Source organism: Corallococcus sp. EGB (assembly GCF_019968905.1).
Classification (GTDB): Bacteria; Myxococcota; Myxococcia; order Myxococcales; family Myxococcaceae; genus Corallococcus.
Genome location: NZ_CP079946.1, coordinates 2503677 through 2557795, shown reverse-complemented (window position 1 = coordinate 2557795; position 54119 = coordinate 2503677). Strand labels below are relative to the sequence as shown.

The window sequence follows — 54119 nt, the reverse complement described above, 5'->3', positions numbered from 1 at the left end:
CCGCCTGCCTGCCCTGGCGCAGCCCGACTTGACGCGGTATTTCTATTTTTCTCAATTTACAGTCATTCCAGCATCCCCACCCGGAGGAATCACACCATGAGCACCCCGAGCGCAGGCCCCTCGCCCATGGAGGCGCGGCTGGCCGGGTACTGGCAGGAGCTTCTGGGCGTGGACGCCGTGCGGCCGGAGGACCACTTCCTGGAGGTGGGGGGCAACTCGCTGCTGGCCACCCTGCTGGCCAACCGCATCGAGGACGACCTGGGCCTCCAGGTGGGCATGGTGGACCTGTTCAACACGCTGAGCGCGGTGGCGGCCGTCTGCGAGCGCCTCCAGTTGGAGACCCAGTCCACCGGGTGACGGTCGCTCAGGCGTGGTCGCAAGACGACGGGCCGGGCGGGTGCATGGGGCTTGCCTCTTTTCCCCCTCCCCCCGGTTGGGCTAGCAGGAGGGCCATGCCCATCCTCGCTCTCGTCCGTCATGGTCAGTCCCTGTGGAACCACGAGAACCGCTTCACCGGCTTCGTGGACGTGCCCCTCACCGAGCAGGGCCGCGGCGAAGCCCGCAAGGCCGCCGAGGCCCTCCAGGGCCTGAAGTTCGACGTCGCCTACACCTCCGCCCTCAGCCGCGCGCAGGAGACGCTCGCCATCCTGTTGGACACGCTGGGCCAGCGCCCGCCCGTCATCCGCGACGCGGCCCTCAATGAGCGCCACTACGGCGACCTGCAGGGCCTCAACAAGGCGGACGCCGCCAAGGAGTTCGGCGAGAAGCAGGTCCACATCTGGCGCCGCTCCTATGACGTGCCGCCCCCCAACGGCGAGTCCCTGGAGATGACCGCGAAGCGCGTGCTGCCCTTCTTCGACCGCGCCATCGCGGGCGACCTGCGCCAGGGCAAGAACGTGCTCGTCGTGGCGCACGGCAACTCCAACCGCTCGCTGGTGATGCGCCTGGACAAGCTGTCCGGTGAGACGGTGGTGGGGCTGGAGCTGGCCACGGGCGTGCCGCTCGTCTACGAGATTGGCGCCGACGGCCAGGTCATCTCCAAGCGCGGCTGAAGACGCCCTGATGCCTCGCGGTGAGGGCCGCCCGGGGCCTTCTTGGAGCAAGCAGCGCGGGGGGCTTGAATGCGCGGCCCTTCGTCCCGTCAGATGGGACGAAGCACGAACACCCCCAAGGATGCACACCATGAAGGCCCTGACCCTCGCCGTCGTCCTGCTCACCTCCGCCGCCTCACTGGCCCAGACGGCACCGCGCGCCGAGGACTCCGTCAACTCCGCGGCCGCCGCGGACTTCCGCCGCCCCCCGCCCCCGGGTCACTCCACGCCGCGCCCGCCGCAGCCGATGCCGCCCCCGCCGCCCGCGCGCAACCAGGCCGTCGTCGACCGCGACCAGGTGGCGCGCCGCATCGACCGGTTGGAGAACGCGCTGCGCGACGCGATGTCCCGCACCAAGGACGCCAAGGGCCGCGAGAGCATCCGCGCCGCCATGGAGGAGCTGGACAAGCTGAGCGAGTACGTGGCCGACGCCCCGCCGTACGTCGTGAACATCCCGGCCCCGCCGCAGCCGATGCCGCCTCCGCCGCCGGTGGTGCGTCCCATCTCCGACGCGCAGTTCCGCAGCATCACCCAGGCGATGGTCCGCGAGTCCTTCCCGCGCGAGAAGCTGCGCATCCTGTCGCAGGTGGCGCCCAACGAGAACTTCCTCGTGTCGCACATCCTGTCGGTGCTCGGGCAGTTCTCCTTCTCCGGCGACAAGCTGGAGGTGGTGCGCCTGATGCGGCCCACCCTGCTGGATCCGCAGAACAGCTACCAGCTGTACCAGGCCTTCCCCTTCTCCAACGACAAGGAGAAGCTCCAGGCCATCCTCGAGAGCGGCGGGCGCTACTAGCCCTCCGGCCTCACCTGCGGAGCGCGGACCAGATGGTCCGCGCCTGCGGCGAGTCCACGGTGGCGTGGACGCCGGCCACCACCCGCCCTTGCGCATCCAGCGCCAGGACGTAGGGGGTGTCGCTGGGAGCAAGGCCCAGCGCCCTGGCCATGCCGCCGTTCTTGTCCAGCCAGGTGTCCTTCCAGTAGTCCCTGGGCACCTGGTTCTTCGCCTTGCCTCGCGCGGTCCCCTCGCTGACGAAGAACGGCAGCTTGAGGGAGATGAGCGACTGGCGGTGCACCGAGTCCGGCATGTGCTCGTCCGCCGCGTTGAACCAGTCGCGCATGCGGTCGCCCGCGTCCTTGTCGGTGATGACGACCACCAACGTGGGATGCCCCTTGAGCTCGTCGCTCTCATGAGGACCGGACGTCAGGTCGCGCGCCGCGAACTCCGGCAGCGGCTGTCCTCGCGAAGGCAGCGCGAACACGCCCGGGGCCGTGAGCAGCACCCCGGCCAGCGCTGAGACCCGGAGCATGGACCATCCCCACCGGGAGTCCTGATTCTGGAAAGCCATGCGAGGACAGGTGCTCACGGGAGCGTCCATCCCCTAGCGCCCGGAATCCCTGCGCACGCAAGGCCGCCTGCCCTGCCGGAGGATCCGCTAGCGTTGGGGCCTCCCAACCTCCTTTTCATGGATTCCCATTGAAAACCGTTTCCTTCGCCCTGCTGCTCCTGCCCCTGACGGGCGGCGCGGCCGTGAAGAGCGTCACCACCGTGACCGAGCTCCAGGCCGCGCTTTCGTCCGCGAAGGCCGGAGATGAGATCGTCCTGGAGGACGGCACGTACACCGTGAACGCGAACCTGAGCTGCTCGGCGGAGGGCACCCAGGCGGCCCCCATCACGGTGCGCGCGAAGAACCGCTACGCGGCCATCGTGCGCTTCAACGCGCAGGAGGGCTTCAAGGTCTCCGGCCGCTCCTGGACCTTCGACGGGCTCACGGTGGAGGGCATCTGCGCGAATGACGAGACCTGCGAGCACGCCTTCCACGTCACCGGCCACGCGGAGAACTTCGTCCTGCGCAACAGCCGCGTGCGCGACTTCAACTCGCAGCTCAAGGTGAACGCGTCGCAGAACGGCAGCGGCGTGTGGGAGATGCCGCACAAAGGCCTCATCGAGAACAACGAAATCTACGACACGCATCCGCGCGTGACGTCCACGCCCGTCAACAAGGTGAACATCGACACCGGCGATGACTGGGTGGTCCGCGACAACGAGCTGCACGACTTCTCCCGGCAGGGCGGCATCTCCTACGGCGCCTTCATGAAGAGCGGCGGCAAGCGGGGACTCTTCGAGCGCAACCGCGTCCTGTGCGTGAAGGACCGGCCCGAGGGCGACACGCGCATCGGCCTGTCGTTTGGCGGTGGCGGCACCGGCAACCAGTACTGCGCGCCGGCCTTCGACCCCAACGTGCCGTGCTCGCCGGAGCACACGGACGGCATCATCCGCAACAACATCGTGGCCAACTGCTCGGACGTCGCGGTGTACCTGAACAAGGCCGCGAACACGCGCGTGCTGTTCAACACGTTCGTCGGAACGCTGGGCGTGGACTACCGCTTCGCGGCCTCCACCGGCGAGGCCGTGGGCAACGTGCTGACGGGCGTCATCCGCAACCGCGACAGCGCCACCGGCACCCAGAGCTCGAACCGCTCGAACGTGGACACCAACACCTTCGCCACCTGGTACGTGGCGCCGCTCAAGGGCGACCTGACGCGCAAGGGTGATGTGTCGTCGCTCATCGGCGCGGCCCCGCGCAACAGCCTGGCGCCGGAGGACTTCTGCGCGCGCGCCCGGCCGGCCTCGGCCACGCTGGGCGCCGTGGAGCACTCGCTGGGTGACTGCTCCGCGAACCCGGGCGGCGGCACGGACGCGGGCACCGGTGGAAACACGGACGCGGGGACGGGCGCCGACGCGGGCACCGGTGGAAACACGGACGCGGGGACGGGCGCCGACGCGGGCACCGGCGGAAACACGGACGCGGGCTCGGGTCCGGTGAAGGAAGCACCGAACGGCGAGGTTGAGGGTGGATGCAACGCGAGCCCGGGTCTGCTGCCCGTCCTCCTCACGCTGCTCGCGCCCCTGGCCCTGCGCCGCCGCAGCCGCCGCTAGCGGAAGGGCCCCACGCGAGGCGGCTGGAGGTCCCAGCCGCTTCGCCTCACGCGCGCCTGCTTAGAACGCGGTGGAGACGAACAGGCCCGGGCGGATGGCCAGGATGCCGCCCGCCACGAGCGCCAGCGACACCAGCGTGCCCACCAGCGGCAGCACGTAGCCGGGCGGCGTGCGCCGGCGGTTCGCGGACAGGGGGCCCTGGATGGCGCCCACCGCGAGGATCATCATCACGATGTGCCCGATGAGCGCCGGGTAGTACCCGCGCGTCACCAGCACGCCGATGCCCACCAGCACCTGCAGCTGCAGGAAGCCGGAGTAGGACGCGCCGATGATGCGCCCCACCTTGTCGAACGGGCGCTTCGTGGCGACCGCGAACGCGAAGAACGCGAGCGCGATGACACCGGACAACAGCACCAGGTAGCGAAGACCCGAGTGGAGATGGAAGAAGAAGGTCATGGACGCGAGGGTTTAGCACCCGCCGGGCGGGGTGCGACGTTTCCGGCAGCTATGACGGGTCCGGCTTGGGGGTACGCTTCGTGCTGGGAGGCAGCGGCGGCGCGGAGATGCGCTCGGAGGCGGGCAGTTCGCCGGTGAGGCTCTTGAGGAAGGCCACCAGGTCCTCCACCTCGCCGTCCTTCAGCGTGCGGCCCAGCTGGTAGCGGCCCATCAGGCGCACCATGGTGGGCAGGTCCTTCACGCTGCCGTCGTGCAGGTAGGGCCCGGTCTTCTCCACGTTGCGCAGGGTGGGCACGCGGAAGTAGCCCCGGTCCTCCTCGTTCTTCGTCGCGTCGAAGCGGCCCGCGTCGGTGAGGGCGGGGTACGCCTCCACCAGCCCCAGCTTCTGGAACGACGCGCCGCCCACCGCCGGGCCGTTGTGGCACGTGGTGCAGCCCGTGGTGACGAAGGCCTCCAGGCCGCGCTGCTCCTGCGCGCTCAGGGCGGCGTGCTCCCCGGCGAGGAAGCGGTCGAAGCGCGACGGCGTGGTGAGCGTGCGCTCGAAGGCGGCCAGCGCCCGGGCGGTGTTCGTCAGCGTGACGGGCTTGCTCTGCTGGGGGAAGGCGGCGCGGAAGCGCGCGGTGTACTCGGGCATGGACGACAGCGTGGCCTCGACGCGCTTCGCGTCCGGCATGGCCATCTCCACCGGGTTCATCATGGGCCCTTCCGCCTGGGCCTCCAGCGTGGCCGCGCGGCCGTCCCAGAACTGCGCGATGTGGTGTGCCGCGTTGTAGACGGTGGGCGAGTTGCGGCTGCCCTTCTGCTTCTTGTGCCCCTCCGACAGCGCCTTGTTGTCCACGCCGAAGGTGTCGAGGCCGTGGCAGCTGTTGCAGGACACGTCGTGGTTCTTCGACAGCCGGGGCTCGTGGAAGAGCATGCGCCCCAGGGCCACCTGCTCCGCGGTGTCCTCGGGCAAGGGCGCCTGGTTGCGAGGGGCCTGGAAGAAGTGCGACGCCAGCCGGGCCACCGCCTCGGCATCCGGCGCGGTGGGCTTCGGGGCCTGCTCCGCCACCGGAGCGGGCGCGGGCGGCTTCGCCTCCGCGGGCGTGCTGGATGAGCGCTCACAACCGGAGAGCGCGCCCACGCCCAGCAGCGACAGGGTGAACCCGAGCAGCAGTCGATTTCGCGGCATGTGCGGAGCCTCCCGTGAGCAGCGCGGGCGCACCGTATCAGCGCCCCGCCGTCTGGGCCCGCGACGGAACGCCGCACCCCTCCCCCAGGCTTTCCCCTCCCATCAGTCCCGCACCGCCCGCCCGGACAGCGGCCCGGCGGACGCGATGGCGCGCCGCTGCGGAACAAAGCCCACACAGCTACCTCTTTTTCATCAAGGCCCCGGCGGTGTGCCGGGCCCACGCAATGGCGCATCCGCCTGGAAGCGGGGCGCCCCGGAGGACGGCGGATGCAGGACGACGACACGGGCGGCAAGGGGCGGGAGGTGGACGTGCTCGTCTGCCGCAAGTGCCTGGCGAAGAGCGCCCGGAGCGGAGGACAGGACCTGCCGCGCTGGCTCCAGGGTGAGCTGGCCGAGCGGGGCCTCGCCGGACAGGTGCGCGTCACGCCCACCGGCTGCATGAACCAGTGCCCGCGCCGGCAGGTCACCGTGCTCGTCTCCGACACCGAGGACCCCGAAGGCCGCATGCTGCTGGTGGAGCCCCGGCTCCAGCGCGACCTGCTGCTGAAGTTCGTGGAGCGCCGTGCCCGTCCGGACGCGCCCGACGCCTCGCCCGGCGGCGACGGTGGGGGGCGGGGGCAGGAGCACCTCGGTGATGAACCGGTCCACGAGGAACGAAGCCAGTAGCCCCGTGGCGGTGCCCGCGGTGTCCCACGCCAGGTCCTTCATGGAGAAGACGCCGCCGCGGGCCCGGTCATACACCTCCTTGCCCGCGCCCACGCCCAATCCGAGTCCCACGCCGGTGAGCGCCCGCGCGACAGGCGACTCGAAGAGGAGCGCGCCCGCGCCGTAGCCCACGCCCGTCACGGCCACACACGCGGCGAAGTGCCTGGGCTTGTCGCGGCCAAACCAGTCATCGCCAGACTCCGCGAGAGCGGAGGTCGGGACGGAGAGGAGCACGAGGGTGGCGAGCGCGGAGCGGGCGGACATGCATCCACCCTGTAGCATCCCGTGCATGGGAGGGGACCTGGGCTGGGAGTGAAAATCCAGGTCGTTTCCGCGCCTGCCGACCCCCACGGTTGGTGCGTTTTGGAGACGAGGCCCGAAGGTGGGCTTATGCTCGGTGCGTTTTGAAAGGATTCGCTCCCTCTCTCAACTTCCGGCAGACCCGGCACCCCGCGCTGGATGGCGCGCGCGGACTGGCCGTGCTCGCCATGGTGATGGGCCACACGCTGGACGCACTGCTGGCGCCCGCGTTCCGGGACCATCCGTGGGTCCAGGAGTACTGGAAGCTGCGGGGCATCACCGCGCCGCTGTTCCTGCTGGTGAGCGGCTGGGCGGTGGTGATGGCGCTGGGCACGAAGCCCGGCGCCGCGAAGGACTCCTTCGGCCGCCGGTTCCGCCGGGCGCTGTTGCTGCTCTTCCTGGGGTACCTCCTGCACTGGCCCGGCTGGGGCGCGGTGCGTGAGCTGGGCTTCACCGACGCCATGCTGCGCAAGGTGTTCCAGTTCGACGCGCTCCAGTGCATCGGCTCGGCGCTGCTGCTGGGCGCCATGGCGCTGGTGGTGACACCGCACCGGGGCGCGCGGGCGCTGCTGTTGGGCGCGCTGGCGGTGGGCATCCCCCTGGCGAGCGCCGGGATGTGGCAGGCGGGCGAGCACCTGCCGGTGCCGCTGCAGCAGTTCATCGGCAACGGGGAGGGCAGCCGCTTCCCGTTCTTCCCCTGGGCGGGCTACTTCTTCGCGGGCGCTTTCGCCGCGCACGGGCTGCACCTCTTGAAGCCGGGCCTGCCGCAGGGCTTCTCGCTGCTCGTGCTGGGCGGAGCGCTGCTGGCGCTCACCCGCTGGGTGCCCGTCGACTGGACGCCCACCAGCCCCACGGTGGTGACGTACCGCGTGGCGCAGGGCCTGCTGGTGCTGGGCGTGGTGAACCTGCTGCCGCGGCGGTTGAGCGGCCTGCTGGCGCCCATGGGGCGGATGTCGCTGTGGATCTACGTGCTGCACCTGCCGGTGGTGTACGGCTGGGCGGACATCGCGGGCCTCGCGCAGCGCATCGGTCCGCGGCTGGGCATGGCGGCGGCGCTGGGCGTCTCCGTGGTGCTGCTGGTGGCCTGCTACATCATCGCCCGGGTGGGACGCTGGGCGCGCGAGCAGGCCCGTCCGTGGCGCGCGGGCTCCACGACGCTGGAGGCCAGCATCGGCACGGCCCGCCTGGGCCAGTAGCGGGCCTCAGCCCTCGGAGCCGGTGCGAGGCAGCTTCGCGGGCGGCTCCGTCGCGTTTCCACGGCGCACCAGCTCGCGCGTCACGGACTCCAGCGCGCTGATGCGGCGGCCCGCGCGGCCCCGGGCCCACGTGGCCACCTCCGTCGCCTTGAGCAGCTCCACCGCCTGCTCCACGCCGCCCGCCTTGCCCTTGAGCGCCCGCGCCGTGGCCAGCCGCACGTTGCGCGCGGCCCTGCGCGCCAGGCCCCCGTTCCAGAGCAGGTCCAGGGCGAACGTGGTCCACACCGTCAGCTCGTCGTCCGGCCGCAGGAAGGCCTCGAAGCGGGCCAGCGCCTGCGCGCGCGGCTCACCGGCGCGCAGCTCCTCCTCTGACAGCTCCACGTGCAGCGGCGTGCTGTGCGCGAGCGGCTGCTCCGGCGAAATCACGGCCTCGAAGCGCTCGCCCGTGGCGAAGCGGACCGCCACCAGGTGCACCAGCTCCGGCGGGATGCCCGACTCCAGCGGGTGCGCGTTCGCCTCCGCGTAGAAGAGGACCAGCCGGTCCGAGGCCTCCGCCAGCGAGCGCAGCTCCAGCGGCGGGCGCCACTCCCCCTTGTAGATGCGGCGGCGGTTGGGCGTCGTGCGCGTCTCCTGCCGCTCCAGCTGCGTGTCCACCATGAACTCGAACGCGCCCAGCATGCGGTCGAAGTAGTCCGGCTTGCCCTCCAGCTGGCCCAAAATCTCCGCCACCGCCTCGATGGTGGAGACGCAGTGGTCCGCGGGCTCCGCGCGGATGCGGTAGTTGCTCGGGCGGCGCGGCACGAAGCCGATGCGCGGCAGCGCCGCGAGCACCGGGTTGCGCATCACCACCTTCTTCGCCTGCGGCCAGGTGCCGTCCACGACGATGAGCGTCTCCGGCGGGTTCGCCTGGGCCTCTTCCACCGTGATGGCATCCTCGCCCGGGAAGAGCACCGCGACGCGCTCGGGGTTCTTCGCCAGCTCCTCCAGCCGGGCGTGTCCGGTGAAGTCCACGCCCCGGTGCAGCTCCGAGTTCGGCAGCGACAGGTGCGCCATGCGCGCCGTGCCGATGGCCACGCGCCGCTCCCGTGGATGCTGGAGGAACACCACGCGCGTGCGCGTCTGGAGCTGGGGGACATGCGCGCAGTAGCACGCGCTTTCAGGACGCAGACACTTGATGCAGAAGGTACGCACGCTGTGGCCCTTTATCACGGCCCCGGGCGCGAGCGTCCGGAGCGGCCCGTCCTGGAGGCTCGCCCCCTCCCCTGCCCGGCCGGGAACGGCTACATGGGGGACCGTGAACCTGCTCCTGCTCTTCGACGAGGACTTCCAGCCGGACGGCTCCGCCCGGCTCACCGGCCGCCGCGCCCAGCACGCCCGGGAGGTCCTCAAGGCCGAACCCGGCGAATCCCTGCGCGTGGGCCGCCTGAACGGCCTCACCGGCACGGGCGAGGTGCTGGAGAACACCCCCGGCGTGCTCCACCTGCGCGTGGACCTCACGGAAGCGCCCCCGCCCCGGGCGGGCGTGGACCTGCTCCTGGCCATCCCCCGCCCCAAGGCGCTCAAGAAGGTCCTGCCCGCCGTGGCCTCCCTGGGCGTGGACCGCATCGTGCTGGTGAACGCGGCGCGCGTGGAGAAGAGCTACTTCGACTCCAAGGTGCTGAACGAGGCCTTCGTCCGCGAGTTGCTCCTCCAGGGCCTGGAGCAGGCCCGCGACACGCGCCTGCCGGAGGTGCTGATCCGCGAGCGCTTCCGCCCCTTCGTCGAGGACGAGCTGAACACCGTCTTCGGCCCGGAGCCCCTGCGCCTGCTCCCCCACCCGCCCGCCACCCACTCGCTCCAGGCCCGGGACATCGCGCACGCCACGCGGGTGGTGCTCGCCATCGGCCCGGACGGAGGCTGGGTGCCCTTCGAGGCCCAGCTGCTGGAGACGCACGCCTTCCAGCCCTTCTCGCTGGGCCCCCGCATCCTGCGCGTGGAGACGGCGGTGCCGGTGCTGCTGGGTCAGGTGACGCTGCTCAAGGCGCCGGCGCCGGGGCCGCTTCCACCGGCGCGGTCGCCGCCGCGGGCATGACGGCGGGCTGGAGCTTCTGCCAGTCCTCCAGCGAGATGGGCTTGATGACCTTGAGCACGGACACGTCCACCTTCTCCGGGCGCGGCTCGGTGCGCGTGTCCTCGGTGACGGTGAAGTTCAGGCGGTTGATCTCATGCCCGTCCTCCGTCTCCAGCACCACGCGCCAGTCGCCGGGCTTGGGCGTGGTGCCCGGCTGCGCGTAGTAGCGGTAGCCGCCCTCCGTGCCGTTGCTGCTCACCGTGGCGAGGAAGCCCTTGCCCAGCGCCGTCCAGCCCTTCTCCGGGTGGTCGAAGTACCAGCGCACGCGCACGCGGTACTGCTCGAAGCCCTTGGGGGCGAAGATGCGGAAGAAGTACACGGGCTGCTCACCGGCGCGCACCATGAAGTCCTGGTCCCCGTGGTGGAACGCCGTCCACACCTTCCACCAGGGCTGCGACTCCGACGTCAGGTGATACACGCCCGGGGAGACGCGCTTCACCGAGTGGTAGATGCCGCTGTACTGCACCGCCAGGGGCACCGGCGGGATGATGCCCAGCAGGTAGCACCCGAGCAGCAGCGCCTGCGCGGCGAAGCCGGGCACCGCCACCGAGCGCAGCAGCGCCTTCGCGTCCGGGCGCCACCGCTGGACCACGCGGAACAGCCCGTACACGCTCCCGCAGCCCAGCGCGACGGACAGCGCGAAGATCCACCACCCCAACCGCCCCAGCAGCACCGGCAGCAGCGACGCGAAGTACAGCGTCACGCACAGGCTGAAGACGGCCACGCGGATGACGGGGCCCAGCTGCCGGAAGCGCGGCAGCTCGTTCGCCACCAGCAAGCCGAACATGCCCGCCATGAACAAGAGCGGCGTGATGCCCGACGAGCTCTTGAAGAGGAACAGCGTGAAGGCGCTCAGCAGGCTGCCCAGGAAGAAGTGCAGCGCGTCCTCGCGAAAGCGCCACACCTTGGACAGGAGCTTCGGCGGCTCGACGCCTTCGGGGTAGCGCTGCTCCAGCACCAGCAGGACCGCGAGGATGGCCAGGTACGCGAAGTTCTGGACCTCCGTGAGCACATCGTCGACGGGGCTCAGCGTGAGGACGTCGTAGAGGAAGCCCGCGAAGAAGAAGAGGGCCATCTCCTGCTTCTCGTACTTCGCGCGGAAGGCCTGCACGCGGTCCACCAGCGTGGGCGTCTTCTCCGTGCTCACGAGGTCATCCGGATCCGCGACCGCGGCGCCGGGCGTGGCGGCCACGACGTTCGCGCCGGGAGGCAGCGGACCGCCCTCCACCGGGCTTCCGGGCACTTCGGTGGATGCGTCCTGCGGCTTCGACTCAGGCGGTGTGACGGTGAGCACGGCGGCGTTCAACCCCTCTTGGCGACCGCCGCCCAGTCTACGCGGGGGACGGGGCCCGGGTCTTCCCCCCGGGCCTCCCTGCCCCCCGAGCGGGAAGCCCGACTACTTCGCGGGGCCTGCGGAGACCAGGTCCTGCAGCTCGCCGCGCTCGGCCAGCTCCATCAGGATGTCCGAGCCACCCACGAACTTCCCGTGGATGTAGACCTGCGGAATCGTGGGCCAGTTGGAGTAGTCCTTGATGCCCTGGCGCACGGCGGGGTCCGCCAGCACGTCCACCGTGTGCACCGGGCCCAGCGGCTGGAGCAGCTGGAGCGCGCGCGCGGAGAAGCCGCACTGGGGGAACAGGGCGTTGCCCTTCATGAAGAGGACGATGGGGTGCGACTTCACCGTCTCGTCGAACTGGGCCTTGAGGGTCGGATCCATGAAACGTTGCTCCTTCTTCAGCGGGGCCCGAGCTTCTTCCACTGCTCGGGCGAATAGGTCTTGAGCGCCAGCGCGTGCAGCTCGCCGGACTTCAGCCACGGCTGCAAGGGCGCGTACACCAGCTGGTGCTGCTCCACCATCGTCTTGCCGGTGAAGGCGGGGGAGATGACGCGCGCCTCGAAGTGGTCTCCCGTCCCCGTGGTGTCGTTCAACTCCACCTCCGAGCCCGGCAGGGCCTCCAGGAGGTAACGGCGCAGCGTCTCGGCGTCGAGCATCAGTTCATCCCCTTTCCCATCACCAGCATGGCCGGGTCCACGCCCAGGCCGCGCAAGGTGGCATCCCACAATTTCGCCGGGTCCTGGCCCAGCACCGCGTCCGCGGTGGCGTCCGCGAACAGCCACGAGCCGGCCGCGATCTCCGTCTCCAACTGCTTGGGGCCCCAGCCCGCGTAGCCCAGGCAGAAGCGCACGCGAGGGTTCGTCCGCTGCAGCAGCGGCCCCAGCGCGTCCAGGGTGACGCTCAGGTAGAGGCCGGGCAGGACGGGGTGCTTCTCCGCGACGGTGTCGTCGTCGTGCAGCACGAAGCCGCGCTGGGGCTCCACCGGGCCGCCCACGAACACCGGCTGCGACACGCGGTCCGTCGCGATCTCCATCGACTGACCGCGCGCCAGCTCACCGAGCGTCAGGGGCGCTCCCCGGTTCACGACGAGCCCCATGGAGCCCGTCTCCCCGTGCTCGAGCATCAGGATGACCGAGCGGTAGAAGTTCGGGTCTCCAAGCTGGGGCATGGCCAGCAGGAAGCCGGAGGCAAGGTTCTTCACGCCAGGGAGCATCGGCCGTCCGGCGGGGGTGTGCAACCGGAACCCGCTCCCCTGCCGTGCTCAGTGCCAGCTCTGGTGCTTGGACTGCAGCGCCTTGGCCAGCTTCTCCGGATCCAACGGCTTGCCGATGAAGCCATCCGCGCCCAGGCCCTTGCACTTGCGCGCGGTGGCCGCGTCGCTCATGGCGCTCACGCCGATGAGCACGGCCTGAGGGAAGCGCTCACGCAGCCGGGACATGAGGGTGGTGCCGCTGCGGCCGGGCAGGAACACGTCCACGATGGCGGCGTCCATGCGCTTGTTGCGCACGGCGAACTCGGCTTCCTCCGCGCTGCCCACCTGGATGGCGTCGTAGCCCCAGCCACTCACCAGCTCCACCAGGAGCTCGCGGTGGGTGGGATCATCCTCCACCACCAGCACCGAACCCCGGACCGTCTCCTTGCGCAGGCCATCGTCACGCGGACGCTCATCACGGGCAGGCGAGAGGGGGATTTCTTCCGTAGGGAGCGACATGGTGTCCACCTGAGGGCAAAGGGTTTCCGTCCGAGTGAAACCTCCGCCCCAATGTGGGGCATTCCTCACACTTCGCGACGGGTACCTCCCCCCAGCGCCTGTGAAGCGAGCGAGGCGCCAAGCACCAGCAGGACGAGCAGTCCCCAGGCAGGCACCACCACGCGTCCGCCGCCCTCGTAGATGAGCGCGGCGTAGGACGTGCCCAGGTAGCGGCCCAGGGACATGGGCTCCATGCGGGCGATGCCGAAGAAGCTCACCGTGGACTCGGTGAGGATGGCGCTCGGCAGGCGGCTCAGGAACACGGCCAGCACGAAGGGGCGCAGCAGCGGCCACAGGTGCACGCGGAGGATGTGCGGGCCTCCGCCGCCCAGGGCGCGCGCCGCGGCGACGTACTCCTGGCCCTCCAGCGTGGCCAGGCGGTCGCGGAACATGCGCGCGGGGCCGGCCCAGCCCACCAGGGCCAGTGACGTCACCATCAAGCCGAAGGGGCCCAGGCCGCGGGTCATGCCCGCGTCCAGGAGGGACTGGCCCGCGAGCTGGAGCACCATCACCACGAGCACGTCCGGCAGCGCGAACACGGCATCGACGGCCCGCAGGAGCACCTGCTCCGTCACGCCACCGGACAGCCGCGCGAGCGCCGCGACAGCCAGCCCCAGCACGGTGGACAGCGCACCGGACGCGAGCCCCACGGCCAGGGACACCCACAGGCCACCGAAGGCCAGCTCGCACACGCTGCGGTCAGGGCGGTTCAAGTCCCAGCCGAGCGGGCAGGTCTGCGCGAGCGCCTCCGGGAACAGGCGGCCGGCGACGAGGCTCAACGCGCCCAGGCCCACGAGGAGCACCAGTCCCACCCAGGCGCGCACGGGAACGCGGCTCAAGCGCGGGCCTCCCGGGCGCGCGGATCCACGAGCATGCGCAAGAGCTCCACGGTGAGGCTCACGACGACGAGCACGGTGGCGAACGTGGTGGTGGACACGACGACGACGGCGACCTGCTTGTTGAGGACCGCGAGCACGTAGAGCTGGCCGAAGTACGGCAGGCCGAAGACGCGCTCCGCGGCGAACGAGCCCGCGAGCAACGCCGTGGCGACGGGAGTCACCGCGTCCAGGAGCGCGGGCCACACGTTGGGGAGGACATGGCGGCGCAGCACGGTGCCGGAGTCCAGGCCCTTGCTGAGCGCGGTGCGCGCGTAGTCGCGGGACAGCTCGGTCTCCAGGGCATCGCCCACGAGCGTGCCCAGGAACGTCCCGGGCCAGATGGCGATGACGACCGCCGCGCACAGCTCCGGCAACAGGTGTCCGCGCTCCACCACGGCGGGGGCCAGGAGCAGCGCGGGGATGAACACAGGTGTCCCGAACGCGAGGGCAGGGAGCACGTCGCCCATCACGGCGAAGCGCCCGCGCCGCCAACGGGTACGAAGAAGCGCGAAGCCCACCGCCCAGGCAAGGGCCAGGGGCAGCGCGACGAGGCCCACGCCCACGCTGCCAGAGAGCTTCTGCAACAGCTCATCGCCGGTGATGCCCTGAGCGCTGGTGCCCAGGCGTTCCCCCGCGAAGAGCTTCTCCCACGGCCGCAGGAACCCGAGCGGTTCACCAATGCCCAGGTCTCGCTGATACGAGGCCGCCAGCTCCGGGGACACCTGCCGCTTGTTGTCGTTCTCCGTGGTGAGCGGCAACGCGGCCATGAGGAAGTACGAGGCCACCGCCACGACAGGGACGAGCACAAGCTGGCGCACGAGGCGTGCCGCGATGAGGCGCATGCGCTAGGGCCCCTGCCCTTCCGCGCGGGCGGCGGGGTTCTCATCCGGCCCCAGCCGCAGTGCACGCAACGCGAGGAAGTTGAACGGATCCACGTCCAGGCCATGCAGCCGGGCCCGAGCCCGGAAGTAGCGGTCCGGGTGGTACAGCGGCGCGATGACGGCCTCCTCCCCCACCAACAGCTCCTGCGCCTTCACGTACAGCTCCCGCGCGTGCACGGGGTCGGGGTCGCCGTCCGCCTCCTCCAGCAACTGCTCGAAGCGGCGCATCGGCTCGCCGCCGCCCTGCGTCTCCCATCCCGTCTGGTGATTGCCCTGCCGCTCGAACAGCGTGAAGAACGTGTTCGGGTGCGCGTAGTCCGCGCCCAGCCGCCGCAGGTACAGGTCATACGCACGAGGCCCCTGCGGCGTCCTCCGCGCCACCTCCGCGGAGAAGTCCGACCGCGCGTCCACCACCACCTGCACGCCCACCCGAGCAAGCTGCGCCGCGATGCGCTCCGCCAGCGCCTCCTCCGGCACGAACGAATCCCCCGCCTTCACCACCAGCCGCAGCGGCCGGTCCAATCCCACCGCGCCCGCCAGCTCCGCCTTCGCCCGCTCCGGCTCATAGCGAGGCAGTCGAGCCGCCTGCTCCGGCGTCGCCGCATCCGGCAGCTCCGGAGGCAGCAGCACGTTCGTTGCCCGAGCAGCCGGCAACAGCCCCGCGAGCAGCGCCTCCCGGTCCAGCGCCCGAGCCACCGCCCGGCGCACCTCCGGCCGGTCCAACGGTGGGCGCTCCGTGTTGAAGCCCAGGAAGTACGTGGACAACAGCGGCTCACGCTTCAGGTCCGCGGCCTTCATCCCGCGCAACGCCGCCGCGCTGTCCACGAAGACGAAGTCCACCCGGCCCCGCTCATACAGCGCGGGGCCGATCTCCGACTTCATCAGCGTCAACACCGGCGCCGGTGTCTCTCCGGGCTCCAGCGGAGGCGGAAACGCGCTGCGAGGGTTGTAGACCAGCCGCACGCGCTCCCCCGCCCGATCCCACCGCTCCACGCGGTAGGGCCCCACCGCCAACGGACGCCCATCGCGAGGCCGGTCGAAGTAGTCGCGCACCGCCTCCTCGGACTTCGCCTCCAGGTCCGCGGAAGGAGCGGGAAAGAACAGGTACACGTTCGCGAGCCGCGCCAGGAAGTAGCTCCGAGGCCGCGCCAGCGTCACCCGCAGCGTCCGGGCATCCACCGCCTCCACGCCCACGCGAGCCAGCGCCGCCTGCACCTCCGCCTCCGGCGCCCCACGCTCCAGCAGCGCGAGCACCCCTTCCGCCCCCTCCAGGTCCGCCATCTCGCCGCGCTCGCGGCCCAGGAGGGCGCGGTGCCACCCGAAGACGAAGTCGCGCGCCGTGACGGGAGAACCGTCCGACCACGTCACGTCCGGGCGAAGGTGGAACGTGTAGACCTCATGCCCGGCCGCGTCCGTCTCACGCTCCCACCGCTCCGCCAGGCCCGGCTGGACCGAGTGGTCCGCCCCCAACGTGGTGAGCCCCTTCTGCGTGGCCAGCATCACCGGGTAGTTCACCCAGCTCTGAGGATCCGAATGGCTCCAGTCGAGCGTGGTGGGCATCGCCGGCACCACCACCTTCACGCCCGGCTCGGGCTGGAAGCCGCACGGCCCGCAGGCCGCGGCCATCACCAGCACCAGGGAGTAGGACAGGATTCGCGCGCGGGGAGCCACCGCCCACGTTGTACCCCGACACGCTCCGGAAAAGAGAGAAGCCAGGAGACCGGCGACTCCTGGTCGGCCGGCATCCTGGCTTCGTCACCCCGCCCGGGCCCACCAAGGGGCCCGGAACTCAACCGAACATCAGGCCTGCGACGGCGTGGACACGGCCTCCGCCACGGTCAGCCCCGTCTTCAGGTTGTCCCCGGCGCCCTTGCGGCCGAACTCCTCCGGCTTCTCCAGGAGCAGGGCCTCGCGCAGCACGTCGTCCACGAACTCCACCGGGACGATGCGCAGCGCCTTGCGGATCTTCAGCGGGATGTCCTTCAGGTCCTTCTTGTTCGCCTTCGGAATCAGGACCGTCTTGATGCCCGCGCGGTGCGCCGCCAGCGTCTTCTCCTTCAGACCGCCGATGGGGAGCACGCGGCCGCGCAGCGTGATTTCACCCGTCATCGCCACGTCCTTGCGGACCGGCACGCGCGTCAGCGCGCTCACCAGCGCCGTGGCCATGGTGACGCCCGCGGACGGACCGTCCTTGGGAATCGCGCCCTCCGGCAGGTGGACGTGGATGTCGTAGTTCTCGAACACCTTGCGGTCGATGCCGAAGCGCTCCGCACGGCTGCGCACGTAGGACATGGCCGCCTGGGCGGACTCCTGCATCACCTCGCCCAGCTTGCCGGTGATGATGAGCTTGCCCTTGCCCGGCATGGACGTGGCTTCCGTGGTGAGGATCTCACCGCCCAGCTCCGTCCACGCGAGGCCCGTGACGATGCCCACCTGGTCCTCGCGCTCCGCCACGCCGTAGCGGAAGCGGGGCGTGCCCAGGAACTTCATCGCCTGCTTGCGGTCCACCTCGATGAGGTCCCGCTTGCCGTTCTTCAGCACGTCGCGGGCGATCTTGCGGAACACGCCACCAATCTCACGCTCCAGCGAGCGCACGCCCGACTCGCGCGTGTACCGGTGCACGATGGTCTTCAGCGCGTCGTTGGTGATCTCGATCTTGAGGTCCGAGAGCCCGTTGGCCTCCTGCTCCTTCGGGATCAGGTAGCGCCGGGCGATGGAGAGCTTCTCCGGCTCCGTGTAGCCCGCGATGCGGATGACCTCCATGCGGTCCTGCAGCGGACCGGGGATGTTGTGCATCGTGTTCGCGGTGCAGATGAACATCACCTTGGACAGGTCGTAGTCGAGGTCCAGGTAGTGATCATTGAAGTTGTGGTTCTGCTCCGGGTCCAGCACCTCCAGCAGCGCCGCGCTCGGGTCGCCACGGAAGTCCGTGGACATCTTGTCGATCTCGTCCAGGAGGAACACGGGGTTGTTGCTGCCCGCCTTCTTCAGGGACTGGATGAGCTTGCCCGGCATCGCGCCGATGTACGTGCGGCGGTGGCCGCGGATCTCCGCCTCGTCACGCACGCCGCCCAGGGACAGGCGCACGAACTTGCGGCCCGTCGCCCGCGCGATGCTGCGCGCCAGCGACGTCTTGCCCACGCCCGGAGGCCCCACGAAGCACAGCACGGGGCCCTTCAGCTTCTTCACCAGCTGCTGCACGGCGAGGTACTCGAGGATGCGCTCCTTCGGCTTCTTCAGGCCGTAGTGGTCCTCGTTGAGCACCCGCTCCGCTTCGGTGACGTCCAGCCGGTCCTGCGTCTCGTCGTACCAGGGCAGGCTGATGATCCAGTCGATGTAGTTGCGGACGACCGTGGCCTCGGCGCTCATCGGGCTCATCATCCGGAGCTTCTTCAGCTCCTTCTTGACCTTGAGCGTGGCCTCCTTGCTCATCCGCTTGTTCTTCAGCTTCTCTTCAATCTCCTGGATCTCGTTCTTGAACTCGTCGCGCTCACCCAGCTCCTTCTGAATGGCCTGCATCTGCTCATTCAGGTAGTACTCCTTCTGGGTCTTCTCCATCTGCTTCTTGACGCGCGTGCGGATCTTCTTCTCCACCTGGAGGATTTCGATCTCGCCCTGCATCAGCTCGTAGAGCTTCTCCAGCCGCTTGGCCGGGGACTCCGTCTCGAGCAGCGCCTGCTTGTCGTTCAGCTTCAGCGACAGGTGCGCGACGATGGTGTCCGCCAGGCGCGCCGGGTCGTCGATGCTGGCGACCTGCATCAGCATCTCCGGCGGGATGCGCTTGTTGAGCTTCACGAAGGCTTCGAAGACGGAGTGGACGGAGCGCACCAGCGCCTCCAGCTCCACGCTCTTCTCCAGCTGCTCTTCGACCTCGTCCACCTCGACCATGAAGAAGGCGTCGTTCGGGTGGAACTTCTTCACCTTGGCGCGGCGCACGCCCTCCACCAGCACCTTCATGGTGCCGTCCGGCAGCGGGAGCAGCTGGATGAGGTGGCCGATGGTGCCAAAGTGGAAGATGTCGTCGGGCGAGGGGTCGTTCGTCTTGGCCTTCTTCTGGGCGGCCAGCAGGATGACAGCCTTGTCATCCGGACCCTTGTGGGCCATCGCGTCCTTCAGCGCCGCGATGGACTTCTCCCGGCCGACGAACAGCGGAACCACCATGTGCGGGAACACGATGATGTCCCGAAGGGGCAAGAGCGGGATGGTCAGTCCCCGCTTCTGGGCTTCCTTCTTGTCGTCACGTCCGAAGAACATGTATCCGCCACCCGCTGGCCTGCCGTACAGGCAGGCCCTTCAAGAGTTGCCCACATGGCGCCCAAGCGCGCATGCAGGGTGAAACACCGCTCTATAACACGCCGGTCGCAGGACCCGTTCCCCGCACAGATTGGGGGTTCCGCACCCTGCCTTCAAGGGAACACCCGAAGGCAGAACGGTGTCCCGGCCCGATTCTAGCGGCTCTCGGCCGCCACCCCGGCATCCGGCCGGGCCACGTCCAGGGCCTGGAAGAGGAAGGCATACATGTCCACGCTGGACTCGATGGCCTTGGCCACCTGGTCCGCCCCGCCGTGGCCGGCGTTCGCCTCGATGCGTAGCAGCGTGGGCGCGGAATTGCCCTTCGCGTTCTGCACCGCCGCCACGAACTTGCGCGCATGCATGGGGTCCACGCGGTCGTCGTGGTCCGAGCTCATCATCAGGAGGGCCGGGTACCGCACGTCCTGCCGCACGTGGTGGTAGGGCGAGTAGGCGTACAGCGTCTTGAACTGCGCCGCGTCCTCCGCCGACCCGTACTCCGGCACCCAGGTCCGCCCGCTGCCGAAGAGGTGGAAGCGCACCATGTCCAGAAGCGGCACGCCGCACACCACCGCGCCGTACAGCTCCGGGTGCTGCGTCATCGCCGCGCCCACCAGCAGGCCGCCGTTGCTGCCGCCGTAGATGGCCAGCTTCTTCGCTTGCGTGTACTGCTCCTTCGCCAGGTACTCGGCCGCGCCCGCGAAGTCGTCGAACACGTTCTGCTTGTTCGCGCCCCGGCCCGCCTCGTGCCACGCGGTGCCGTACTCACCACCGCCGCGCAGGTTGGCCACCGCGTAGATGCCGCCCGCGTCCAGCCACGGGAGGATGCTCGCGCGGAAGGTGGGCTGCATGCTGACGAAGAAGCCGCCGTAGCCGTACAGCAGCGTGGGCGCGGTGCCGTCCTTCTTCAGGCCCTTCTTGTAGACGAGGAACATGGGCACGCGCGTGCCGTCCTTCGACGTGTAGAAGACCTGCTCCGTCGTGTACGCGTCCGGGTCCATGGGCACTTCCACCTTCGCCCACAGGTCCACCTTCCCGCTCTTCACGGACGTCCGGTACACCTGCCGCGGCGTGGTGAAGGAGCTGTAGGAGAAGTAGGCGTCGTCCTGGTCCTCCAGGCCCATGAGGTTGCTGGCGGCGCCCACGCCCGGCAGCTGCACGGTGCGCACCGGCTTGCCCTCCAGCGTGGCGATGCGCAGCTCCGTGGTCGCGTCCTTGAGGTACTCCAGCGCCAGGTGGCCGCCCACCAGCGACACGCTCTCCAGCGCCGCCTTCGGGTCCTCCGCCACGATTTCCTTCCAGTTCGCGCGCTCGGACTTCTTCGGGTCCACGGCGAAGACGCGCTGGCGCGGGGCGCCCTCGTCGGTGACGACGTAGAAGCGGTCCTTCCACGGGATGACGCTGTACTTGGCGCCCTTGCCCTTCACGAGCAGCCGCCAGTCCTTCTCTCCCGGGTGCTTCCAGTAGACGTCGTTCTCGCTCCAGCCGCGCAGGATGGACGCGAAGAGGTACTTGCCGTCGCGCGACAGGTCGCCCTGGAGGAAGGTGGTCGGGTCGCCGGTGCGCTCGTGCACCACCGCGTCCTTCTTCGGGTCCTCGCCCAGCTTGTGGAAGCGGAGCTCGGTGTAGCCGGGGCGCGCGTCCACGGGGATGGAGGGGTCCGTGGGCAGCCACTCGTAGTAGAAGCCCTTGCCGTCCGGGGTCCAGTGCGTGTCGGCGTACTTCGCGCCCTCAATCACATCCACCTTGGACCACTCGCCGGTGTCCACGTCGATGACGTGCAGGGTGGCCTCGTCCGCGGCGTTGGGGCGCACCGGGAAGGCCACGCGCTTGCCGTCCCACGACGGCACCCAGCGGCCCAGGGACACCGGGCCGTCCTTGCTCATGACGTTCGGGTCCAGCAGCACCTTCTCCTGTCCGGACTCGCCGTCCTTCCAGTAGACGATGGCCTTCTCCTTGTCCTTGTGGGTGCGCATGTAGAAGTAGCGCTGCCCGCGGCGGAAGGGCGCCGTCACCGAGTCCACGTAGAAGAGCTCCGTGAAGCGCTTCGCCAGCGCGTCACGGCCCGGCAGCTTCGCCAGCGCATCGCGAGCGAAGCCGTCCTGCGCCTTCATCCACGCCTGCACCTCCGGAGCCTTCTCGTCCTCCAGCCAGCGGTACGGGTCCGCCACCTGCTGGCCGTGCAGCGTGTCCATCACCGCTTCGGAACGGGTCGCCGGGTAGGCCATGCGAGAGGGGCCCTCCTGGGCCGGAGCGCTCGACGTCGGCTGGGACGCGGCGGGGGCTTCTTCGCGCGTGGCTTCCTTCGCGGAGGTGCAGGCTGCGAGCGACAGCAGGGCAGGCATGAGGAGCTTTCTCATGGGGGACAGCAGATACAAGAAGCCCCCGCCCCCGGCCCGGAAAAAAGCGCGCCCCGCCCCCACGCCCGGATGCCCCCCTGGAAAGGACGAAGGGCGCGCCCCGGTCCGTGACCGTGACGCGCCCCGCCATCTCCTTCAGGCCCTCACGGGCGCCGAGGGATGTGCCGCCTCAACTCAGGCGGATTCCTTCTTCGGCTCCGGCGTCTCCTTGTTGTCCTGCGAGTGCAGGACGACGGGCTCGCTCTTCTTGAGGATGACCTCCTCGGAGATGAGCACCTCGCGGGCCGTCTTGCGGGACGGGATTTCGTACATCACGTCCAGCATGGCCGTCTCCAGGATGGAGCGCAGGCCGCGAGCCCCCGCCTTGCGGCGGATGGCCTCCGACGCGATGGCCTTGAGCGCGCCGTCGGTGAACTTCAGCGACACGCCGTCCAGCTCGAAGAGCTTGCGATACTGCTTGGTGAGCGCGTTCTTCGGCTCCGCCAGGATGTTCACGAGCGCCGTCTCGTCCAGCTCCTCCAGCGCGGTGATGATGGGCAGACGGCCGATGAACTCCGGAATCATGCCGAACTTGAGCAGGTCCTCCGGCTCCACGTGCTTGAGCAACTCGCTGAGGTTGCGCTGCTTGCGGGACTGGATCTCCGCGCCGAAGCCCAGGCTGCGCCCGCCGAGGCGCCGCTCAATCACCTGCTCCAGGCCGCCGAACGCGCCGCCGCAGATGAAGAGGATGTTGGTGGTGTCCACCTGCAGGAACTCCTGCTGCGGGTGCTTGCGGCCCCCCTTGGGCGGGACATTGGCCACCGTGCCTTCAATGATCTTCAGGAGCGCCTGCTGCACGCCCTCGCCGCTCACGTCGCGGGTGATGGAGGGGTTCTCCGACTTGCGGGCGATCTTGTCGATTTCGTCGATGTAGACGATGCCCCGCTGCGCACGCTCGATGTCGTGGTCCGCGGCCTGGAGCAGGTTGACGATGATGTTCTCCACGTCCTCACCGACGTAGCCGGCCTCCGTGAGGCACGTGGCGTCCGCGATGGTGAAGGGGACGTTGAGGATGCGCGCCAGGGTCTGCGCGAGCAGCGTCTTGCCGGAGCCCGTGGGGCCGAGCAGCAGGATGTTGCTCTTCTGCAGCTCCACGTCGTCCATGGCGACCTTGGACTCGATGCGCTTGTAGTGGTTGTGCACCGCCACGGAGAGCGTCTTCTTCGCGCGCTCCTGGCCCACCACGTACTCATCCAGCACGGCCTTGATTTCAGAGGGCCGGGGGATGCGCAGCTTGGTGTCCTTGGTCTCCTCGCGGTCGATCTCCTCCGCGATGATGTCGTTGCACAGCCCGATGCACTCGTCGCAGATGTAGACCGTCGGTCCCGCGATGAGCTTCTTCACCTCCTTCTGCGACTTGCCGCAGAAGGAGCAGCAGAGGGTCTGGTTGTCTCGCTTCTCCACGTTCTTACCCGCCATGAAATCCCTCGCTGCGCCTGAAAGGCCCCAACCCGCTTCGCGTCCGGTCCCCTGCCCCTTCCCAATCTAGTCAGCCCCCATCCGGGACGTCCACGCACCTTCCGGGTACTTAACAAGGGGAAAATGCCGGCGATGGGAGAAACGCGAAGGCCGGAGGCGCGGGAGAAGATTCCCAGCACCCCCGGCCGCCGACCGGGTGCTTGACGCCCCGGCCCGCCACGCATGTCGGTGTGTCTACTTCTTCTCTTCCTGCTTCACGCCGCCCGGCACCTTCCGGGGGTCCTGGATGGCGTCGATGATGCCGTACGCCTTCGCCTCCGTGGCGCCCATGAAGTAGTCGCGGTCCGTGTCCTTCTCCACGCGCTCGATTGACTGGCCGGTGTGCTTGACGATGAGCTCGTTGAGCTTGGCCTTCATGCGAAGGATTTCACGGGCCTGGATTTCGATGTCCGTCGCCTGCCCGCGTGCGCCACCCAGCGGCTGGTGGATCATGATGCGGCTGGAGGGCAGCGAGTAGCGCTTGCCCTTCGCGCCGGCGAGCAGCAGCACGGCGCCCATGGAGGCCGCCTGCCCCACGCAGATGGTGGAGACGGGCGCCTTGACGTACTGCATCGTGTCGTAGATGGCCAAACCGGCCGTCACCGAGCCACCGGGCGAGTTGATGTAGAGGTTGATGTCCTTGTCCGGGTCCTCGGACTCCAGGAACAGGAGCTGGGCGACGATGGCGTTGGCCACGTCATCGTCGATCTCCGTTCCCAGCATGACGATGCGGTCCTTCAGGAGCCGGCTGTAGATGTCGTACGAGCGCTCACCCCGGTGGGTCTGCTCGATGACGTAGGGGACGGGCATGAAGGGCATGTCGGATGAACCTCTAGAAGGGTCTCAGGTGCCTTGAAGAAAAAGCCTCAAGAATACTTCGCCCGGCCCTTGAGGAATTCAATCGTCTTTTCCTCGCGAAGTCGCAGAGACAACCCAAGGCGCTCGTCCGGGCCCTTGAAGTACTTCTTCACCTGGGCGACCGGCTGGTTGGCTTCAATGGCCAGGTCCTCGATGCGCTTCTCCACGTCCTCGTCGGACGCCTGGATGTTCTGCTGCTGGGCGATGGCCTCGAACAGGAGCGTGCCCTTCACCTCCAGGGTGGCCTTCTCCCGCATCTCGTCGCGCAGGCGGTTGAAGTCCAGGCCCAGCTGGCGCGGGTCGATGCCCTGGCGCTGCATCTGGCGGAAGGCGCCCTCCATCATGGAGTCGATGGCGCGCTCCACCATGGCGCGGGGCACGTCGAACGGGTTCTTCTCCAGGAGCGCCTTGATGAGCGCGTCGCGCTCGTCCACGGTGGCCTGGTTCTTCCGGGCCTTCTCCATGTCCGAGCGGACCTTGGCGCGCAGCTCGTCCACCGTCTGCGCGATGCCCGTCTGCTTGGCGAAGTCGTCGTTGAGCTCCGGCACCACCGGCTTCTTCAGCTCCTTGACGGTGATGTGGAAGACGGCCGTCTTCCCGCGGACCTCTTCGGCCTGGTAGTCCTGGGCGAAGGTGTACTCGACGTCCTTGGACTCGCCGACCTTCACGCCCGCCAGCTGCGGGATGTTGCCCTGGATGAGGTCGCCGTCCTGCACGCGCACGCCAATGCCGTCCGCCTTGCTGCCCGGGAAGGCGTTGCCGTCCACCTTCGCCTCGAAGTCGATGGTGACCTGATCACCCTGGGCCGCGGTGTCGCGGTCGGTGACGGGCTCGATGCGGCCCAGGTTCTGGCGCATCTGCTCGATCTGCTGGTTCACCGCGTCGTCGGTGACGGCGGTGTCCACCTTGGTGAGGGACAGGCCCTCGAAGTCCTTGGCCTCCACGCGCGGCTTCACCTCCACGCGCGCCTCGAAGTTGAACGGGGCGCCGGGCTTGAGGCCGGAGTTGGTGACCTGCGGGGAGGAGACCGCCTCCACCTTGTGCTCGCGCACGGCGTCCAGGTAGGCGCGCTGCACGACGCGCTGGATGACGTCGTCCTCCACCTGCTCGCGGTACTTCTGCTCGAGGATGCGGCGGGGAACCTTGCCCTGGCGGAAGCCGGGCAGCCGCACCTGGCCGCTGAGCGCGGCGTAGGCGCGGTTGAGCTCCTCAGCAACGCGGGCGTTGTCGACCTCGATGGAGAGCTTCTTCTCGATGGGAGAGAGCTCTTCGACCTGGACCTTCATGCGGGCCTCGCTCGCCGCCTCCACGGGCCTTCGCGTCCCGGGGCGGCAACCGGAAAGTGGGACGTGCGGCTTTAGGGGATAGGCACGAACGGGTCAACGCGAAATGGGCGAGGAGGGACTCGAACCCTCACACCTTGCGGTACCAGATCCTAAGTCTGGCGCGTCTACCAGTTTCGCCACCCGCCCGACGCGTCGTGCGACCGTCCTACCGCGAAACGTCCGTAGGGGACAGGGGCTTTCCAGAGGCGGCGGGACAGGCCAGCGCATGCCGGAAAAGACACAGGGCCCCTTCCGTTTCCAGAAGGGGCCCTGCGAGTGAGAGCGGAGGGAATCGAACCCACAACCTATGGATTAAGAGTCCATTGCTCTGCCAATTGAGCTACGCTCCCGGCTTGGTCCGTCTGCCGCGTTGGCTGCGCGACGTCCGAGGTGGCGCGGTGAATACCGGGCGCCGCCTGTCCTGTCAAAACGTTTTTGCACACCCCTCACATTCTCCGCGCTGGAACCGGATGCCCGGCGTGCGGCCGGCCGTCCCTGGCACCGGGAAGCGATGCGAAGGGTCTGCCCGGCTCGCATGTTGATCCACGCCGCGCTTCGCGCTGCAGGCCTGTAGCAGGTGCCCCTCCGGGCCCCTGCCCCACCGGTCATGCGCCGTGAGCCCGCGGCAACCATGTGGGCGGGCGAGGGTCGTCCGCCTTTTCGAGCGGTGCTGGAGACACAGTGATGGATGCGAATGTGAAGGCGGAGGCAACGACGTCGCCGCAGGGCGCGGCCTGGAACCGGGAGCGGGTGGACCTGGTGAAGCGGACCATCTGCCCTCGGGGAATCAGCGAGGACGAGTTCGCCCTCTTCATCGAGCAGTGCAAGCGCAGCGGGTTGGATCCGCTCCTCAAGGAGGCCTTCTGCGTGGCGCGCCGCCAGAACATCGGCAACCGCGAGCGGCCCAACTGGGTGACGAAGTACGAGTTCCAGCCGTCGGAGGCGGGGATGCTCGCCCGGGCGGAGCGCTTCCCGGACTTCAAGGGCATCCAGGCGAGCGCGGTGTTCGCCGAGGATGAAATCGTCGTGGACCAGGGCAAGGGGGAAGTGGTGCACCGATTCAACCCGGCCAAGCGCAAGGGCGCCCTGGTGGGTGCCTGGTCGCGCGTGGTGCGCGAGGGGAAGCTGCCCGTCGTCGTGTGGCTGGACTTCTCCGGCTACGTCCAGCAGACGCCCCTGTGGGCCAAGATTCCCACGACGATGATCGAGAAGTGCGCGCGCGTGGCGGCGCTGCGCAAGGCGTACCCGGAGGCGTTCGGCGGCCTGTACGTGCGCGAGGAGATGCCGGCCGAGGAGTACGACGCGCACGACGAGCCGGCCCCCGCGTCCGGTGCCTACGAGGTGCTGGGCTCCAAGCCCGGGCCGGTGAAGGCATCCTTCCCCACCCTGGCCCCCGCCCCCGCGGAGTCCCCCAAGGTGGAGACGGCGCGGGCCCCGGAGAAGGAGGAGTCGCGGCTGGACGTGGACCTGCCGCTGGCACCGGCCAAGACGGCGGCGGCGGTGCCCGTGGCGCAGACGCCCGAGCGACCCAAGGCCGCCGCGGTGGTGGTGGCGTTCGGCCCGCACAAGGGCAAGACCACGTCCGAGCTGTCCGACGACGAGCTGAGCGAGACCATCGACCTGGCGCACGAGAAGTTGATGGAGCAGCCCCGGGCCAAGTGGGCCAAGGCCATGCGCGAGAACCTCACCGCGCTGGAGGCGGAGACGGAGCTGCGCTGCCAGGTGCCGTCCGCCAAGGACCGGGCCGCGACGAACCCGGACGCCTGAAGGCCCGAGTGATGGCGAAATGAACAACGCCCGCGTCCCGGAAGAGAGGGGCGCGGGCGTCTCGCTTTCAAACCGGAAGGAGCTGGGAAAGGGAGTGCACCCAGAGGGACTTGAACCCCCAACCCTCGGCTTCGAAGGCCGGTTTCGGGTTTTGGCTCCCTTTGGTTGCGTTCGGCTACGCTCGTATCCCATCGTTTTCCCTCGGTTTTCTCGATACGTCGTTAGGTTCTGTCGGGCTGCGTCAGGCTGCTTTCGGCTCGGTTTGTTGGTGAATTGTTGGTGGCGGATTCCTAAGTCCCCTCATCCGCAACCACGGACGCGAAGGCCCGGTCCACCTGCTCGCGGAGGTGCTTCTCCTTCGTCTTCGCGTAGTGCCTTCGGGTGACACGGTCATCGCTGTGACCGCCCAGGTCCTGGCTCACCTTGAGGTCGCCAGTCCGTTCCACCACGTGCGTGAGGTACGTGGAGCGCAGGTGCTTGAAGAGGAACCGCGCGGGGAGCGCCTTCGCCTGCATCTGCACCTTGCAGGCCGGGCACTCCCGGGCCGCGTTGTCCGGGTGCGTCTCGGTGTGCCCACACCCACCTGCCGCTTGGGCGGCCCCGCCCCAGCGCTCACCCTTGATGATGAGTCCGATGGTGCGCCGGGACACCCCGAAGGCCTTCGCGAGCGCCGTGGGCCCCTCTCCTGCGGCAGCGCGGCGGCGAACGTCCCGGACCTGGGCCGCCTTTAACTTCGCGCGTCCGTGCCGCTCACCGGTGGCCGGCGCGCGCGTTGTGCCGCAGGTGTGCTCGTAGCCATCGACGAGTCCCGCCCGCTTCAGCGCCGTCTGGAAGAGGGCGTTTACGTCCCAGTCCGGACGGTTCATGCCCCCCGCGGGCGACGGAAACACATAGTTGCTCCGGCTCTCGCGGCGGCGACGCTCCAGGTGGGGCAGGAGCGCGAGGGGGATGGGAACGGGCCGACTCTTCCCCCCCTTGGTGGTCTTGCTATCGCCGCTCCGCTTCACGCGGATGATGCGGTCCTCCAGGTCCACGTCAGCCCAGATGAGGGCAATGAGTTCCCCGCGGCGCAGCCCGGTGAGGACGGCCGTGCGAATAAGGTCGGCGACGTCCGTGTCCAGGGCGGCGGCAGCAATGGCCTCCACCTGTGCCAGTTCGAGCGCCTGCGGCTCCGGCTCCAACACCTCCGGCTCCCATGCCCGCGCGACCGGGTTCTCGCCCCGGAAGAGCCGCTTCTCTTCGATGGCCCACGTGAAGAACCGGAAGAGGTGGATGCGCAGGTGCCTCACGGTCTGGGGCGAGAGCGCAGTTCCCCCCTCGCCGCGCATCGACCCGGCCTTCGCCTTCGCGCGCAGCAGCTTGGAGATGTCCTCCGGGGTGACCTGGTGGACCAGGGTCCGCCCCAGCGTGGGGAGGATGTGGTTCCGCCAGCGGCCATCAACGCTGGCGAAGCTGCGCAGCTCACGCAGCGAGTCGCGATGGTCTTCGTAGGCGTCCTCGACCGTCTGCAGGATGGGCGGGACCTCCAGGTTGAGCCGGATGCGCTCCTCCCGCACCTCCAGCTCCGCGAGCCGCTTCTTCGCCTCGGACTTTGTCCCATGCACCCGGTCGTAGCCGCGGTGCTTATTCGCCTTGCGGAACACCAGCTCCCATACCCCGGGACCTCGCGCGTGAATGGAGCCCACGGTTACTGCCCCTTCGCCCGTGTGGCCCAGGCCACGATTTCCGCGGGCACGTAGCGGTTGTCCGCGCCGTGCTTGCGCATCGGCAGCGTGCCGTCGGCGCTCCGCTTGTAGACCCAGTCGTCCGACTTCCCGAGGTAGCGGGCGCAGTCACCCACGGTCCACAGGCCCGTCGGCAACTCCTCCAGTGGCACCGGCTTGCGGCGCTGCCGCTTCTTCGTCAACGCATCCTCGGAGCGGGACACAGAGGCCCGCGCCTCAAGGTGCCCAGCTTCCACCACATCGTTCTCCGTCATCGAATACCCCCGCCGCGCAGCACTGAACTAAGGTCTAGGTTTGAAATGTGGCAACAACCTGAAAGGTTGTCACCCGGGCAGCGCGGTGCCCACGCCGGAGGGCCGGCCAGGACACGCGCGCGAAGAGCAACTTGCGCGCCAGCTCAGGGAGGGTGCGAGAAGGGTGCGAACCGCGCGGTCGCGCTGGGGCCGCAGCTGCGACAGCGCACCGCCCCAATCACGCGAGGGCCGAGCCTCGACGTGGGGAGCGTGAGCGACGGAGGTGCCATGCATGGACGCACCGTCCGAAGTTGGAGACGGCTACGAAGGGAATTCCGAGTCATCGCGCACCCCACGAAGACGGCGGGCACGCGCACGTCGGATAGATCCGTGCGCGTACCGCCGGAGCGCCCGCCCCCAGCACCTGCCTGGGTTGCCCAGCGCTCTAAGTTGTGCCGTTCGAAAACGGCTGTGGGGTTTTCTCGCTGCTATCCGTCAGCGAGTTCCTGCGTTGCTGCTCTTAATCACTATGCGGCTGGGTACTGCCCACCGTCAAGATGCTGCTACTGCGGAAATGGGCGCGCACTGCTGCTCAACGGAACCTTCTTGTCGGGGTTCTCAGGCACCGGGATGTAGCAACCTCCCCGATACTCGGCGGTGTTCTTCGGGCACGGCGGATCCGAATCGACCTTCACCCAACAGGCTCCGTTGAGGTCCCGGGCCGGCGAAGGGCACGGTGGGACGGCTTGACCTGGCAGCGGCTTCTTCGGGACAACGATCCGCTCAATCGCCATCGGCGAAGACGTCGACGAACCAGTCAGGACGTCGGCCCAGACGACATTACTGGGCGTCGCGGGGACGTCCACCACAGGCTCTACATCGATGGGCTGCGGTGCGGGCGGCGGATTAGCCCAGAGCGAAATGCCCGCGACGGCGGCTACCGCAAGCCCACTGGACAATACCCACCGCCCCAGCAGATGCCGGCGAGGCTTCTGGGGTTCCACCATAGGAGCAATCGGTGCGGGCTTCGCGCCATGCGCAGCGCGCTCCGGTGAACTGCTCGCCGGCGCCTGAACGGGCCGCGAAGCCGCTCGTGTAAGTAGATCCTCAAGCACGCCGGCCTGCTCCAGGGCAGCCTCAACCACATCGTCTGCGTCGCGCATCGCCGTCGTCAGCTCCGACCGCATCACGGCCAGGCCTCCAGGGAGCGCGTCTGCCTGCACACCCACGGCGAGGTATTCGGGCTCGATGCGGAGCCGAAGCTGAGCGGAGACTCGTCCCGGCTGCTTCCGTACCAGGACAACCTCCGCCTCATCCGTCCCGCGCAGTCGAGCCCGATAGACCTCGCCGAGGTACGTCAGCCATGGCAGCCGCTTGAGGCGCTGTCCGAATCGGTACGGCCCTATGCCGTCCCGCCGCAGGGACGAACCACGGCACTGGGTATTCATTCTGCCATCGGGCATATCGTGTCTCGCTCGCCCGCCTGGGCGGCATCCTGACGCACGACTTTACGTTTATTTCTGGGCTCGCAGAGCTACTTCTTCTGAGGGCGGGCAGGCTTGTCCTTCGCCGTCGGCTGCGGCGCCATCGCCCTCCGCAGCTCCTCGTGGGCATGTCGGTAGCGCTCGAGTTGCGCGGGGCTCGCGGCGTCCAGCCACTGCTTCGTCTGCTCCTTCAGCATCTCCTCAATCACGTCTTGACGGTCGCGCCCCAGAGCACGCGCGACCGCAGCAAGGTCTTTCCACTGGCTGTCGAGCAGCGTGACCGAGACCTTCTTGGGGGGATCTTCAACGTGGTCTTCCAGGGGCACTTCAGCGACCTCGCGTCGGGGTGTCTTCTTCACGTGGGAACTCCTCACTAAGCAGCGGGTTTGCTGGCGGTCAAGATACACCCAATCAGGTTCCCATCAAGAACCCAATTGGGTTCTTGACTGAGAACCCAATTGGGTTCAGTGTGCATCTCATCAAGGCGGACGGACGTTGCCCCTCGGGGGAATGGTCGCGGAGCGGGAGTTCGGTGGTCGCCACCGGAGACGCCAGCAGGAGCAGCACCGCAGCACGGACACGAATGAGTGGGGGTAGACGATGCGAGCGATGGATGCGGCGAAGGCCCGGGAGGGCCAGTGGTTCCGGAGGAAGGACGACGGGCCGGCGGTGGATGACCGGCAGATCCGCGAGGTGAAGGCGACGCGGCAGCAGGGCAAGCCGCTCGTCACCTTCACGGACACCAAGGGCGAACTGCACCGGCACACAGACGTGCTGGAAGTGCGCCGGTAGCACCCCAGGGCGGGCGCCACGACGGCGCCCGCCCACCCCATCCACCACGAGGACGAAATGGCCAACGACATGGCGACGGGAGAGGTGCGCCCGCAGACGGACGCGGCGGCGCTGCTGAAGGAGGCGGAGGAGTTGGAGGCGCGCGCGGCGCGCAAGGAGAAGCAGGCCTCCGCGGACTGGTGCTCCGCGGAGGGCGCCGTCTTCCTCGAGCGCGACGCGGCCGACTTCCGCGAGCGCGCCACCGCGAAGCGCGCCAAGGCGCAGCAGCTGTGCAACCCGGGGCACGCGGTGCCCCAGAAGGAGGAGTGCCATGCCTGAGAAGAAGACGAAGACGCCGCGCGAGGTGCTGCGCGCCTACTTCGACGAGCAGGAGGTTGAGCGGGAGGTGTTGCGGGCGTGGAAGGAGCTGGACACCACCATCGAGGGCGTGACGCTCCGCATGGCGGACGACCTGGCCCGGCTGAAGGGCGGCGCGAAGTGAAGCCCCTGCACCAACTGGCCGAGGCGCTCGTCGTCCTCGCCCGCGAGGGGTGGACGAGCGACACCTGTGACGTGGCGGACCTCCAGCGGCAGGTGCGCGAGATGGAAGCGCTGCAGGCTCAGGTGCAGGAGAAGCTGCGCGCGGCTCAGGACGCCATGGACGCGTGCACGCCGGACGGCACCCTGCCCGTCTTCGAGCGGTGGCTCCGCCTCCAGCGGCGGCAGGTGGACGCGGGCCTGTCGCTCGGCCGCATCGCGGAGGCGGAGGCGCTGCTCCGCGCGGAAGTGGAGCGGCAGCTGTGGCTCGCGCTGCACCGGCGCGCGGGCGCGGAAGTGCTCCGGGCCGCCGCGTAGGCGCGTCAGACTCAAGAGGTAAGAAGCTGGCATTCAACCTGAGAGGTTGCATTGCCGGAAGCACGCCGCGCCCCTTGCCCCGCCTACGCAGAGCACCCGGACAGATGCTGGGTGCTGTGCGAGCGGGAGTACGGACACGAGGGACGGCACCGCTGTCAGGACATGGAGTGGGACTGCCTCACGCCCGAGGGCGAAGTGGAGGCTGAGTTGAGGGAACTGCTGCGCCAGGCCGAGCAGGCCGTGGGCGAGCGCTACGAGTAGGAGCGGAGCAAGGGGCGCATGTCACGACATTCACGCAAGCCCTCCCCGGAAACCCTCCGGCACCGGGCCAACCGCGCCGAGTACTTCCACAAGTTGGACGTACTGCACGGGCGCGCACCGCCGACGCCTCCGGCACCACCACCCGTGCCCGCGGCGCCCACCGGCTCGGCGCCGGGACGCATCGAGTTCTCCCCGCCTCCGCCCGCGAAGAACGCGCCCAACGGCAACTGCTACTGCGGCGCCCCGCTCATCCACGGCAAGGACGGCCTCATCTGCGGATGGGGCCTGCACGACGGCTGACAGCAGCAGCGCAGTCCCTGAGTTTTTCAACCCCGGTCGAAAGAGGAGACCGAAGCATGTCACCCCAACGCAATGGCAGCCCACCGCCCAGGACTCCTGGCGGGCCCCAGTCGAAGCCGCCCTCTCCTTCGCGCATGACGCTGGACGCGCTCGTGCGCGGCAAGCGCGCGGCGCCTCTACGCGTCGTGCTGTACGGCGTCGAGGGCATCGGGAAGTCCACCTTCGGCGCTAACGCGCCGGCCCCCATCTTCCTCGGCGCTGAGGACGGTACGGACCACCTGGACGTCACGCGCTTCCCGTCACCGGAGAGTTGGCAGGAGGTACTGGACGCCGTCCGTGTCCTCACCGTCGAGCAGCACGACTACCGGACGCTCGTCGTGGACACCCTCGACTGGGCGGAGCCCCTTCTCTGGGCTCACATCTGCAAGCGCGACGAGCAGGCGAACATCGAGTCCTACGGGTACGGCAAAGGCTACAGCGCGGCGCTCGACGAGTGGCGCGTCTTCCTCGCCGCGCTCGACAGGCTGCGGCGTCAGAAGGGCATGCATATCGTCCTGCTGGCGCACTGCTGGATTAAGCCCTTCAAGAACCCGGAGGGGGAGGACTTCGACCGGTACGAGTTGAAGCTGAACGCGAAGGCCAGCGGACTGGTGAAGGAGTGGGCGGAGCACGTCCTCTTCGCGAACCACGAGACGTACACCACGAAGGAAGCGCGCACGAAGCGCGTGCGCGGTGTCTCGACGGGCGCGCGCCTCATCTACACGACGCGCACCGCCGCCTATGACGCGAAGAACCGCGGCGACCTGCCCGAGTCCCTGCCCCTCTCGTGGGCGGACTTCACTGCCGCCCTGGAGGCCCACCAGCCGGCGGATCCGAAGGCGCTGGAGGCGGCCATCCGGGAGAAGGCGGAGCAGCTCTCCGAGGCGCACAAGCGCAGCGCCCTGGCTGCCATCGAGAGGGCCGGTGGAGACGCGGTGAAGCTGGCGAAGCTCAACGACTGGACGAACGCCCGGCTGGGCGAGGTGGCCTGACATGCAACTGGAGAACGGACGGTACAAGGCGCGCGCCGCGCAGGGCGCTCTCGGCTTCACGTCGAGCGGAAAGGAGCAGGTGGCCATCGAGTTCACCCTGCTGGGCAACGACGGCTCGGAGCCCTACGCCGGGCAGAGCATCACGTGGTTCGGCTTCTTCACCGACGCGACGCTCGAGCACACCATCAAGGCGCTCCGCGCCTGTGGCTGGCAGGGCGACGACGTCTCGGACCTCACGGGCATCGAGTCCAACGACGTGTCCCTCGTCATCGAGAATGAGCAGTACGAGGGGAAGTGGAGTCCGAAGGTGCGCTGGGTGAATTCCCTCGGTAGCGGCCTCGCCCTCAAGCAGCAGATGGAGCCCTCTCAGGCGCGCAGCTTTGCGGCGCAAATGCGGGGACGCATCCTCGCGATGGAGCAGGGCACCGCGCCACGTCGCGCGCCCTCCTCGGCTCATGTCCGCGGCGCTCCACAACAGTCACGCGGAGGCGGGCGTCCCCCTTCGTATGGCGGCCCGCCCGAGCCTCCGCCGCTCACGGACGACGACATTCCCTTCTGAGTCTGCGCAGCACCGCGCGTTCCGTCAGCCGCATCACGCGGCCCGGGCCGGTCTCTCAACGCGCGGGGTTGCAACCCGGTGGCATTGGGCCACCGGGCCTTGTCGGTGGAGTGGCCAGCGCCGCACCTGGCTGGACGGAGCGCTCCACCTCACCCCGCGCGGCATAGGGCCGCGCGGGGCCTCTCACGGCGCTGATGTTGAGCGCTGCCCGGCGGGGGCGGTCCCCACTCCCGCCCCCGCCGGGACCTTCTCTCGCAGCAGGAGGCACTCTCATGAAGGTCTACGTCGCATCGAGCTGGCGGAACGAGCAGCGGCAGCAGGAGGTCGTGCAGGCACTGCGTGCCGCCGGCCACGACGTCTACGACTTCCGCGCGCCCGCGCCGGGCAACGACGGCTTCTCATGGAGCAGCGTGGATCCAAACTGGCGGTCGTGGACGCCGGAGCAGTTCCGCGAAGCGCTGCGGCACCCGGTGGCGGAGAAGGGCTTCGCGCTGGACATGGGGGCGCTGGAATCCTGCGACGCGTGCGTCCTCGTCTCGCCGTGCGGGCGAAGCGCGCATCTGGAGCTGGGCTGGGCCGCGGGGGCCGGGAAGCGCACGGTGGCACTCCTCGGCGGAGATGAGCCGGAGCTCATGCTCTCCATGGTGGACCGGCTCTGCCTGACGGTGTCCGAAGTGCTCGACGCGCTCGCAGAGTCGCCGGTCGCACTGGCGCAGGGCTGAGCAGCACCGCGCCACGCAGCACCCGCAGCACCTGCCGATGACGGGGCGTGGGCCCCCGCTGGACGTCTCAGCGCTCCCGGTTCGAGTCCGGCACCGGCACTCCGTCCAGCCGTAACCCCAACCCCCATGGAGTCTGTATGTCTTTAAGGCGTCTTCTCGCCGCGGCACTGGTGTGCCTCACGGCACCCCCGGCGCTCGCCGGCAGCGACACACCGCCGGAGTCCGCCAGCGGCATCCCGCGCGGCTACGCGGACCACGTCATCCACAACGCCAACATCTACACCGGCCAGGACGGGGACGCGTTGGGCCGCTGGGCCACCGCCATCGCCTGGCGCGGCGAGGACATCCTCTGGGTGGGCCGTGGGAGCACCTGGCAGTCCTACGTTGGGCCGCGCACCGTCGTGGAGGACGGCCACGGTGCCACGTACACGGCCGGCATCGTGGACGCGCACGAGCACAAGGTGCCGCCCTTCGACTCGTTCCCGGATGCAGCGCACGGCCGTCCCTTCGGCGACCTTTGCCCCGTCCTCGCCTTCGCGCCGGACGGCACCCCCTATCCCAACTTCGACCCGACGTTCGACGAGGTGGTGTCCGCGCTCCAGGGCTGCAACGGCGAGGCCTCACGGCGCCGTAGCGTCATCCTCTTCGGCGCGAGGTTCTACGCCACGAGCAAGGGACACAACCTTCTCCAGGAGTTGTCCGCCGCGTCGCCGAACAAGGTGGCGGTGGGCTTCGACGCCACCGAGGGCCACGGCTTGTGGGGCAACCGGCTGGCGTTCGCCGCGGCCGGCATCCTCAACCCGTCGACGGACCCCAACGGCATCGGCGTGGTGGACCCGTGGAGCGGCTTCTACGGCCGCGTCTACAACCCGTACACGGGCTTGATGGAGCTCGACGGCTGGGCGCAGGAGCTGGCCCAGGTGCCCTTCTTCGCGGCGCTCGTCAGCGACCTCTCCGACGCGCAGCTCGCGGCGGTGTACCAGGCCGGCCTGGACGTGGCGCTCTCCCAGGGCGTCACCTCGGTGACGGACATCTTCTTCGCGGGTGGGCCGCAGAAGGCCGCTGCGGTGCGCGCCCTCGTCAACCACCCGGTGGACCTGACGGTGGCGTGCCTCCCGCTGGCGCCGGGCGACGTCTGCCCGAACAGCCTGCGCAGCCGAAGCGGCGTGCTCCTCCAGAAGTACTTCGCATCGGGCGCCATCAAGTCCTGCCGTGGCTGGAGCAAGCAGCCGTACATCACGCCTGACCTCCAGTGCCCGTCCGTGTCCACGCCCACGTGGTACGGCGGCCCCAACCTGAGCAACTTCGACCTGGAATGGGCCATCTTGTCGGCTGGCTACGACACCCAGGAGTACACCACCTGCACGATGATCCACACCTTCGGCGCCGCGTCGGTGGAACAGGTGGTGACGGCGGCCGAGAAGGTGGAGCGCCTGTATGGGACGGGGCAGCGACTGCCGCGTCGCTGCGTCACCCTCGAACACGCGGACATGGCCAACAGCTCGCTGCGCTTCCGTGTCGCGCTGCTCGGGTACGCCATCATCCAGAACCCGCCGCACCTGGCGCTGCGTGGCGACATCAACTCGCACTACCAGCCCTCGGAGGCTGCGGACGCGCTGCGCTTCGACAGCCTTCGGAAGGAGAGTCTGCGGTTCGCGTTCGGCGGTGACGAGTTCGGGCCCAACAGCACCCCGCCCAACGTGCAAATCGCCGCGCTGATGGACTCCGTCCCTGCCTATGAGCGGATGACGGCGGAGGACGCCTTCGTCCGGTACACCCGCGAGTCAGCCATCGCCCGGCATGAAAAGGCGGGCCTGCTCGGCCTGGGCTACCCGGCCACGCTCGTGCGGTGGGACCGAAACCTCCTCAGCGGCCAGGCCGAGGACATGCGCGCCGCCAAGCCGGAGCAGGTCATTGTCCGCGGCAAGGTGGCCTTCAGCGCGCCGTAGCGCCACTCCGCAGTGCCTGACGTCGCGGGCCGCGCAGTGACTGCGGCCCGCCGTCTCTCCGCGCGCCGGTGAGTCCTCACGGCGTGCCCCGCGGTGACGAGGAGCGCCGTCTCCCGGACGCGCTCGCCATTCCTTTGCGCACGAGTCCCGGTCCGCCCGCCGGAGCGCATCCCGGCCCATGCAGCACCGCAGTCCAACCCCCAACGAAAGAAACCCATGAAGAAGCTGTGCGTGATGTCCGCCGTGCTCACCGTCTCGCTGATGTCATCCCCCGCCCTGGCCGCGTGGAGCCCCAGCACTCCTCCCGACGGCTGGGTGGGCAAGGCGGGCGACTGGGCGAAGCTGTTGAAGCAGGCGGAAGGCCAAGGCTCCGAGGCCGCGAAGCTCGCCAAGGGCGCCAACGCCAAATGCCTGACGGCCATTTTTGTGAAGGCGATGTTGGCCACTGAAATCGGCGTGTCGAGTGACACGACGGAGCACGACCTCAAGCGAAACATCGACCCGAAGGCGGCGGGCAAGGTGCGTGCCCGGGCGCAGTCCGAGATGGACGACTCGTGCAACGGCGGGCCGCCGGGCAGCACGGGGGCCACCGTCGAAGCGATGTTCCGTTACGTGGCTCCTGAAGACTCCGGTCTGGACGTCGTGGACCTCCGCAACAGCACGGCCCGCCTCTACAACAGCGCCAAGGTGACGGCCACGCGGGACACGCCCTGGGTGGAGTACCTCATCAAGGCGGGCTTCCTGGTGCGCGCGGGCGCGGCGCGGGTCGCCACGGCGGCCGGGATGCTCGTCCCCATCGTGGATCCCGAGATGTTCAACCGGAAGGGTGACCCTCGGGACGGCATCTAACCGTCCATCCGCAGGGGCGCGGTGCTGCTGCGCCCCTGCGGTCTTCCTCCGGGCGGTGCAGTACGGGCCGCCCAGCGCTCCCGCGCGCCGTCACGACGGCGGCGCGCTCAACCACAACAACGAGACGAACGTGACGACGACGAAGAGCAGCGGTGGCTTGCTGGAGCTGGCAGACAGGCTGGAGGACGCCGCGCAGATGCTGCGTGACACCGTGGCGAAGCTGGGCGGCGTGGTGACGCCCGCGCCCGCGATGAAGGCGCCCCCAACGAGCGCGGCCAAGGCGGCGAAGCCTGGCAAGTCGAAGGCGGCCCAGACCGACGGCACCCGAGAGTGCGCCATCAAGGGCTGCGGCAAGCCCAGCCGGACGAAGGGCTACTGCGCGGCGCACTACCAGAAGCTGCGCAACCTGGAGAAGACGAACCGCCGCCCGGCCGCGTGGGCGGACAACGCCAACCCCAACAGCGTGGAGGACGTCCAGCTGCCGCGCGGCCGCGCGGCCTCGAAGGCGCTGGCTGAGGCGAGCGCCCAATGAAGTCAGCGGACGTCAGCGGCATGCCGAAGGAGCTGGAGGAGGTCCGTCGCATCGCCCTGGGCGAAGTGCCCGCCGATGAGGCACAGGTCCGGACTGCGTTGGCGCAGGCATGGGTCGCACCGCTGACGTCCGCCCTGCCGTCGGCTGGGGCAGCTTCGGGCGCATTGAGGTTCACGACCGAGGATGCGGAACGGTGGTTCCGGGCGGTGGTCGCGCGGACAGAGGGCTCCACCGAAACGATGATGGCACGGATGCTTCGCGACGCAGCGCTGCAGGGCGCGAAGGTGCCCGCGCTCGTGGCGGACAATGCAGCGCTGGTGGACGCTCTGACGGAGTTGGCGAACCTGATGGACGGCGTGCGCGACGGCTCGTACACGCCCGACTCTTTCACCCTTCAAATCACCCGTCGTGTTCTGGCACAGGAACATCCCGGCGCGACCATACTTGAAGCGCACCAGCGCGAGCTGTCCGCCCTCCAGGCCCGGGTGGCGGAGTTGGAGCGCGAGCGGGATGAGCACGCGGGCCAACACGAGCGGCAACTGGAGGGAGCGCGACAGGCTGTGGCGGCCGTCCGCGAGCTACAAGCGCGCGCCGAGTCTGAGCGCGACGGCCTCCGCGCACAGGTGGAGGCGCTGAAGGCGAAGTGCGACGAGGCGGCCCGTGCGCTGTTCGTCGGAGGCCCCGCAGACGTGGAGAAGGCCCACAACGCCGTGGAGGACGCCCTCTCCGCCCCACTCGCCGAGACGATGCCCGCCCCATCCTCTCCGGCCGCACCGGATGGCTCGCCCGCGCTCATCCCGAAGGAAGGCGCATCCGCGCAGCCGTATCGGATGCTGTCCGCGCTCGACATGCGCCCCACGGTGCCGCCACTGCTGCCCCTCAGCGAGCGCATCCAGCACTGCTTGGCCAAGGTCGGCCACGAGCCGACGCCCCTGACGACGGCTGCGGCGGATTCGCTGCACCCGTCCAGGCGCTGCACCTGCGCGAGAGAGGGCACGTGCACCTGGTGCCGGGCCCGCTGCGACGCGTGCGGCAGCCCGCACGTCCCCGAGGCCGTGCGCCACGCGATCGCCCAGGTGTGGAGCGCCCTTCACGTCACCACCGCGCACCAGGGCGTGGCTGTCGCCGTCCTCCGGGCCGTGTACCCGGAGCTGCCAGTGCCGAACGCGCGCGCTGGAGCCGACAGCCTCCTGGCCTGGAATGCACTCGCCGAGGCCGTCACCGAGGCTGCGCGCCTCGGGGCAGAGGACATGCGCGAGCGAGCGGCCAGTCTCCAGGAGACGGCACCCACTCCGGCGTCCTTCTTCGATGACTGGCCAGGGACGAAGTCCGAACTGGTGGCTCACTTCGCGCGGGCGCTGGCCGTGCGAATTCGCGACCTCCCGCTGCCCGTGGCAGAGGTGCCCCGTGGCTGAGCCGCTCGTCTACCAGTACCGCCTACGCACCGAGAAGGGCGCGTGGCTCGCGGACGTCATCCTCCGGAGCGACGGCTTCTTCGCCACGGTGTCCGACTGGGGCAGTTACGCGTTCCGCTGGACGGCCGCTGGCGGGGAGTTCCGTGCCTTCGTCGCGCAACTGGAACGCCAGGACGACTATGTGTGCAGCAAGCTGGAAAGCCGCGACTGGTGGGATGGCTCGCGGACGCTGAAGCGCATCCGTGAGCACGTCCTGACCAGCCGGCGCGACGGCACCTACTCGAAGGAGAAAGCGGCCGAGGCGTGGGAGTCTCTGTCTGACGCCCTCGGCGCTTGGAGTCGGCGCGACGCAAGGGACTACGACGAGATCGCCATCGACCAGTTCTCCGTCTGGTGCACCAACACCTCGGTGAGCGCCCCCTACGAGTTCGCAGCCTACGACTACCCGCCGGACGTGCGCGGCTTCTGCGAGAACGTGATGCCCGCCCTCGCCACCGCCATCCGCGCGCAGCTTCAGGCTGAGACGGCAGCGGCCACCAGCCCGTAGCCGTCCCCTCCACCTCCCCCCCCTTCACCACCTGCCGGCCCGGGCGCCGGACGGCAGGGCTCTACCAGTGCGCCCGCTCCCCGAGGCTCCCCATGTCGAAGCACACCGCCGTCCTGTTGTCCCTCGTCCTCTCCACCACCTCCCTCGCCCAGGAGGAAGCATCCGCCGACGGTGCCGCCTTCCCGGCGTGGAGCTCCCTCATCGCCACCGCCACCGCGCAGGGCGTCCTCAACCCGGCCGCGCCCGGGGGCAACCCGCGCCCCCTCGCCCTGGGCGTCGGGTACGGACGCTGGAGCGAGCGCGGCGCCCTCCACGTCCTCGCGCACCTGGCACCCAGCGTCGCGGCGGACGGACGGGACGCGGCCGGCGGGCTGCTGCTGCGTCCCGGTGGACGCCTGGGCGTGAGCGCGGCCGCGCGCCTCCACCGGCTGGGCGAGCGCGGCGCGCTGCCGCTGACGGTGGGCGGCTACCTCGCGGCGGGCGCGTCCCTCGACTCGGCGTCCGGCGCCTCCTGGACGTCGCTGCGCGCGGACGCGGGCGTGGCCGCGCACTGGTGGCAGGTGCACACGCCCACGCAGTTGGTGCTGGGGACGCTGGAGGCAGGGCCCGTGCTGCGCCGCCGCACCGGGGACGCCAGCGGCACCTGGCTGGGCCTGTCCGTGGGGGCGTCCGTCACGGTGCAGCGGGTGACGGCGGGGCTGACGCTGACGCACGTGCCCGCCGGCGGCACGCCGGTGCCGGGCCTGACGGGCACCCACGTCACCGCGGGCGTCGCGCTGCAGGCGGACCTGCTGCTGCTGTAGTCGCTACACAACGAGTCGCAATGGACGCTCCCACCTCGACTACAATCTAAGCGCACTTAACCTTCGAGGCATTCAGTGTCGCTGAACCCCTTCAGCCCGCAGGGACTAAACCATTTGCTTGCCCAGCAGCCCGCACCACATCGGCCGCACTGGCCAGAAACAGTCGTAGCAATCAGCACCGTAATCGGCGCAATCGTCTCGATCTTTGGCTTATACAACTCCTCTCCAGCAGCAAGCATAACAGCAGCTACAATAACATTCGCTGTCATGCTTTCGTTTTCCTTCCTTTTTATTCGGAAAACCTACAGGCAACGAAAAGCGGTCCGAGTCGCCGAGCATGCTGAACGAGCCCGGCTCTCAACCTTCGCGGGGATCACCAGCAAAGCATTAGCCTTGACAACCGAGCAGCTATCGCCTGCCCGTGGAGAGTCAAGCACAGCAGCCTATGGCCTTGACCAATTACCAAACTACCTCAACAGCAAGACAACAACCGAGATCAATCTCCGCCGGGAGATCGTGCGAGCACACTGCATGGTCTTTAAAAACCTTCCCCCGAGCGCAACATCGGAGCAATGCATCCCAATAGCTCGAATCGTCGACGACTCACTACACCGACTCGTTGAGGAACTGCCACGCTACCTGTCTGAATGCGAAAAGGAGGCCATGCGTATAGACGGCTGGGAGAAGACGCATATACTCAACCAAGCAGCAATCATCAGGGACCGGGTAAACGAAATCATAGCCGAATACAACGCTCTTGCAAGGCAATCCAAGGAGCTGGACTACCACTACCTGAAACATATCGACACATCAAAAAACCTTCGCCAATCATTGTGACTTCTCGCTCCGGCGCATTACCCGATCATCACCCCACTCCGAATTGCATCAGATGCCAATCCGAACACATGCCTTTGTCTGGCCCTTTCCCGCGTGGACGCGGCTTTGGCGGACCTAGCGCGCCCGGCCGGGCATGAAGTCCCTAGCGCGCCTCCGGCGGACTCGCCCGTGCCGTAGCGCGGCCATCACGCATCCTGGTACGGCGGGTGCGTCTCGCCGTGGGCCTCGCACGCCCAGGCCCGGCGGCAATCGCACGCAACCTCCTCCGCGCGTCCGCAACACGGTGCGCTCGCGCGGACGCGAGTACGCGGGCGCGGATGGTGACGTGCAGCCAGCGGCGGTCGGTTCGGTCGCATGAAGTCTCCCGCGTGGGCGGCACGTCTCCTGCTCTCCGCCCCCGGCATGACGATAGCGGAGCGGGAGGCGCTGGCGCAGCGCCTAGGGCAGGCGGAGAGGGAGTTGCAGCAAGCGCAGCACGGAATGGACGGGAGTCTCCAGGCCCGGATGCGGCTGGCGGAGGCGCGCGAGGAACACCGGGCAGCGGAGGCTCATGCCTTCAAGGTGCTCGCAAGCCAGGAGGCCCGTGCGGCCGCGTGACGGAGCAGCCATCGCGGTCCCTGAGTCGGCCTCCGTGGGGATGGGACAGGCGGGCTGGTGTGGACTCCAGGAGGGTCGGATACTGGGCTCCTCACCCACAGGGGCATGATGAGTGTGTTTGAGCCTGGATGCTGTACGAGGTGCAAAGCCGGTTTCGGGCGCTATGCCAAGCTCAGTGACGACCTCACGGAGAGCACGATGAATCGTCTCGCGGCGCCCGTGCGGAATCCCGCCACTGGCGAGACGAAGCAGGAGTCCCTCTTCGTCTGCGGCAAATGCTTCAGCGAACTCAGCTCACCAGAGGAGCGTGTGAAGTTCGTGCAGGACACATACATGAAGGACTACGCCGAGCGAGGATGACACAGCAACGCGGCCCGCTCCTCGCTTGAGAGCGGGCCTTAGTCGCGGCTACTTCTTCCATACGCCGTAGGTAGCAACCGCAAGCGAGAAGAGCGAAACGAAGAAGGCTACCCATGCAAGCAACCGAGTGCGCCGCCGGTCGAACACGGATTCCAGGGTAGCGTGCTCCTCAAGGTATGACTTCACCATTACGGCAATGGCTTGGCTTTCGCGTCGACGCCTCTCGAACTCCGCAAAATTCGCTTCGTACATCTCCGGCTTAAGTTCGATGCGCTTCAACTGCTCAAGGAGCTTCGGAACTTCCCCCTCTATCAGGCGAATGCGTTCCTTCAGCTCCCTGTCGCCTCTGCGCCCTAACATGGCTGTCTCCTCGGTCTACCCCACATGCTTCCACACGAGGCGCTGGACGATGCGGCTCAGGGCTGCGCGTCGCTCACTGGTTCGGGGTCGACCTCTTCAATCTTTGGGTCGCGACGGCGGACGGACCGAGTCGACGCGGCTGGGACGCGCGGTGGGTTTGCCCTCAAGAAGTCGTTGCAAAAGCTATCAAGCATGCGGGAGACGACGGTGCGAAGCGCGGTCATCAAAACCGCTCGACCAGCGAACCCGATTACAGAGGTTGCTCGCCACGTGCCAGCTATCGAGTACGTCACCCCGTTAGTAAGAGTTGCCCGCTGGCCGAGCGAGAGGTCGGCAGAATATACGTACTGGCCATTTGACATCTCCAGAGAGGCAACCCGAAGGTAGAGAAACGGCGCGGCACGACTGACCGCCGCTTGGTCTCTCGTGAGGATGGTGATGCCGGAGCGGCGCAACGCAAGCTCCACCATCGTTTCGATGGCCTGCGCGTCGATGGCCTCGGGGTCCGGAATGTCCTCGATAACGATTTGAACGCCTGGCAGTCCACGAAGTGCCGCGACGCTCGTTTCGTCGCCTCCGGCAGCAGCAGGCCGCGGGAGCAATAGAAGCCCGATTACCAGCAAGACCCAGACGCGCATTCGACACTCCGTACGGGACAGCACATATCCGGCCATGCCGAGCCCGTGCCCCCAGCCTCCCGCGCCCCGCGCCGCCCCGTCAACGGGACCAGGCGGGCTGTACGACAAGTACAAGGCCCCGCACGTTCACCACGGGCTATTGGACGGCTGGGGCGGCGGCGGGGCGCGGGAGGTTGCGGGGCCTGCGCCGCATCCGTGACGTCCTCCGTCCCGTCGGCCACCTCTGCCTCCACATTGCTGGCGGGCGCCGTCGGGCAGGCCTCCATTTCCAGGGCGATAAAGGCAGGGGAAGAGGACGTGCGGCCACGCAGTTCCAGGTCGTCCGCGGTCGCCAGGCCCGTCCGGGCGCCCGTGTGCACCCGGACGAGGCTGGGCGCCCCTGTCTTCTCGTGGCGGGCCTTGTTGAGCCGACCGATCCACTGCCCGAAGGCGCCCTCCGAAACGGTACCCCGACGCCGCGCGCAGGCAGCGATCCGTGTTCGCGGCATGCCTCCTGCTCTTGGTCGGCGCTCTCGCGCCGAATGCCTTCGCTCCGGCGTGCCACCCAGGACTTTCCTTGAGCCCGCGCCGCCCCTCCTCCCTGCCCCGCCTTGCCCTTCTTCTTCTCGTTGCCGTGACAGCCCTACGATGCGGCCCGTCCGAGGACCTGGACGAGGGTCCGCCCACGCGGCCTCCTGTCTCGCAGGACGGAGGTTCCACGGACGGCGGTGTGAGCCAAGTGGACAGCGGCACGCCCATCCAGGACGGGGGCTCCACGTCCCGTGATGGTGGTAGCGGCCCCATCTGCACACCTTCCTGCTCCAGCAGGTCCTGCGGGCCGGATGGGTGTGGCGGCAGCTGCGGGACGTGCCGGAGCGGCACCACATGCGGCGCTGCCGGGGCGTGCGTTTGCATCCCCCAGTGCAACGGCAAGACGTGCGGGCCGGATGGCTGCGGCGGCGTATGCGGCACCTGCCCCAGCAACGCGACCTGCAGCGCTGCGGGCAACTCCTGCGCGTGCGCGCCGGGCTACGTGCCCAACCAGGCGCACGACGGCTGCGTCCGCGTCGGCGGTGCCTGCGAAGGCGTCAGCCAGTACGGCTACTGCTCCGGCGACACCTGGGTGCGGTGCGATGCACAGGAAGGCATCGTCACCATGGAGTGCGGCCCGGGCCGGTGCAAACGGCTCGACTCCGCCGGCAACGGGGCCTGCACGTGCGGCAGCATCGACTCCAACGGAGTCTGCGCCACGGCCTCTGGCGCCAGCGCTGCGACGCCCCGTGTTCACTTCACCTGTGCCACGAGCGCCGGGGTCCTCATCGCCAACAACTGCACCGCGGCGACAGGCTCTTCCGCGGGCTTCTGCTCAACCTTCGTCACATCGTTCGGCAACCAGACGACGTGCTTCTGCGGCACGTGCTCCGTGCCCGGGCGCAACAACCAGTGCGGCTCGCTGTGCAGCAACCCCGCGCAGTGCCAGTACTCGGCGTCCGGCAACTTCCACACCTGCGGCTTCTGACGCCCGCCCGTTCGTGGACGGCCGTCCCTGCCGCGAGATGGGACCGTGGGCGGCCTCAGAGGGAAGACGGAGGGCACAGGCGCTGCACTGCTCCTGGGGGACACGCAGCACGGAGCCAGCATGGACCCCATCTCACGCAGCCGCACCACCTTCCTCCCCACCACCTACCGCGAGCCCGCAGAGCAGCCCCAGAGATCCGCCCCGAAGCCCCAGGTGCTGGAGAGGGTCGTCAACACCATCGACGCCTTCACCCCGCACACGCCCACCCAGAAGGCTCTCATCGAGCAGGCCCGGCGCGCGACGACGCCTACAGCCATCACCATCCGTTCGCCGACCGAGGGGTTAACGAAGGCGGCGGGGAGCGAGCCGCGCGTCTCCGCACAGGGTTTCTTCAGCTCCGTCGGTGGCGCGCTGAAGGACTTCGGCGGGCGCGTGGTGGACGGCATCGCGGGCATCGGCAGGGGCATCTACGACAGCGTCAAAGGCACCTTGAAGAACACCTGGGAGATGGCGGAGACGTTCGGCAAGGGCATCGCCAACATCTTCACCGGCCGCTTCAGCGAGGGCTTCGCGCAGCTCGGCTTGAGCATCCTCAAGGCCATCCAGACGCCGACGGACGGCTTCCTGCGCCTGGGCGGGAGCATCCTCAGCGCCATCCAGACGATGCTCTTCGTCGAGCCCACCAGCCGCAAGCTGACGGGCGACGAACTGGCGGCACTGCACGAGGTGTACGGGGACTCCATCGACTACACGCGCATCGAGATCAAGGAGGGCAACGCGGGCCTCCTCACCGTGGGCGGACGCCCCTTCACCCACGGCGACACCATCTACATCCCGAAGGACTGGCTGCCGCTCACGAAGGACACGCTGGTGCATGAGGCCGCCCACGTGTGGCAGCACCAGCAAGGTGGCAACGACTACATGAGCGAGGCGCTCGTCGCGCAGCTCTTCGGCGACGGCTACAACTTCGAGAAGGCGTTGCGCCAAGGCAAGTCGTGGGAGCAAATGAATCCGGAGCAGCAGGCCGCACTGATTGAGCAGGCGTACCAGGACGGCTGCTTCGACAACCCGCCCGCGCCTTTCATCGTCGACGGACGCGACTACACTGCGCAGTTCGAGGCCGCGAAGAAGTCCATGCGCGCCGGCCAGGGAGCTCCGTGACCATGCGCATCCACCGCGCCTTCCTCCTTCCGCTGCTACTGGCCCAGTTGTCGCTCGTCACCGCGTGCAAGCCCTGGCTGCACGTGACGCTCGCCACCTCCACCGAGCGCCTCCCCGCCCCCGCCTTCCTCATTGAGGAGCCGGCCCAGGATGGACGCCCGCCGCGGTACGACGTCGTCCACGTGCTGGCGGAAGACGGGACAGAGGTCTGGTTCTCGCGCGCCCAGTCCTTCGGTGGGGAGCGGGAGCGCGTCATCGTCTACGGCGAGGAGCCCGAGGGCTTCGAGGCGGTAAAGCCCGCCCAGGCGCTGGAGCCGGGGAGGCTCTACCGCATCCAGGTGTCCGGCGAGGCGGCGGGCACGCTGCGCTTCATCGTCGGGCAGGACGGCAGCGTGCAACCCGAGAAGGAGTAGCTCCCAGGTTGGCCCGTGCGTCCTACCCAACAGGACGCACGCATTCGCGCCGACTTAACTCTCAGCTTTGACCGTGCTGTCATGGATTGACATGACGGCCGCTTTCGCCATCTTCCGTACCACGAGCGCTGTCGCGCTCCTCACCCTCGTCGGGTGCGGCTCGGCCACAGTCGGCGGGGGCGGCAGCCCGGCGCGTGCGAAGTGGGTCAGCCCCATCGTCAGCACTCCCGACGGCGGACAGCTCCAAACGACCATCTACTACGGGCCCTGGCAGTGCAGCGCCGCGTTCATCAGCCGGTGCGAGTCGAAATGCGCGGCGCAGGGTTACGCGCTGATGGGCTGCATCTGGTTGGCCGACATCAAAGGCGACTGGAAGGGGCGCTACCTCTTCATGCCTGCGGAGGCCGGCGGGCGCCTCGCCATCACCCACTGCTGCTGCGATTACCCGAAGGCAGACGGTGAAGCCCTGCGGAAGGTGTGGAATCGCGCACGGCCCGAGTACCGAGAGGCGTGGGGCCGAGAGTTCGGAGCGTGGCCACAGTCAGCCACCGGGAAGTACTGGCCAGGCCACCACATCTTCGACTTGGGCCACGGAGGGCCGCCCGTCGCACCGAACAACGTCCTCCCTGCCCCGGACGACGTGCACAGCATCTTCAATGCCGAGTACCCAGCCTGCTACGCGCCAGGGGGGAAGTGGCTGACGCCTGGGCCCGCGCGTCCGTACGTGGACTGAGGACTCCCATGCCCAAGTCCATGAAGGAGCTCCTGGCTGAAGTGGATGCCAATCACTTCCCCAAGCCGCCCGCGACGCCTGCACAGGTGGCAGCCTTCGAGGATCGCATGGGCTGGAAGCTGGACGAGGATCTGCGCGCCTTCTACCTCCACTGCGACGGCGCCGCCCTCTTCCAGCGCTTCCCGGACGCCAACTACTACCTGCTGCCGCTGAAGGAGATCCGCAGGGCCCGCGTCGCGATGCGACCGGCAGATGACGACCGCTTCGGGCCAGCCTCCTGGTACACGCTCGTGGATCTCCAAGACTCCGACTACGTCATCCTGGACGCGGCCCATCAGGTGGACGGCAAGTACCCGGTCCTCGATGCGTACCACGAGACGTTCCCGGAGGCGGTACGCCCCATCGCAGCCTCGTTCAGCGAGTTCCTGGAGAGGGCGCTGGCCAGCGGGGACGAGTTCTTCTGGCTGAAGGGCTGACTCTGGGCCGATGGCGGCGGGCACCGCGCATGCGATGTCGCGGCGTGCCGACTCACGACGAGGCGATGACGCCGCCAGAGCGGCGCCGGGCGCTCGCCGGCGCCACCTCACTCGCTACTAGGTGAAGGTGGAGAACTTCCTCGGATTCCGCCACCTCGGCTGCGTTCTCATTCGCTTGAGGCAATTCTCAGATCGCTTCTAACGCGAGCCCCCGGCCGAGGTTCGGCTATGACCCACCAAGCTTCACTCGGCCAGAGGACTAGTTACGGCTCAGCTTGAGCCGAGACCCTCGCCCTCAAGCGAGGGGCGTCAGTGGAGGATTGCGGAAACTTCACCACGCAGTCGCGACAATCGCCTACGTTCAGCGGTTGGCAAGGAGTACATAATGGCGAAGATCGTCAGCTTGTTCAATCACAAGGGCGGCGTCAGCAAGACGACCACGACGTTCAACCTTGGCTGGGCGCTTGCCTCGCTCGGGAAGCGAGTCCTGCTGGTAGATGGTGACCCGCAGTGCAACCTGACGGGAATGGTCCTCGGGTTCGACGGGAAGTCTGATTTCGACGTCTTCTACACTCAGAACCCAGACGCGAACCTTTGCGCTGGTTTGGCCCCCGTCTTCGCGTCGCAGAAAGCACTCACGCCAGCGAAAGTTGTAGCCACGACGAAGTCTGGTATGCAGCTTCTCGCCGGCCATATCGACCTCTCGGACTACGAAGCGCAAATGGCGGTGGCGTTCACCACGCCCGTAGCGCTCCCCGCCCTTCGCAACATGCCGGGCTCTGTTGGCGCGCTTCTTCGGATGACAGCGGAAGAGAACGAAGTGGATGTCGTCCTCGTCGATATGAGTCCAAGCATCGGAGCATTCAATCAAGCGATATTCCTTGGCTCAGACTTTTTCTTTGTGCCCACTAGCCCCGATTACTTCTGCCTCCTCGCAGTCGACTCGCTAGCGAAAGTGCTCCCGAAGTGGAATGCAGGTGCTACGAGTTTCCGCACTGGAGTTACCTATCCCCTTCCTCCAAACGGGCCCACCTTCATTGGAATGATCTCGCAGAAGTATCGACCAAGAAACGGAAGCCCGGCGAAGGCGTTCCAGCATTGGATTGATGCTGTCAAAACTCGCGTGAGTTCTAGCCTCGTGCCTGCTCTTGCTGCGCAGCAAATGTCGGTTACAGCGAAGCAGTTCGCGAGCGCGGGGTGTGGCGATACCCCGTTCAACCTAGCGAATATCGCGGACTTCAACGGACTAATCGCACGTTCTCAAGCACTCCAGAAGCCGCCGTTTGCGCTCACCGACTCTGAACTCCAAGTGGGGGGCGACGTGCTCGATAACATGAAGAAGAGCAGGGACGACTTTAACGAAACCTTTGAAGCACTCGCAAAGAGCGTCATTACGCTCACTGGGATATGAGACGTTCCGCGCCGACTTTGAATCGCGACCGTCAAATCGCGTTCCTGAGCACATTCGGATTCGACCTCCTAGTCCTCTGGCCGAGTGAAGCTTGGTGGGTCATAGCCGAACCTTGGCCGGGGGCTCGCGTTAATCTCCTCCCGGGCAGAAGAGTGGCGCGACCGGAGTAAACAGAAACGCCCGCCCAGGACCATCCTGGGCGGGCGTTGTCGTCTGAGGGATGGCGGCGTGCTTCTAACGGCGGGACTACCAGCCGAACGTCCATCGCACGCCCGCGCCAGCCATCCGCTCGCGCTGGTTGGTTTCCGCGAAGCCGAAGACGCCCAGGTTCTCCCGGAGCCGCGCCCCACCCTCAAGGCGCGCGTAGGCACCTGTGAGGGACGAGACGCCCGCCTGGGCTTCCAGGTAGCCCGAACCGGTATGTCGGACCGCCGTCGTAGGTTGGGGCCATGCCAAACTGCCAGCCAAAACCTCGGAAGCGTCGCAATATTGCCGAGCGATTCTGGGAAAAGGTCCGCAAGGGAGAGGGGTGTTGGGAGTGGACCCTTGCCCACCTGCGGGGATACGGGGTCTTCACAGCGAACGGAAAGCACCTGCGGGCGCACCGGGTCGCATGGGAGCTGACCAACGGTCCCATCCCAGAAGGCGTATTGGTCTGCCACCACTGCGACAATCCGGGGTGCGTCAGGCCTGACCATCTCTTCCTGGGCTCAAATGCCGACAACAACGCAGACAGGGACTCGAAGGGACGCCAAGCCCGTGGCGCAAAAGTTGTGCCGCGCACCCTCCCACGCGGTGACGAGCACTGGACTCGTCGGCAACCCGATCGCCTACAGCGCGGCGACGCGAATCCGTCTCGAAGGCTTCGGGAGAAGCTCAAGCGCGGCGAGTCGCATCCGAACGCGAAGCTCACCCGCGAGGTTGTTCTTGAAATCAGGGCGGCTCACGCCGAAGGCGTCTTGGCCAAGGCTCTGGCGGAACGCTTCGGCGTGAGCCGTCATCTGATTTACCGAGTCGTCAAGAAGACGCTATGGGCGCACGTCGTTTCAGAAAAACCACCTGAGACCAGCCCCTGCCATCCGAGTTCCTGACGAGGCTTCGGCGAATGCGAAGGCGCCGAGATGGCTGGTCGGTCGATAGCCAACCTCTCCGCGAACTCGCCATCCGCTACCCGATGCCACGGTGGCGGTGATCTCGGCATACCCGTGGCGCACCGGCACGTCGCTCAGCACCCGCGACAGCCCCGCGGCGACTTCACGCCGCGGGGCATCTAAGGGACCGACGCCACCGCCGCGACGGCAGGCTCCAGCGCAGCGGTGCTGCCGATGGCGCCGAGCGCCTCCTGGAGTGCCTCCGCACGCGCCTTCACGTCGGCCTTCTGCGCGCCGTGGATGGAGGCGAACTCCAGCCGCGCGGCATCCTGCTCCCACGGCTTCGCGGGGCGCCAACCGTTGGCGAGCAGCCACGCATCGAGCGCCTGGAGTCCCTTCGCGGCCTTGTCCACGACGTTCTCCTCCTCGTCCATCGCCGCCCAGTCCTCGACGATGTGGAAGGCGTGGAAGGCGCCCGTGGCGATGATGCGCTTGCGCTTCGCGGTGAGCCAGGCGCGGCCGCCCGCGAATGCCCCGATGATGCCGGTCAGGGTGGCCAACACGATGCCGATGGCCGTGGGCGTGAACAGCGCGTCCAGGATGCTGGAGCTGGTGCCGGTGGAAGCCTGGGCGAGGGCCGCCGGCGCGGTGAGGAGGGCCGTGAGGCACGCGGCCAGGGTGAGACGCTTCTTCATGGTGTTGCTCCTTCGAGGGGTGTGGGGCTCCCAGGAAGCGCCCCGGGCAGGCGCCGGCACGAGGCCGGAGGACGGCGTCAGGCGCGCGGCGGCCAGTTCCACTTCGCGGACTCAGTGGCGCCCTCCGGGGCCTGCTCCACGTTGTCCGTGGTGTAGGGCTGCTGGTTGGGCGGCTTCACCAGCAAGGCGAGGGAGCCGTCCGGGTTGACGGCAAGGACGTCGGCGGCGCACGGCGTATCCCCGTGCTGGAAGTGGACGACGCGGCCAATGCTGGGCTTCTGGGTGGACATGCAGGTGCTCCTGGTGGTGCTACGGGTAGGACTGCGAGAGGGCGGCTCAGCGGCGCAGCAGCCAGCGCGGGTGGTCGCACTGGCCCAGGCGCCTGCCACACAGGCGGCATCGAGGAGGCGAGCCCATGCTCAGCACTCCAGCGGCGCTTCGGCGGGCGCCCACTGCGCGCGGCGCCGGAGGACATCCCGGCCGTAGTCGCCACCGGACGTCAGCGCGTCAGCGGCGGCGCGGCGCTGCTCCATGATCTTCGCCGCGTCCCCGCCCATCGTAATGGCATCAGCCGCCCGACGCACCTTGCTCACGCCCGCGTTGTAAGCGGCGAGCGCGAGGTGCACGTCCTTGAGCGCGTCCACGTTGGCGCGGAGGAGCAGCGCCCCGTAGAGGATGTTGTACGCGGGCAGCTTCCACAGGTGCTTCCCGGCGCTGTCGGAGGCCATGAGGAAGCCCGGGTGGAACCGGTCGTCCACCTGCATCAGCCCGCGTCCGTGCCCGAAGTCCCCAGTGCCCGCCGGGCCCGGGGGCTTGAGCGCGAGTCCACCGCGAGACTCGCGGTCACAGACGGCCGCGAGCAGGTACGGGCACAGGCGAGCCACCGTGGACGCGGCGTGAAGCTCGCGACTCCACTGCGCCAGGTGCTTCGGCAGGCGCTGCTCCAACTCGGCGAGGGACGTCATCGGTTCTCCGGTGGCGCAGGAGTCGAAGGCCCGCCGACGCGCCACGCGGCCAGGACCAGGAAGGCGCACGCGGCGAGCACGTGCGCGGCGAAGAGGGCGAGGCTCACCGGCGCCTCGTCGAGGAGGCGGGCTCGGGCGCGTCCTGCACTTGCTGGTGCTGCGCGGGCACCTGGGCCTGGACGAACCACCCTCCGCACTCGCGTAGGCCCGTGATGCCCAGCAGCCCGACGATGAAACCCAGCACCCAGAGCGCCCCAGCCTGCCGGGAGTTGCGGTGGTCCTGCGCGTCCTGGCGCTCCTTGAGCACCGGAACGACCTTCACGGTCTCCTTCATTTCGGAAACCTGTGTCGCGAGCTGCTCCACCTTCTCGCGCAGCTCCGGCACGGCGCGGACTGCCGGCGTGTGCTCCGTCACCCGGCGGTCCAGGTCTCCAATGCGGTCCTCTAGCCGGTGCACCTGCTCGGCTGTGGCCATGCGCTCGCCGACGTCGCGCAGTCCCTCGTTGACGCCCTCCAACATCCGGTGGAGATCCACCGCCAGGCGCGTCGAGGCCTCCTTCAGCGCCTCCTGCGTCGCACCCATGCGGGCGAGCTCTTCGCGGGTGGAGGAGGGGCGGCGGGGCTCAGGCGGCATTCCTGCCGGGTACGAGCGCTCCTCCCGCCATGGCAACAGGGCATGTCCCCAGCCGGGAGTACACCCGGGGCATGACGCTTCGACGCTTGAGTCTCGTTGTCGCCCTGCTGTGCACCGCGTGCGGTGGCGCTCCGCCGCTGCCGTCCCACCCCGACGCAGGGGCTTGTGCGGACCCGTGGACGGCGGACTGGGTGTGCGGTGGCGGGCGGTGCATTGCCCGCTACACGTGCCGCATGGGGTGTGAGTGCCCAGTGTCGGAGGAACTGCCCACCCCTGCCGGGAAGCCACCAGCAGGCGTTGCTACGCCGCCCGCCACATAACGCCGTCAACCATGAGCTGCCCGGCGCCGGAGGAGGACGCCAGTCCCTCTACGGCCACCTGGCCCGCAGTGCTGACGGTGAGCAGGACCGTCAGCAGCGCGCCCGACGGAGTCTTGGCGTAGACGGGCTGCCCGACCGGGTGACCGGGGCGGAAGTTGATGGGGCTGTCCGGCAGGACGAGCATGTTTTGCGAGCTACTGCTGGCGCTGCTCAAGTTGACCCCCACCAGTCCACCCATGCCGGCATAGCCCGTGATGCTTCGGTAGATGTGCAACCCAGCGATGGCCTGCCCCGCGAAGATACCCTGGAGCGCGGGTGCACCCGCCGAGCCGATGAATACCTCTCCGTAGCGGAGGGTATTCGTGAAGGCCGCCGCGTTGTCGGCGGTGTACCCCAGCACCTGCCCCTTGGAGCCGCCCGCGGTGACAGCGGACGCCCGGGTGTTGAAGGTGGCTTCGGTGAAGGGCGCGGCGTCAGGTGCGGTGTACGTGTGCAGGACGAGCCCAGCGGAGGACAAGCTGGCGCGGTAGCTGGCCGTGCCCGGAACGTCTGCCACCCACGCGGAGCCATTCCACGCCGCATTCACGACGAGAGAGTGCACTCCGGCATTGGAGTACACGCGCGCACGCATGCCGCCGCCGAGCTCCAGGACGACGCGCAGCTTGCGGACGTTGGGGGCGACGTCGAAGCGAAGGTCCTCGACGGTGTCCCCCACGGCGCCGAGGGCCAGTGACTTGAGGAATCTGGCCCCCTCCAGGAAGCGCACGGCGTTGCCCTCCAGGAAGTCCACGGCGGCGCCGAAGGACTGCTTCCCGCGCCACATCACCTCCTGGTTGGGGAAGTCGTCCAGGTACGCGAGCCACCGCCCCACGAGATTCCAGAACCAATTGAAGTGCTGGGCCGGAGGCCTGTCCCCCAGCAACCAGCCCGTGTCCTTCCGCCCCTCGTTGGGCTCGACGATGCCCTGCTGGGAAAGCTGCTCCACG

61 protein-coding genes and 3 tRNA genes (1 of these 64 only partly in view) are annotated in these 54119 nt (G+C 68.5%); 33 read left to right on the top strand and 31 right to left on the bottom strand.

The window, feature by feature from the left end; all coding sequences use genetic code 11:
• Nucleotides 1-96 precede the first annotated feature (96 nt).
• From KYK13_RS11000 to KYK13_RS10990, 3 genes are all read left to right on the top strand, one after another.
• Nucleotides 97-357 carry a phosphopantetheine-binding protein gene (locus KYK13_RS11000; protein WP_223644021.1) on the top strand — a complete coding sequence of 87 codons (261 nt, stop codon included), beginning with the start codon at nucleotides 97-99 and terminating at the stop codon, nucleotides 355-357.
• A 95-nt stretch (nucleotides 358-452) separates the two neighbouring features.
• Nucleotides 453-1052, top strand: a complete 600-nt coding sequence (locus KYK13_RS10995; RefSeq protein WP_223644020.1) for a 2,3-diphosphoglycerate-dependent phosphoglycerate mutase — start codon at nucleotides 453-455, stop codon at nucleotides 1050-1052.
• Between the two features lie 130 nt (nucleotides 1053-1182).
• Nucleotides 1183-1884 (top strand): DUF4476 domain-containing protein, encoded by a 702-nt coding sequence (locus KYK13_RS10990; protein WP_223644019.1) that lies wholly within the window; start codon nucleotides 1183-1185, stop codon nucleotides 1882-1884.
• Nucleotides 1885-1894: 10 nt separating this feature from the next.
• On the opposite strand, the gene KYK13_RS10985 is transcribed toward KYK13_RS10990, so the two are convergent.
• Complete coding sequence (locus tag KYK13_RS10985; protein WP_223644018.1) at nucleotides 1895-2398, bottom strand: hypothetical protein; 504 nt, start codon at nucleotides 2396-2398, stop codon at nucleotides 1895-1897.
• Nucleotides 2399-2565: 167 nt separating this feature from the next.
• Between KYK13_RS10985 and KYK13_RS10980 the strand changes: the two genes are divergently transcribed.
• Nucleotides 2566-4029 (top strand): chondroitinase-B domain-containing protein, encoded by a 1464-nt coding sequence (locus KYK13_RS10980; protein ID WP_223644017.1) that lies wholly within the window; start codon nucleotides 2566-2568, stop codon nucleotides 4027-4029.
• A 60-nt stretch (nucleotides 4030-4089) separates the two neighbouring features.
• Here KYK13_RS10980 and KYK13_RS10975 read toward each other — a convergent pair whose 3' ends face one another.
• A complete protein-coding gene (locus KYK13_RS10975; RefSeq protein ID WP_223644016.1) occupies nucleotides 4090-4485 on the bottom strand; it encodes a hypothetical protein in 396 nt (131 codons plus the stop codon).
• Nucleotides 4486-4534: 49 nt separating this feature from the next.
• Nucleotides 4535-5656 carry a cytochrome-c peroxidase gene (locus KYK13_RS10970; protein WP_223644015.1) on the bottom strand — a complete coding sequence of 374 codons (1122 nt, stop codon included), beginning with the start codon at nucleotides 5654-5656 and terminating at the stop codon, nucleotides 4535-4537.
• Between the two features lie 267 nt (nucleotides 5657-5923).
• Between KYK13_RS10970 and KYK13_RS10965 the strand changes: the two genes are divergently transcribed.
• Both KYK13_RS10965 and KYK13_RS10960 read left to right on the top strand, forming a co-directional pair.
• Nucleotides 5924-6322 (top strand): (2Fe-2S) ferredoxin domain-containing protein, encoded by a 399-nt coding sequence (locus tag KYK13_RS10965; RefSeq protein ID WP_223644014.1) that lies wholly within the window; start codon nucleotides 5924-5926, stop codon nucleotides 6320-6322.
• Nucleotides 6323-6765: 443 nt separating this feature from the next.
• Nucleotides 6766-7857, top strand: a complete 1092-nt coding sequence (locus tag KYK13_RS10960) for an acyltransferase family protein (protein ID WP_223644013.1) — start codon at nucleotides 6766-6768, stop codon at nucleotides 7855-7857.
• Nucleotides 7858-7863: 6 nt separating this feature from the next.
• Here the strand turns inward: KYK13_RS10960 and KYK13_RS10955 are convergent, their stop codons facing one another.
• Nucleotides 7864-9048: a tRNA-uridine aminocarboxypropyltransferase gene (locus tag KYK13_RS10955; protein WP_223644012.1), complete on the bottom strand. Its 1185-nt coding sequence runs from the start codon at nucleotides 9046-9048 to the stop codon at nucleotides 7864-7866.
• A 103-nt stretch (nucleotides 9049-9151) separates the two neighbouring features.
• On the opposite strand from KYK13_RS10955, the gene KYK13_RS10950 reads away from it, so the two are divergent.
• On the top strand, nucleotides 9152-9928 hold the full coding sequence (locus KYK13_RS10950) for a 16S rRNA (uracil(1498)-N(3))-methyltransferase (protein ID WP_223644011.1): 777 nt from the start codon (nucleotides 9152-9154) through the stop codon (nucleotides 9926-9928).
• Here KYK13_RS10950 and KYK13_RS10945 read toward each other — a convergent pair.
• The 15 genes from KYK13_RS10945 to KYK13_RS10875 form a co-directional block, all read right to left on the bottom strand.
• A complete protein-coding gene (locus KYK13_RS10945; RefSeq protein ID WP_370645409.1) occupies nucleotides 9873-11261 on the bottom strand; it encodes a DUF2914 domain-containing protein in 1389 nt (462 codons plus the stop codon). The genes KYK13_RS10950 and KYK13_RS10945 overlap by 56 nt on opposite strands.
• 102 nt (nucleotides 11262-11363) lie before the next feature.
• Nucleotides 11364-11684 (bottom strand): Grx4 family monothiol glutaredoxin, encoded by a 321-nt coding sequence (gene grxD, locus KYK13_RS10940; RefSeq protein WP_223644009.1) that lies wholly within the window; start codon nucleotides 11682-11684, stop codon nucleotides 11364-11366.
• A gap of 17 nt (nucleotides 11685-11701) precedes the next feature.
• Entirely contained in the window at nucleotides 11702-11959 is a 258-nt protein-coding gene (locus KYK13_RS10935) for a BolA family protein (protein ID WP_223644008.1), read from the bottom strand.
• Complete coding sequence (locus KYK13_RS10930) at nucleotides 11959-12504, bottom strand: YqgE/AlgH family protein (RefSeq protein WP_223644007.1); 546 nt, start codon at nucleotides 12502-12504, stop codon at nucleotides 11959-11961. The genes KYK13_RS10935 and KYK13_RS10930 overlap by 1 nt, the downstream gene beginning before the upstream one ends.
• Nucleotides 12505-12564: 60 nt before the next feature.
• Nucleotides 12565-13014 carry a response regulator gene (locus KYK13_RS10925; RefSeq protein ID WP_223644006.1) on the bottom strand — a complete coding sequence of 150 codons (450 nt, stop codon included), beginning with the start codon at nucleotides 13012-13014 and terminating at the stop codon, nucleotides 12565-12567.
• 65 nt (nucleotides 13015-13079) lie between these two features.
• Nucleotides 13080-13892 carry an ABC transporter permease subunit gene (locus KYK13_RS10920; protein WP_223644005.1) on the bottom strand — a complete coding sequence of 271 codons (813 nt, stop codon included), beginning with the start codon at nucleotides 13890-13892 and terminating at the stop codon, nucleotides 13080-13082.
• Nucleotides 13889-14773 (bottom strand): ABC transporter permease subunit, encoded by an 885-nt coding sequence (locus KYK13_RS10915; protein WP_223644004.1) that lies wholly within the window; start codon nucleotides 14771-14773, stop codon nucleotides 13889-13891. Before KYK13_RS10915 ends, KYK13_RS10920 begins: the two co-directional genes overlap by 4 nt.
• A 3-nt stretch (nucleotides 14774-14776) precedes the next feature.
• Nucleotides 14777-16438: a peptide ABC transporter substrate-binding protein gene (locus KYK13_RS10910; RefSeq protein WP_370645408.1), complete on the bottom strand. Its 1662-nt coding sequence runs from the start codon at nucleotides 16436-16438 to the stop codon at nucleotides 14777-14779.
• Nucleotides 16439-16612: 174 nt separating this feature from the next.
• The gene (lon, locus tag KYK13_RS10905; RefSeq protein ID WP_223644002.1) at nucleotides 16613-19066 is read right to left on the bottom strand and encodes an endopeptidase La; all 2454 of its coding nucleotides are present in this window, start codon (nucleotides 19064-19066) and stop codon (nucleotides 16613-16615) included.
• Nucleotides 19067-19260: 194 nt separating this feature from the next.
• Nucleotides 19261-21447, bottom strand: a complete 2187-nt coding sequence (locus tag KYK13_RS10900) for a prolyl oligopeptidase family protein (RefSeq protein ID WP_223644001.1) — start codon at nucleotides 21445-21447, stop codon at nucleotides 19261-19263.
• 189 nt (nucleotides 21448-21636) lie between these two features.
• On the bottom strand, nucleotides 21637-22920 hold the full coding sequence (gene clpX / locus KYK13_RS10895) for an ATP-dependent Clp protease ATP-binding subunit ClpX (protein ID WP_223644000.1): 1284 nt from the start codon (nucleotides 22918-22920) through the stop codon (nucleotides 21637-21639).
• A 234-nt stretch (nucleotides 22921-23154) separates the two neighbouring features.
• Nucleotides 23155-23778, bottom strand: a complete 624-nt coding sequence (gene clpP / locus KYK13_RS10890) for an ATP-dependent Clp endopeptidase proteolytic subunit ClpP (RefSeq protein ID WP_223643999.1) — start codon at nucleotides 23776-23778, stop codon at nucleotides 23155-23157.
• Between the two features lie 47 nt (nucleotides 23779-23825).
• Complete coding sequence (gene tig, locus KYK13_RS10885; protein ID WP_223643998.1) at nucleotides 23826-25103, bottom strand: trigger factor; 1278 nt, start codon at nucleotides 25101-25103, stop codon at nucleotides 23826-23828.
• A gap of 104 nt (nucleotides 25104-25207) precedes the next feature.
• A tRNA-Leu gene (locus KYK13_RS10880) sits at nucleotides 25208-25289 on the bottom strand.
• A 130-nt stretch (nucleotides 25290-25419) separates the two neighbouring features.
• Nucleotides 25420-25492: transfer RNA gene (locus KYK13_RS10875), tRNA-Lys, on the bottom strand.
• A gap of 334 nt (nucleotides 25493-25826) precedes the next feature.
• On the opposite strand from KYK13_RS10875, the gene bet reads away from it, so the two are divergent.
• The gene (gene bet, locus KYK13_RS10870) at nucleotides 25827-26909 is read left to right on the top strand and encodes a phage recombination protein Bet (protein WP_223643997.1); all 1083 of its coding nucleotides are present in this window, start codon (nucleotides 25827-25829) and stop codon (nucleotides 26907-26909) included.
• A 95-nt stretch (nucleotides 26910-27004) separates the two neighbouring features.
• Here the strand turns inward: bet and KYK13_RS10865 are convergent.
• The 5 genes from KYK13_RS10865 to KYK13_RS10845 all read right to left on the bottom strand — a co-directional run bounded on the left by KYK13_RS10865 (nucleotide 27005) and on the right by KYK13_RS10845 (nucleotide 30709).
• A tRNA-Leu gene (locus tag KYK13_RS10865) sits at nucleotides 27005-27078 on the bottom strand.
• Nucleotides 27079-27199: 121 nt separating this feature from the next.
• On the bottom strand, nucleotides 27200-28594 hold the full coding sequence (locus tag KYK13_RS10860) for a tyrosine-type recombinase/integrase (protein ID WP_223643996.1): 1395 nt from the start codon (nucleotides 28592-28594) through the stop codon (nucleotides 27200-27202).
• 2 nt (nucleotides 28595-28596) lie between these two features.
• A complete protein-coding gene (locus KYK13_RS10855; protein WP_223643995.1) occupies nucleotides 28597-28836 on the bottom strand; it encodes a helix-turn-helix domain-containing protein in 240 nt (79 codons plus the stop codon).
• A 593-nt stretch (nucleotides 28837-29429) separates the two neighbouring features.
• A complete protein-coding gene (locus KYK13_RS10850) occupies nucleotides 29430-30053 on the bottom strand; it encodes a hypothetical protein (protein WP_223643994.1) in 624 nt (207 codons plus the stop codon).
• A gap of 347 nt (nucleotides 30054-30400) precedes the next feature.
• A complete protein-coding gene (locus KYK13_RS10845; protein ID WP_223643993.1) occupies nucleotides 30401-30709 on the bottom strand; it encodes a hypothetical protein in 309 nt (102 codons plus the stop codon).
• A gap of 241 nt (nucleotides 30710-30950) precedes the next feature.
• Between KYK13_RS10845 and KYK13_RS10840 the strand changes: the two genes are divergently transcribed.
• The 18 genes from KYK13_RS10840 (at nucleotide 30951) to KYK13_RS10755 (ending at nucleotide 42738) form a co-directional block, all read left to right on the top strand.
• Nucleotides 30951-31142 carry a hypothetical protein gene (locus KYK13_RS10840; RefSeq protein WP_223643992.1) on the top strand — a complete coding sequence of 64 codons (192 nt, stop codon included), beginning with the start codon at nucleotides 30951-30953 and terminating at the stop codon, nucleotides 31140-31142.
• A gap of 57 nt (nucleotides 31143-31199) precedes the next feature.
• Nucleotides 31200-31460: a hypothetical protein gene (locus KYK13_RS10835; RefSeq protein ID WP_223643991.1), complete on the top strand. Its 261-nt coding sequence runs from the start codon at nucleotides 31200-31202 to the stop codon at nucleotides 31458-31460.
• On the top strand, nucleotides 31453-31623 hold the full coding sequence (locus tag KYK13_RS10830) for a hypothetical protein (RefSeq protein ID WP_223643990.1): 171 nt from the start codon (nucleotides 31453-31455) through the stop codon (nucleotides 31621-31623). Before KYK13_RS10835 ends, KYK13_RS10830 begins: the two co-directional genes overlap by 8 nt.
• Nucleotides 31620-31976, top strand: a complete 357-nt coding sequence (locus tag KYK13_RS10825; protein WP_223643989.1) for a hypothetical protein — start codon at nucleotides 31620-31622, stop codon at nucleotides 31974-31976. The genes KYK13_RS10830 and KYK13_RS10825 overlap by 4 nt, the downstream gene beginning before the upstream one ends.
• 111 nt (nucleotides 31977-32087) lie before the next feature.
• The gene (locus KYK13_RS10820; protein WP_223643988.1) at nucleotides 32088-32237 is read left to right on the top strand and encodes a hypothetical protein; all 150 of its coding nucleotides are present in this window, start codon (nucleotides 32088-32090) and stop codon (nucleotides 32235-32237) included.
• An 18-nt stretch (nucleotides 32238-32255) separates the two neighbouring features.
• On the top strand, nucleotides 32256-32537 hold the full coding sequence (locus KYK13_RS10815) for a hypothetical protein (protein WP_223643987.1): 282 nt from the start codon (nucleotides 32256-32258) through the stop codon (nucleotides 32535-32537).
• 56 nt (nucleotides 32538-32593) lie between these two features.
• Nucleotides 32594-33568 (top strand): ATP-binding protein, encoded by a 975-nt coding sequence (locus tag KYK13_RS10810; RefSeq protein ID WP_223643986.1) that lies wholly within the window; start codon nucleotides 32594-32596, stop codon nucleotides 33566-33568.
• Between the two features lies 1 nt (nucleotide 33569).
• On the top strand, nucleotides 33570-34127 hold the full coding sequence (locus KYK13_RS10805; protein ID WP_223643985.1) for a hypothetical protein: 558 nt from the start codon (nucleotides 33570-33572) through the stop codon (nucleotides 34125-34127).
• Between the two features lie 272 nt (nucleotides 34128-34399).
• Nucleotides 34400-34849 (top strand): nucleoside 2-deoxyribosyltransferase, encoded by a 450-nt coding sequence (locus KYK13_RS10800; protein ID WP_223643984.1) that lies wholly within the window; start codon nucleotides 34400-34402, stop codon nucleotides 34847-34849.
• Between the two features lie 137 nt (nucleotides 34850-34986).
• The gene (locus tag KYK13_RS10795) at nucleotides 34987-36798 is read left to right on the top strand and encodes an amidohydrolase family protein (RefSeq protein WP_223643983.1); all 1812 of its coding nucleotides are present in this window, start codon (nucleotides 34987-34989) and stop codon (nucleotides 36796-36798) included.
• Nucleotides 36799-37014: 216 nt separating this feature from the next.
• Nucleotides 37015-37647, top strand: a complete 633-nt coding sequence (locus KYK13_RS10790; protein WP_223643982.1) for a hypothetical protein — start codon at nucleotides 37015-37017, stop codon at nucleotides 37645-37647.
• Between the two features lie 55 nt (nucleotides 37648-37702).
• A complete protein-coding gene (locus tag KYK13_RS10785) occupies nucleotides 37703-38179 on the top strand; it encodes a cell wall protein (protein WP_223643981.1) in 477 nt (158 codons plus the stop codon).
• A gap of 251 nt (nucleotides 38180-38430) precedes the next feature.
• Entirely contained in the window at nucleotides 38431-39594 is a 1164-nt protein-coding gene (locus KYK13_RS10780; protein ID WP_223643980.1) for a hypothetical protein, read from the top strand.
• Nucleotides 39587-40141 carry a hypothetical protein gene (locus tag KYK13_RS10775; protein WP_223643979.1) on the top strand — a complete coding sequence of 185 codons (555 nt, stop codon included), beginning with the start codon at nucleotides 39587-39589 and terminating at the stop codon, nucleotides 40139-40141. The genes KYK13_RS10780 and KYK13_RS10775 overlap by 8 nt, the downstream gene beginning before the upstream one ends.
• Nucleotides 40142-40233: 92 nt before the next feature.
• Nucleotides 40234-40944 carry a hypothetical protein gene (locus KYK13_RS10770; RefSeq protein WP_223643978.1) on the top strand — a complete coding sequence of 237 codons (711 nt, stop codon included), beginning with the start codon at nucleotides 40234-40236 and terminating at the stop codon, nucleotides 40942-40944.
• Nucleotides 40945-41019: 75 nt separating this feature from the next.
• Nucleotides 41020-41781 carry a hypothetical protein gene (locus KYK13_RS10765; RefSeq protein WP_223643977.1) on the top strand — a complete coding sequence of 254 codons (762 nt, stop codon included), beginning with the start codon at nucleotides 41020-41022 and terminating at the stop codon, nucleotides 41779-41781.
• A 354-nt stretch (nucleotides 41782-42135) separates the two neighbouring features.
• Nucleotides 42136-42378 (top strand): hypothetical protein, encoded by a 243-nt coding sequence (locus tag KYK13_RS10760; protein ID WP_223643976.1) that lies wholly within the window; start codon nucleotides 42136-42138, stop codon nucleotides 42376-42378.
• Nucleotides 42379-42576: 198 nt separating this feature from the next.
• A complete protein-coding gene (locus tag KYK13_RS10755) occupies nucleotides 42577-42738 on the top strand; it encodes a hypothetical protein (RefSeq protein WP_223643975.1) in 162 nt (53 codons plus the stop codon).
• Nucleotides 42739-42786: 48 nt separating this feature from the next.
• Here KYK13_RS10755 and KYK13_RS10750 read toward each other — a convergent pair whose 3' ends face one another.
• Together KYK13_RS10750 and KYK13_RS10745 are read right to left on the bottom strand one after the other, a co-directional pair.
• A complete protein-coding gene (locus KYK13_RS10750) occupies nucleotides 42787-43098 on the bottom strand; it encodes a hypothetical protein (protein ID WP_223643974.1) in 312 nt (103 codons plus the stop codon).
• A gap of 56 nt (nucleotides 43099-43154) precedes the next feature.
• Nucleotides 43155-43736, bottom strand: a complete 582-nt coding sequence (locus KYK13_RS10745) for a hypothetical protein (protein ID WP_223643973.1) — start codon at nucleotides 43734-43736, stop codon at nucleotides 43155-43157.
• 1012 nt (nucleotides 43737-44748) lie between these two features.
• Here KYK13_RS10745 and KYK13_RS10740 point away from each other — a divergent pair.
• The 7 genes from KYK13_RS10740 (at nucleotide 44749) to KYK13_RS10710 (ending at nucleotide 50519) form a co-directional block, all read left to right on the top strand.
• On the top strand, nucleotides 44749-45234 hold the full coding sequence (locus tag KYK13_RS10740; RefSeq protein ID WP_223643972.1) for a hypothetical protein: 486 nt from the start codon (nucleotides 44749-44751) through the stop codon (nucleotides 45232-45234).
• 120 nt (nucleotides 45235-45354) lie between these two features.
• Nucleotides 45355-46395 (top strand): hypothetical protein, encoded by a 1041-nt coding sequence (locus KYK13_RS10735; protein ID WP_223643971.1) that lies wholly within the window; start codon nucleotides 45355-45357, stop codon nucleotides 46393-46395.
• A 2-nt stretch (nucleotides 46396-46397) separates the two neighbouring features.
• The gene (locus KYK13_RS10730) at nucleotides 46398-46808 is read left to right on the top strand and encodes a hypothetical protein (RefSeq protein WP_223643970.1); all 411 of its coding nucleotides are present in this window, start codon (nucleotides 46398-46400) and stop codon (nucleotides 46806-46808) included.
• A gap of 91 nt (nucleotides 46809-46899) precedes the next feature.
• Nucleotides 46900-47541 carry a hypothetical protein gene (locus tag KYK13_RS10725; RefSeq protein WP_223643969.1) on the top strand — a complete coding sequence of 214 codons (642 nt, stop codon included), beginning with the start codon at nucleotides 46900-46902 and terminating at the stop codon, nucleotides 47539-47541.
• An 8-nt stretch (nucleotides 47542-47549) separates the two neighbouring features.
• The gene (locus tag KYK13_RS10720; RefSeq protein WP_223643968.1) at nucleotides 47550-48017 is read left to right on the top strand and encodes an SMI1/KNR4 family protein; all 468 of its coding nucleotides are present in this window, start codon (nucleotides 47550-47552) and stop codon (nucleotides 48015-48017) included.
• Nucleotides 48018-48402: 385 nt separating this feature from the next.
• A complete protein-coding gene (locus KYK13_RS10715; RefSeq protein ID WP_223643967.1) occupies nucleotides 48403-49428 on the top strand; it encodes a ParA family protein in 1026 nt (341 codons plus the stop codon).
• A 449-nt stretch (nucleotides 49429-49877) separates the two neighbouring features.
• Nucleotides 49878-50519 carry an HNH endonuclease gene (locus tag KYK13_RS10710; RefSeq protein WP_223643966.1) on the top strand — a complete coding sequence of 214 codons (642 nt, stop codon included), beginning with the start codon at nucleotides 49878-49880 and terminating at the stop codon, nucleotides 50517-50519.
• A 179-nt stretch (nucleotides 50520-50698) separates the two neighbouring features.
• Here KYK13_RS10710 and KYK13_RS10705 read toward each other — a convergent pair whose 3' ends face one another.
• The 5 genes from KYK13_RS10705 to KYK13_RS10685 form a co-directional block, all read right to left on the bottom strand.
• Complete coding sequence (locus tag KYK13_RS10705) at nucleotides 50699-51214, bottom strand: hypothetical protein (RefSeq protein WP_223643965.1); 516 nt, start codon at nucleotides 51212-51214, stop codon at nucleotides 50699-50701.
• 77 nt (nucleotides 51215-51291) lie between these two features.
• On the bottom strand, nucleotides 51292-51504 hold the full coding sequence (locus KYK13_RS10700) for a hypothetical protein (protein WP_223643964.1): 213 nt from the start codon (nucleotides 51502-51504) through the stop codon (nucleotides 51292-51294).
• A 129-nt stretch (nucleotides 51505-51633) separates the two neighbouring features.
• On the bottom strand, nucleotides 51634-52179 hold the full coding sequence (locus KYK13_RS10695) for a transglycosylase SLT domain-containing protein (RefSeq protein WP_223643963.1): 546 nt from the start codon (nucleotides 52177-52179) through the stop codon (nucleotides 51634-51636).
• 103 nt (nucleotides 52180-52282) lie between these two features.
• Entirely contained in the window at nucleotides 52283-52762 is a 480-nt protein-coding gene (locus tag KYK13_RS10690; protein WP_223643962.1) for a hypothetical protein, read from the bottom strand.
• Between the two features lie 351 nt (nucleotides 52763-53113).
• A protein-coding gene (locus KYK13_RS10685; protein ID WP_223643961.1) for a hypothetical protein crosses the window boundary here: on the bottom strand, nucleotides 53114-54119 show its 3' portion. 65 nt of this gene lie beyond the right edge of the window; the window shows 1006 of its 1071 coding nt (coding positions 66-1071); its start codon lies off the right edge, out of view — the gene reads right to left on this strand; its stop codon occupies nucleotides 53114-53116.

Excerpts from the sequence above, each read along its gene's own strand:
- KYK13_RS10700 (WP_223643964.1), bottom strand. The coding sequence starts at position 51,504 with ATGTCCACCCAGAAGCCCAGCATTGGCCGCGTCGTCCACTTCCAGCAC.
- KYK13_RS10690 (WP_223643962.1), bottom strand. The coding sequence starts at position 52,762 with ATGGGTGCGACGCAGGAGGCGCTGAAGGAGGCCTCGACGCGCCTGGCG.
- KYK13_RS10815 (WP_223643987.1), top strand. The coding sequence starts at position 32,256 with ATGTCACGACATTCACGCAAGCCCTCCCCGGAAACCCTCCGGCACCGG.
- KYK13_RS10770 (WP_223643978.1), top strand. The coding sequence starts at position 40,234 with ATGTCGAAGCACACCGCCGTCCTGTTGTCCCTCGTCCTCTCCACCACC.
- KYK13_RS10965 (WP_223644014.1), top strand. The coding sequence starts at position 5,924 with ATGCAGGACGACGACACGGGCGGCAAGGGGCGGGAGGTGGACGTGCTC.
- KYK13_RS10725 (WP_223643969.1), top strand. The coding sequence starts at position 46,900 with ATGACGGCCGCTTTCGCCATCTTCCGTACCACGAGCGCTGTCGCGCTC.
- KYK13_RS10835 (WP_223643991.1), top strand. The coding sequence starts at position 31,200 with ATGGCCAACGACATGGCGACGGGAGAGGTGCGCCCGCAGACGGACGCG.
- KYK13_RS10790 (WP_223643982.1), top strand. The coding sequence starts at position 37,015 with ATGAAGAAGCTGTGCGTGATGTCCGCCGTGCTCACCGTCTCGCTGATG.
- bet (WP_223643997.1), top strand. The coding sequence starts at position 25,827 with ATGGATGCGAATGTGAAGGCGGAGGCAACGACGTCGCCGCAGGGCGCG.
- KYK13_RS10735 (WP_223643971.1), top strand. The coding sequence starts at position 45,355 with ATGGACCCCATCTCACGCAGCCGCACCACCTTCCTCCCCACCACCTAC.
- KYK13_RS10750 (WP_223643974.1), bottom strand. The coding sequence starts at position 43,098 with ATGTTAGGGCGCAGAGGCGACAGGGAGCTGAAGGAACGCATTCGCCTG.
- KYK13_RS10780 (WP_223643980.1), top strand. The coding sequence starts at position 38,431 with ATGCTTCGCGACGCAGCGCTGCAGGGCGCGAAGGTGCCCGCGCTCGTG.
- KYK13_RS10935 (WP_223644008.1), bottom strand. The coding sequence starts at position 11,959 with ATGCTCGACGCCGAGACGCTGCGCCGTTACCTCCTGGAGGCCCTGCCG.
- KYK13_RS10730 (WP_223643970.1), top strand. The coding sequence starts at position 46,398 with ATGCGCATCCACCGCGCCTTCCTCCTTCCGCTGCTACTGGCCCAGTTG.
- clpP (WP_223643999.1), bottom strand. The coding sequence starts at position 23,778 with ATGCCCTTCATGCCCGTCCCCTACGTCATCGAGCAGACCCACCGGGGT.
- tig (WP_223643998.1), bottom strand. The coding sequence starts at position 25,103 with ATGAAGGTCCAGGTCGAAGAGCTCTCTCCCATCGAGAAGAAGCTCTCC.
- KYK13_RS10910 (WP_370645408.1), bottom strand. The coding sequence starts at position 16,438 with ATGGCCGCGGCCTGCGGGCCGTGCGGCTTCCAGCCCGAGCCGGGCGTG.
- KYK13_RS10715 (WP_223643967.1), top strand. The coding sequence starts at position 48,403 with ATGGCGAAGATCGTCAGCTTGTTCAATCACAAGGGCGGCGTCAGCAAG.
- KYK13_RS10995 (WP_223644020.1), top strand. The coding sequence starts at position 453 with ATGCCCATCCTCGCTCTCGTCCGTCATGGTCAGTCCCTGTGGAACCAC.
- KYK13_RS10850 (WP_223643994.1), bottom strand. The coding sequence starts at position 30,053 with ATGCGGTCGGAGCTGACGACGGCGATGCGCGACGCAGACGATGTGGTT.
- KYK13_RS10975 (WP_223644016.1), bottom strand. The coding sequence starts at position 4,485 with ATGACCTTCTTCTTCCATCTCCACTCGGGTCTTCGCTACCTGGTGCTG.
- KYK13_RS10985 (WP_223644018.1), bottom strand. The coding sequence starts at position 2,398 with ATGCTCCGGGTCTCAGCGCTGGCCGGGGTGCTGCTCACGGCCCCGGGC.
- KYK13_RS11000 (WP_223644021.1), top strand. The coding sequence starts at position 97 with ATGAGCACCCCGAGCGCAGGCCCCTCGCCCATGGAGGCGCGGCTGGCC.
- KYK13_RS10720 (WP_223643968.1), top strand. The coding sequence starts at position 47,550 with ATGCCCAAGTCCATGAAGGAGCTCCTGGCTGAAGTGGATGCCAATCAC.
- KYK13_RS10760 (WP_223643976.1), top strand. The coding sequence starts at position 42,136 with ATGAAGTCTCCCGCGTGGGCGGCACGTCTCCTGCTCTCCGCCCCCGGC.
- lon (WP_223644002.1), bottom strand. The coding sequence starts at position 19,066 with ATGTTCTTCGGACGTGACGACAAGAAGGAAGCCCAGAAGCGGGGACTG.
- clpX (WP_223644000.1), bottom strand. The coding sequence starts at position 22,920 with ATGGCGGGTAAGAACGTGGAGAAGCGAGACAACCAGACCCTCTGCTGC.
- KYK13_RS10745 (WP_223643973.1), bottom strand. The coding sequence starts at position 43,736 with ATGCGCGTCTGGGTCTTGCTGGTAATCGGGCTTCTATTGCTCCCGCGG.
- KYK13_RS10900 (WP_223644001.1), bottom strand. The coding sequence starts at position 21,447 with ATGCCTGCCCTGCTGTCGCTCGCAGCCTGCACCTCCGCGAAGGAAGCC.
- KYK13_RS10755 (WP_223643975.1), top strand. The coding sequence starts at position 42,577 with ATGAATCGTCTCGCGGCGCCCGTGCGGAATCCCGCCACTGGCGAGACG.
- KYK13_RS10915 (WP_223644004.1), bottom strand. The coding sequence starts at position 14,773 with ATGCGCCTCATCGCGGCACGCCTCGTGCGCCAGCTTGTGCTCGTCCCT.
- grxD (WP_223644009.1), bottom strand. The coding sequence starts at position 11,684 with ATGGATCCGACCCTCAAGGCCCAGTTCGACGAGACGGTGAAGTCGCAC.
- KYK13_RS10840 (WP_223643992.1), top strand. The coding sequence starts at position 30,951 with ATGCGAGCGATGGATGCGGCGAAGGCCCGGGAGGGCCAGTGGTTCCGG.
- KYK13_RS10970 (WP_223644015.1), bottom strand. The coding sequence starts at position 5,656 with ATGCCGCGAAATCGACTGCTGCTCGGGTTCACCCTGTCGCTGCTGGGC.
- KYK13_RS10830 (WP_223643990.1), top strand. The coding sequence starts at position 31,453 with ATGCCTGAGAAGAAGACGAAGACGCCGCGCGAGGTGCTGCGCGCCTAC.
- KYK13_RS10705 (WP_223643965.1), bottom strand. The coding sequence starts at position 51,214 with ATGAAGAAGCGTCTCACCCTGGCCGCGTGCCTCACGGCCCTCCTCACC.
- KYK13_RS10710 (WP_223643966.1), top strand. The coding sequence starts at position 49,878 with ATGCCAAACTGCCAGCCAAAACCTCGGAAGCGTCGCAATATTGCCGAG.
- KYK13_RS10990 (WP_223644019.1), top strand. The coding sequence starts at position 1,183 with ATGAAGGCCCTGACCCTCGCCGTCGTCCTGCTCACCTCCGCCGCCTCA.
- KYK13_RS10795 (WP_223643983.1), top strand. The coding sequence starts at position 34,987 with ATGTCTTTAAGGCGTCTTCTCGCCGCGGCACTGGTGTGCCTCACGGCA.
- KYK13_RS10695 (WP_223643963.1), bottom strand. The coding sequence starts at position 52,179 with ATGACGTCCCTCGCCGAGTTGGAGCAGCGCCTGCCGAAGCACCTGGCG.
- KYK13_RS10925 (WP_223644006.1), bottom strand. The coding sequence starts at position 13,014 with ATGTCGCTCCCTACGGAAGAAATCCCCCTCTCGCCTGCCCGTGATGAG.
- KYK13_RS10800 (WP_223643984.1), top strand. The coding sequence starts at position 34,400 with ATGAAGGTCTACGTCGCATCGAGCTGGCGGAACGAGCAGCGGCAGCAG.
- KYK13_RS10810 (WP_223643986.1), top strand. The coding sequence starts at position 32,594 with ATGTCACCCCAACGCAATGGCAGCCCACCGCCCAGGACTCCTGGCGGG.
- KYK13_RS10805 (WP_223643985.1), top strand. The coding sequence starts at position 33,570 with ATGCAACTGGAGAACGGACGGTACAAGGCGCGCGCCGCGCAGGGCGCT.